General features: G+C 35.2%; 56 protein-coding genes and 5 pseudogenes (2 of these 61 running past the window's edge). 40 read left to right on the top strand and 21 right to left on the bottom strand.

Annotated elements, in window-relative coordinates; all coding sequences use genetic code 11:
* From BSU00_RS07785 to BSU00_RS07810, 6 genes are all read left to right on the top strand, one after another.
* Positions 1-605 carry the end of a carboxypeptidase-like regulatory domain-containing protein gene (locus BSU00_RS07785; protein ID WP_105003844.1) on the top strand. Its footprint begins 1,960 nt before the window's first position, so 605 of the gene's 2,565 nt are visible here — the last part of the coding sequence; the start codon falls outside the window, past its left edge; the stop codon is at positions 603-605.
* Positions 606-627: 22 nt separating this feature from the next.
* Positions 628-2,214: a hypothetical protein gene (locus tag BSU00_RS07790; protein ID WP_146104825.1), complete on the top strand. Its 1,587-nt coding sequence runs from the start codon at positions 628-630 to the stop codon at positions 2,212-2,214.
* Between the two features lie 99 nt (positions 2,215-2,313).
* A complete protein-coding gene (locus tag BSU00_RS07795; protein ID WP_105003846.1) occupies positions 2,314-2,781 on the top strand; it encodes a hypothetical protein in 468 nt (155 codons plus the stop codon).
* Between the two features lie 94 nt (positions 2,782-2,875).
* Complete coding sequence (locus BSU00_RS07800) at positions 2,876-3,298, top strand: hypothetical protein (protein WP_105003847.1); 423 nt, start codon at positions 2,876-2,878, stop codon at positions 3,296-3,298.
* 139 nt (positions 3,299-3,437) lie between these two features.
* Positions 3,438-4,166 (top strand): 1-acyl-sn-glycerol-3-phosphate acyltransferase, encoded by a 729-nt coding sequence (locus BSU00_RS07805; protein WP_105003848.1) that lies wholly within the window; start codon positions 3,438-3,440, stop codon positions 4,164-4,166.
* A gap of 41 nt (positions 4,167-4,207) precedes the next feature.
* The gene (locus tag BSU00_RS07810) at positions 4,208-5,188 is read left to right on the top strand and encodes an acyl-ACP desaturase (protein ID WP_105003849.1); all 981 of its coding nucleotides are present in this window, start codon (positions 4,208-4,210) and stop codon (positions 5,186-5,188) included.
* 56 nt (positions 5,189-5,244) lie between these two features.
* Here the strand turns inward: BSU00_RS07810 and BSU00_RS07815 are convergent, their stop codons facing one another.
* Entirely contained in the window at positions 5,245-6,033 is a 789-nt protein-coding gene (locus tag BSU00_RS07815) for an amidohydrolase (protein WP_105003850.1), read from the bottom strand.
* Positions 6,034-6,253: 220 nt separating this feature from the next.
* On the opposite strand from BSU00_RS07815, the gene BSU00_RS13350 reads away from it, so the two are divergent.
* Together BSU00_RS13350 and BSU00_RS13355 are read left to right on the top strand one after the other, a co-directional pair.
* Entirely contained in the window at positions 6,254-7,264 is a 1,011-nt protein-coding gene (locus BSU00_RS13350) for a hypothetical protein (protein WP_233188653.1), read from the top strand.
* 56 nt (positions 7,265-7,320) lie between these two features.
* A complete protein-coding gene (locus BSU00_RS13355; protein ID WP_233188654.1) occupies positions 7,321-9,006 on the top strand; it encodes a PD-(D/E)XK nuclease family protein in 1,686 nt (561 codons plus the stop codon).
* 140 nt (positions 9,007-9,146) lie between these two features.
* Here BSU00_RS13355 and BSU00_RS07825 read toward each other — a convergent pair whose 3' ends face one another.
* Positions 9,147-9,569, bottom strand: a complete 423-nt coding sequence (locus BSU00_RS07825) for a molybdenum cofactor biosynthesis protein MoaE (protein ID WP_105003851.1) — start codon at positions 9,567-9,569, stop codon at positions 9,147-9,149.
* A 122-nt stretch (positions 9,570-9,691) separates the two neighbouring features.
* On the opposite strand from BSU00_RS07825, the gene pgk reads away from it, so the two are divergent.
* Together pgk and BSU00_RS07835 are read left to right on the top strand one after the other, a co-directional pair.
* Positions 9,692-10,882, top strand: coding sequence for a phosphoglycerate kinase (gene pgk, locus BSU00_RS07830; RefSeq protein ID WP_105003946.1), 1,191 nt, complete (start codon positions 9,692-9,694; stop codon positions 10,880-10,882).
* Positions 10,883-10,934: 52 nt separating this feature from the next.
* Complete coding sequence (locus BSU00_RS07835) at positions 10,935-11,975, top strand: NADP(H)-dependent aldo-keto reductase (RefSeq protein ID WP_105003852.1); 1,041 nt, start codon at positions 10,935-10,937, stop codon at positions 11,973-11,975.
* Between the two features lie 42 nt (positions 11,976-12,017).
* On the opposite strand, the gene BSU00_RS07840 is transcribed toward BSU00_RS07835, so the two are convergent.
* On the bottom strand, positions 12,018-12,323 hold the full coding sequence (locus BSU00_RS07840; RefSeq protein WP_105003853.1) for a DUF6370 family protein: 306 nt from the start codon (positions 12,321-12,323) through the stop codon (positions 12,018-12,020).
* Between the two features lies 1 nt (position 12,324).
* On the bottom strand, positions 12,325-13,293 hold the full coding sequence (trpS, locus tag BSU00_RS07845) for a tryptophan--tRNA ligase (RefSeq protein WP_105003854.1): 969 nt from the start codon (positions 13,291-13,293) through the stop codon (positions 12,325-12,327).
* Between the two features lie 256 nt (positions 13,294-13,549).
* Here trpS and BSU00_RS07850 point away from each other — a divergent pair.
* A pseudogene (locus tag BSU00_RS07850) lies at positions 13,550-14,200 on the top strand (lysophospholipid acyltransferase family protein).
* 9 nt (positions 14,201-14,209) lie between these two features.
* Here BSU00_RS07850 and BSU00_RS07855 read toward each other — a convergent pair.
* Positions 14,210-14,680, bottom strand: a complete 471-nt coding sequence (locus BSU00_RS07855; protein WP_105003855.1) for a CYTH domain-containing protein — start codon at positions 14,678-14,680, stop codon at positions 14,210-14,212.
* Positions 14,681-14,743: 63 nt separating this feature from the next.
* Here BSU00_RS07855 and BSU00_RS13360 point away from each other — a divergent pair, with 63 nt between their 5' ends.
* From BSU00_RS13360 to BSU00_RS07875, 6 genes are read left to right on the top strand one after another with little or no spacing between them, the layout of a single operon-like run.
* Positions 14,744-15,754, top strand: coding sequence for a hypothetical protein (locus tag BSU00_RS13360; protein WP_233188655.1), 1,011 nt, complete (start codon positions 14,744-14,746; stop codon positions 15,752-15,754).
* The gene (locus BSU00_RS13365; RefSeq protein WP_233188656.1) at positions 15,735-17,075 is read left to right on the top strand and encodes a two-component regulator propeller domain-containing protein; all 1,341 of its coding nucleotides are present in this window, start codon (positions 15,735-15,737) and stop codon (positions 17,073-17,075) included. The genes BSU00_RS13360 and BSU00_RS13365 overlap by 20 nt, the downstream gene beginning before the upstream one ends.
* A complete protein-coding gene (locus BSU00_RS14000; protein WP_369820293.1) occupies positions 17,075-17,218 on the top strand; it encodes a recombination protein O N-terminal domain-containing protein in 144 nt (47 codons plus the stop codon). The genes BSU00_RS13365 and BSU00_RS14000 overlap by 1 nt, the downstream gene beginning before the upstream one ends.
* A gap of 29 nt (positions 17,219-17,247) precedes the next feature.
* Complete coding sequence (locus tag BSU00_RS07865) at positions 17,248-17,796, top strand: DNA repair protein RecO (RefSeq protein WP_369820294.1); 549 nt, start codon at positions 17,248-17,250, stop codon at positions 17,794-17,796.
* Between the two features lie 2 nt (positions 17,797-17,798).
* The gene (locus tag BSU00_RS07870) at positions 17,799-20,282 is read left to right on the top strand and encodes a TonB-dependent receptor domain-containing protein (RefSeq protein ID WP_105003856.1); all 2,484 of its coding nucleotides are present in this window, start codon (positions 17,799-17,801) and stop codon (positions 20,280-20,282) included.
* A 13-nt stretch (positions 20,283-20,295) separates the two neighbouring features.
* The gene (locus BSU00_RS07875; RefSeq protein ID WP_105003857.1) at positions 20,296-20,568 is read left to right on the top strand and encodes a DUF3817 domain-containing protein; all 273 of its coding nucleotides are present in this window, start codon (positions 20,296-20,298) and stop codon (positions 20,566-20,568) included.
* An 11-nt stretch (positions 20,569-20,579) separates the two neighbouring features.
* Here BSU00_RS07875 and BSU00_RS07880 read toward each other — a convergent pair whose 3' ends face one another.
* The 6 genes from BSU00_RS07880 to BSU00_RS07895 form a co-directional block, all read right to left on the bottom strand.
* Positions 20,580-20,822 (bottom strand): MoaD/ThiS family protein, encoded by a 243-nt coding sequence (locus BSU00_RS07880; protein WP_105003858.1) that lies wholly within the window; start codon positions 20,820-20,822, stop codon positions 20,580-20,582.
* Between the two features lie 30 nt (positions 20,823-20,852).
* The gene (locus tag BSU00_RS13705; protein WP_255402315.1) at positions 20,853-21,008 is read right to left on the bottom strand and encodes a hypothetical protein; all 156 of its coding nucleotides are present in this window, start codon (positions 21,006-21,008) and stop codon (positions 20,853-20,855) included.
* A gap of 29 nt (positions 21,009-21,037) precedes the next feature.
* On the bottom strand, positions 21,038-21,421 hold the full coding sequence (locus BSU00_RS14005) for a glycerophosphodiester phosphodiesterase family protein (protein ID WP_369820295.1): 384 nt from the start codon (positions 21,419-21,421) through the stop codon (positions 21,038-21,040).
* Positions 21,379-21,765: a glycerophosphodiester phosphodiesterase family protein gene (locus BSU00_RS14010; RefSeq protein WP_369820296.1), complete on the bottom strand. Its 387-nt coding sequence runs from the start codon at positions 21,763-21,765 to the stop codon at positions 21,379-21,381. The genes BSU00_RS14005 and BSU00_RS14010 overlap by 43 nt, the downstream gene beginning before the upstream one ends.
* A 235-nt stretch (positions 21,766-22,000) precedes the next feature.
* Complete coding sequence (locus BSU00_RS07890; RefSeq protein ID WP_105003859.1) at positions 22,001-23,899, bottom strand: amidophosphoribosyltransferase; 1,899 nt, start codon at positions 23,897-23,899, stop codon at positions 22,001-22,003.
* A gap of 72 nt (positions 23,900-23,971) precedes the next feature.
* A complete protein-coding gene (locus BSU00_RS07895; RefSeq protein WP_105003860.1) occupies positions 23,972-24,904 on the bottom strand; it encodes a PfkB family carbohydrate kinase in 933 nt (310 codons plus the stop codon).
* Positions 24,905-25,093: 189 nt separating this feature from the next.
* Between BSU00_RS07895 and BSU00_RS07900 the strand changes: the two genes are divergently transcribed.
* From BSU00_RS07900 to BSU00_RS07940, 9 genes and pseudogenes are all read left to right on the top strand, one after another.
* Positions 25,094-25,519, top strand: coding sequence for a SufE family protein (locus BSU00_RS07900; protein WP_105003861.1), 426 nt, complete (start codon positions 25,094-25,096; stop codon positions 25,517-25,519).
* 9 nt (positions 25,520-25,528) lie between these two features.
* Positions 25,529-25,849, top strand: a complete 321-nt coding sequence (locus tag BSU00_RS07905) for a DUF59 domain-containing protein (protein WP_105003862.1) — start codon at positions 25,529-25,531, stop codon at positions 25,847-25,849.
* 8 nt (positions 25,850-25,857) lie between these two features.
* On the top strand, positions 25,858-26,370 hold the full coding sequence (locus BSU00_RS07910; protein WP_105003863.1) for a DUF2480 family protein: 513 nt from the start codon (positions 25,858-25,860) through the stop codon (positions 26,368-26,370).
* A 25-nt stretch (positions 26,371-26,395) separates the two neighbouring features.
* Positions 26,396-27,244 carry a DUF3078 domain-containing protein gene (locus BSU00_RS07915; RefSeq protein WP_105003864.1) on the top strand — a complete coding sequence of 283 codons (849 nt, stop codon included), beginning with the start codon at positions 26,396-26,398 and terminating at the stop codon, positions 27,242-27,244.
* Between the two features lie 80 nt (positions 27,245-27,324).
* Positions 27,325-28,152 (top strand): annotated as a pseudogene (locus BSU00_RS07920) (DUF3078 domain-containing protein).
* A 170-nt stretch (positions 28,153-28,322) separates the two neighbouring features.
* On the top strand, positions 28,323-29,240 hold the full coding sequence (locus BSU00_RS07925) for a hypothetical protein (protein WP_105003865.1): 918 nt from the start codon (positions 28,323-28,325) through the stop codon (positions 29,238-29,240).
* A gap of 131 nt (positions 29,241-29,371) precedes the next feature.
* Positions 29,372-30,126: pseudogene (locus BSU00_RS07930) on the top strand (SDR family NAD(P)-dependent oxidoreductase).
* On the top strand, positions 30,119-30,985 hold the full coding sequence (locus BSU00_RS07935) for an aldo/keto reductase family oxidoreductase (protein ID WP_105003866.1): 867 nt from the start codon (positions 30,119-30,121) through the stop codon (positions 30,983-30,985). The pseudogene BSU00_RS07930 and the gene BSU00_RS07935 overlap by 8 nt, the downstream one beginning before the upstream one ends.
* Before the next feature lie 3 nt (positions 30,986-30,988).
* A complete protein-coding gene (locus BSU00_RS07940; RefSeq protein ID WP_105003867.1) occupies positions 30,989-32,131 on the top strand; it encodes an ATP-binding protein in 1,143 nt (380 codons plus the stop codon).
* A 60-nt stretch (positions 32,132-32,191) separates the two neighbouring features.
* On the opposite strand, the gene BSU00_RS07945 is transcribed toward BSU00_RS07940, so the two are convergent.
* From BSU00_RS07945 to BSU00_RS07960, 4 genes are all read right to left on the bottom strand, one after another.
* Entirely contained in the window at positions 32,192-33,385 is a 1,194-nt protein-coding gene (locus BSU00_RS07945) for a DUF1501 domain-containing protein (protein ID WP_105003947.1), read from the bottom strand.
* Positions 33,386-33,396: 11 nt separating this feature from the next.
* Positions 33,397-34,770, bottom strand: coding sequence for a DUF1800 family protein (locus tag BSU00_RS07950; protein ID WP_105003868.1), 1,374 nt, complete (start codon positions 34,768-34,770; stop codon positions 33,397-33,399).
* Positions 34,771-34,920: 150 nt separating this feature from the next.
* A complete protein-coding gene (locus BSU00_RS07955) occupies positions 34,921-35,436 on the bottom strand; it encodes a hypothetical protein (protein WP_105003869.1) in 516 nt (171 codons plus the stop codon).
* Between the two features lie 16 nt (positions 35,437-35,452).
* On the bottom strand, positions 35,453-36,286 hold the full coding sequence (locus tag BSU00_RS07960; RefSeq protein WP_158254407.1) for an OmpA family protein: 834 nt from the start codon (positions 36,284-36,286) through the stop codon (positions 35,453-35,455).
* Positions 36,287-36,620: 334 nt separating this feature from the next.
* Between BSU00_RS07960 and BSU00_RS07965 the strand changes: the two genes are divergently transcribed.
* Both BSU00_RS07965 and BSU00_RS07970 read left to right on the top strand, forming a co-directional pair.
* Positions 36,621-36,950: an ankyrin repeat domain-containing protein gene (locus BSU00_RS07965; RefSeq protein ID WP_105003871.1), complete on the top strand. Its 330-nt coding sequence runs from the start codon at positions 36,621-36,623 to the stop codon at positions 36,948-36,950.
* Positions 36,951-37,036: 86 nt separating this feature from the next.
* Positions 37,037-38,125 (top strand): CNNM domain-containing protein, encoded by a 1,089-nt coding sequence (locus BSU00_RS07970; protein WP_105003872.1) that lies wholly within the window; start codon positions 37,037-37,039, stop codon positions 38,123-38,125.
* 94 nt (positions 38,126-38,219) lie between these two features.
* On the opposite strand, the gene BSU00_RS07975 is transcribed toward BSU00_RS07970, so the two are convergent.
* Together BSU00_RS07975 and BSU00_RS13370 are read right to left on the bottom strand one after the other, a co-directional pair.
* Entirely contained in the window at positions 38,220-40,169 is a 1,950-nt protein-coding gene (locus BSU00_RS07975) for a DUF5686 family protein (RefSeq protein ID WP_369820305.1), read from the bottom strand.
* Positions 40,100-40,687, bottom strand: coding sequence for a DUF5686 family protein (locus BSU00_RS13370; protein ID WP_233188657.1), 588 nt, complete (start codon positions 40,685-40,687; stop codon positions 40,100-40,102). The genes BSU00_RS07975 and BSU00_RS13370 overlap by 70 nt, the downstream gene beginning before the upstream one ends.
* A gap of 396 nt (positions 40,688-41,083) precedes the next feature.
* On the opposite strand from BSU00_RS13370, the pseudogene queG reads away from it, so the two are divergent.
* From queG to BSU00_RS08020, 12 genes and pseudogenes are all read left to right on the top strand, one after another.
* Positions 41,084-42,065: pseudogene (gene queG, locus BSU00_RS07980) on the top strand (tRNA epoxyqueuosine(34) reductase QueG).
* A gap of 18 nt (positions 42,066-42,083) precedes the next feature.
* On the top strand, positions 42,084-44,381 hold the full coding sequence (locus tag BSU00_RS07985; protein WP_105003873.1) for an NADP-dependent malic enzyme: 2,298 nt from the start codon (positions 42,084-42,086) through the stop codon (positions 44,379-44,381).
* Between the two features lie 52 nt (positions 44,382-44,433).
* Positions 44,434-45,015 carry a Holliday junction branch migration protein RuvA gene (ruvA, locus tag BSU00_RS07990; protein ID WP_105003874.1) on the top strand — a complete coding sequence of 194 codons (582 nt, stop codon included), beginning with the start codon at positions 44,434-44,436 and terminating at the stop codon, positions 45,013-45,015.
* Positions 45,016-45,020: 5 nt separating this feature from the next.
* A complete protein-coding gene (gene sprA, locus BSU00_RS13710; RefSeq protein ID WP_255402316.1) occupies positions 45,021-48,290 on the top strand; it encodes a cell surface protein SprA in 3,270 nt (1,089 codons plus the stop codon).
* Entirely contained in the window at positions 48,221-50,482 is a 2,262-nt protein-coding gene (sprA, locus tag BSU00_RS13715; RefSeq protein WP_255402319.1) for a cell surface protein SprA, read from the top strand. The genes sprA (BSU00_RS13710) and sprA (BSU00_RS13715) overlap by 70 nt, the downstream gene beginning before the upstream one ends.
* A gap of 49 nt (positions 50,483-50,531) precedes the next feature.
* Positions 50,532-50,747: a hypothetical protein gene (locus tag BSU00_RS13375; protein WP_233188658.1), complete on the top strand. Its 216-nt coding sequence runs from the start codon at positions 50,532-50,534 to the stop codon at positions 50,745-50,747.
* Entirely contained in the window at positions 50,738-52,234 is a 1,497-nt protein-coding gene (sprA, locus tag BSU00_RS13380) for a cell surface protein SprA (protein ID WP_304466015.1), read from the top strand. Before BSU00_RS13375 ends, sprA (BSU00_RS13380) begins: the two co-directional genes overlap by 10 nt.
* A 31-nt stretch (positions 52,235-52,265) precedes the next feature.
* Positions 52,266-52,646, top strand: a complete 381-nt coding sequence (gene gcvH / locus BSU00_RS08000; protein ID WP_105003875.1) for a glycine cleavage system protein GcvH — start codon at positions 52,266-52,268, stop codon at positions 52,644-52,646.
* Positions 52,647-52,778: 132 nt separating this feature from the next.
* Positions 52,779-53,045: pseudogene (locus BSU00_RS14015) on the top strand (VanZ family protein); the annotation flags it as partial.
* 11 nt (positions 53,046-53,056) lie between these two features.
* Positions 53,057-53,779 (top strand): energy transducer TonB, encoded by a 723-nt coding sequence (locus tag BSU00_RS08010; RefSeq protein WP_105003877.1) that lies wholly within the window; start codon positions 53,057-53,059, stop codon positions 53,777-53,779.
* Positions 53,780-53,883: 104 nt separating this feature from the next.
* Positions 53,884-54,630 (top strand): energy transducer TonB, encoded by a 747-nt coding sequence (locus BSU00_RS08015; protein WP_105003878.1) that lies wholly within the window; start codon positions 53,884-53,886, stop codon positions 54,628-54,630.
* Between the two features lie 48 nt (positions 54,631-54,678).
* Positions 54,679-55,263: an acyltransferase gene (locus tag BSU00_RS08020; protein ID WP_105003879.1), complete on the top strand. Its 585-nt coding sequence runs from the start codon at positions 54,679-54,681 to the stop codon at positions 55,261-55,263.
* Between the two features lie 147 nt (positions 55,264-55,410).
* Here the strand turns inward: BSU00_RS08020 and BSU00_RS08025 are convergent, their stop codons facing one another.
* The 4 genes in view from BSU00_RS08025 to BSU00_RS14025 are tightly spaced (at most 57 nt apart) and all read right to left on the bottom strand, a layout consistent with a single transcriptional unit that may run on beyond the window.
* Entirely contained in the window at positions 55,411-56,199 is a 789-nt protein-coding gene (locus BSU00_RS08025) for a LacI family DNA-binding transcriptional regulator (protein WP_369820306.1), read from the bottom strand.
* On the bottom strand, positions 56,163-56,444 hold the full coding sequence (locus BSU00_RS14020; protein ID WP_369820297.1) for a LacI family DNA-binding transcriptional regulator: 282 nt from the start codon (positions 56,442-56,444) through the stop codon (positions 56,163-56,165). The genes BSU00_RS08025 and BSU00_RS14020 overlap by 37 nt, the downstream gene beginning before the upstream one ends.
* 57 nt (positions 56,445-56,501) lie before the next feature.
* Positions 56,502-57,494, bottom strand: a complete 993-nt coding sequence (locus BSU00_RS08030) for a mannosyltransferase (protein ID WP_369820298.1) — start codon at positions 57,492-57,494, stop codon at positions 56,502-56,504.
* Positions 57,475-57,671 carry the 3' portion of a hypothetical protein gene (locus tag BSU00_RS14025; protein ID WP_369820299.1) on the bottom strand. 190 nt of this gene lie beyond the right edge of the window, so the window shows 197 of its 387 coding nt (coding positions 191-387); its start codon lies off the right edge, out of view — the gene reads right to left on this strand; it ends in the stop codon at positions 57,475-57,477. Before BSU00_RS14025 ends, BSU00_RS08030 begins: the two co-directional genes overlap by 20 nt.

Here is a 57,671-nt window from a genome sequence, read left to right on the forward strand (position 1 = left end):
GAGAAGATGATTTTACTGCAAATATTTTAGGGGTAAATGCATTACATCAAGGTATAGAATTTGATTTTACTTATAAACCAACGGATAAATTAAATTTTACAGGGATGTTATCTTTAGGAGATTGGAAATATGCAGATGATTTGATAGATGTCAAAATTTTCGATCAAGACCAAAATTTGGTTGAGACTGTAGATTTACCTATCAAAGGTTTGAGAGTATCTGATGCAGCGCAAACAACTGCTGCCCTAGGCATGCTTTATAAATTTTGGGATAAAACATCAATCACTGTAGATTATAACTATTTCGCAGATATTTATGCGCAATTTGATGTATTGGATAGAGCTATATTTAAAGGAGATAATCCAGATCCAAATGCTCCAGCTCCTGAACGTAAAGGAAATACATGGAAAGCACCAAATTACAGTACTTTTGATGCAAGCTTACGTCATGGATTTAAAATAGGTAATTTTGATACGACTGTTACTGTAAGGGTTAATAACCTTTTTAATACAGAATACATTGCAGACGCATTAGATGCTGATGATCCTTTGGTTTGGTTCGGTTTTGGAAGAACCTATAATTTGGGAATGAAAATTTTATTTTAATAAACAATATAAAAATAAGACGATGAAAAAAATTATTTATTATTTCGTAATCTTCACTATGGTGTTTACTTCCTGTAATCCAATGGAAGACATATACGATGAAATCGATGCACAGACTAACGCTAACGGTATTGTAGGAGATATTACGCGTACACTTTCAGACGAGGATTATTCTGAATTAGAATTACCTTTTGGTAACTTTAGTTCAGAAGAGGATGCAAAAGTAATGTTACCTCCATTTTTATCAGAGAAGTACCCAGCTCTTGGGGTAACATATAATGCAGACGGTTCTATCAAAGAAGCTTCTTCTGCAGCTGTTACCTATAAGCTATATAGTCCAATTTCTTACACAGACTATACAGTTACTGACGAAGACTATGCAGAATTTGGTTCGGATAATTTAACTACTCCTGCTCAGTTTAATGCTTTTTTAAGTTCAAAATTTACAAGTCCTAATGGAAGTATTGTTAACCTAACATACAATACACTTGTTCCTCAAATCGAATATACTTTAACGGATGATGATTATGACTCTGTTGGTAATGGTAGATTTAATAATTTTGATATTCGTCCAGGTGGAGATGAAGAAACTCTAGAAGCAAGGAGAGTTAAGATTGAAACTATTTTACTAGCGAATTTTCCGGAAACTGCTGTTGGGCAACAATATCTTGTTAATTACGATATATTTGATGGTGCTCCAGGTACAAGACAAATGCTTTTGCAATTAGTCGATAATAATAGCTATAAACTAATTAATGGATATACCTTAACGGATGATGATTATGAATTAGTCGGTAATGGAAGGTTTGATAATTTCGATATTCGTCCAGGTAGAGCTGAAGAAACTATAGAAGCCAGAAGGGTAAAAATCGAAACTATTTTATTGGCTAACTTCCCTTCAGCTGTTATTGGCGATCAGTATTTTGTAACTTATGCAATCTATGATGGTTCACCAGGAACTAGAAATATGCTTTTAGAGTTCAATGGGACAGGATATGATTTAATTGGAGCTACACTAATCTCTAAGACTAGTAAATTTGTTTATACAGGGGAATGGGCTCCACCAGTAACTTTTACTCCAGAGGAGTATACTACAATGGGACAACGTTTTCCAAATTTCAGTGATGAAGCAGAGGCGGAATACAAAATTGGAATTTATTTAAGAACTTTATATCCTTTTGCCTCACCTGAAGATTTTGTGGCTGTAGAGTACGATTTATTTAGTGGAGGATCGGTTAGCCAGAGAAATGTAAATTATGTTTTTGATGGTACTGTTTGGAATGCAATTCCTACAGTAATTGATGCTACTTTGAAGTTTGGTCATAATGGGATAGATTGGGTTCCAGATAATACTATAAAATATACCTTAACTAATGCTGATTACGAATTAGTAGGTAATGGAAGGTTTAATAACTTTGATGTTAGACCAGGAAGAGACGAAGAAACAATAGAAGCTCGTTTAGCTAAAATTAACACTATTCTACTAAATAACTTTCCTGAATATGGTGAGGGTCAAAAGTTCTCTGTTTCTTATAATGTTTGGAAACCTGGAAATGATGTATTTATTATGAATGTAATTAATAATGGTACTGAATACGTCTTACAATAGGATAAAACTGAATCTATAATTCTTAATAAAACCACCTCAAAAGAGGTGGTTTTTTTGTTTAAAAAGTTTTATTTTTGCGGTCGTAAAACCCCTTATTACATGCATATTTATTTCAGTAAAAACAAACCCCAAATTTTAGTTGTCTTTTTATTCTTTGGATTATCATCGGTTTTATTCGCGAACTCTTCACATGGGTTGTATTCCAGTAACCACTTTTTTAGTAGTATACCTGCTGTAACAAAAAGTTTAGGGAGTAAAATAATTAGAACGGAATACCTTAGAGACAACCTGAAACAAGAACTTTCAAGCTATACTTTAACCGATAAAGATTACGCGATGGTCGGTAATAACGGATTTAGTAATTTTGATATACGAGAAGGCTATGAAGATGCAGCTTTATCGGTTCGATTGGACAAAATTAATACCATTCTTCTCCACCATTTTCCAAACCAAAAAAAAGGACAAAAAATAGCCGTTTCTTATAATGTTTGGCAGCCAGGCGATGCTGTTTTTGTAATGCATGTTATTTATAATGGAAATGCATATGAGCTACAGAAAGAAATTTAATTGCAACATTAAACTTTAAACATCTAATTTTATTGCCTAGTAGCTTTCCATAAAATTCAGTAAGTTTGTACTAACAAAAACACACAAAATCATGATGAAAACAATCCACTCTTATTGGGCTTACATAGTTTTAGTAGTATTAGTTATTGCTGTTGTTAAATCTGTTATGGGTTTGGTACAAAAAAAGGAATTTACCCATAAAGAATTCCGCTTGGGTCTTTTTACTTTAATAACTAGTCATATACAATTACTAATTGGTTTAGCTTGGTATTTTATGTCTCCTTGGTATAAAGCACTACAAGCTGATCCTAGTGCGGTCATGAAAGACTCTGCTACGAGATTACTTGCAGTAGAACACCCTATTACCATGGTTACCGCTATTGTATTGATAACCATAGGATGGTCGAGACATAAAAAACAGGTTAAAAGTGAAGCTAAATTTAAAACCTTTTCGATATTTTACGGCTTGGCATTAGTACTTGTTTTAACAAGAATTCCGTGGAGTAATTGGTTTTAAACAAAATAAATACATCCTGCTTCGGCAGGTTTTTTTATTTTTGCATTTGTTTTAGAAGTCAATACAAGAAGACAATACTAATGGTATCTCAATAAAGTGCTGTTCTTTTAAACTATAATTTTAAAGTAAACGAAACCCCATGAAAATAGTAAGCTATTTTTTATCAACGATTTTTGCTGTAGTGTTTTTTTTCTTTTTACTCTTGTTCCACCCATTACAATGGCTTGGGTTGCATCTATTTGGAGCAGAAGGACACCAAAAAGTAGTAAACCTACTAAATTTTTTTTTGGTAAAATCGCTATTGATTCTCGGGGTAAAGGTGCAAGTGACCAATGCACAGAAACTTCCTGAAAATACGACTTTGATTTTTGTTTCTAACCACCAAAGTACCTTTGATATTCCACCAATCATCTATTACTTTAGAAAATACTATCCAAAGTTTGTGTCTAAAAAAGAATTGGGAAAAGGTATACCAAGTGTTTCTTTTAACCTAAGGCACGGAGGTGCAGCATTAATAGACAGAAAAGACGGGAAGCAAGCCTTGAAGGAATTAGCTGAATTTTCAAAGCGAATACAGAAAAATACTTGGTCTGCTGTTATTTTTCCAGAAGGAACTAGAAGCAGGAATGGAAAGCCCAAATCGTTTGCACCTAATGGATTAAAAATGATTACAAAATATAATCCGGATGCGTACGTTGTTCCATTAACGATAAATAATTCATGGAAAACATTTCGTTACGGAAGGTTTCCCCTAGGTATTGGAAGTCCTATAACAATTCAAACACATGCTCCTATAAAAGTAGACAGTATGTCATTTAATACCTTGCTTGATCAGGTGGAAAACACCATAACCTCAGCGATTACGTAAAAATCAAATATTACTAATAAAACTTAACCCTCTACCAAAATATGTCGATACAAAATATAAGAAAAGAAGTAATGCAAACGCTAGAAAAAAATATTGATAGCTTTGTAGATAAGTTCTTAATTCCCGTAGAAAAGATATGGCAGCCAACCGATTTTTTGCCAAATTCCCAACAAGATACTTTTATTGAAGAAGTAAAAGAAATTCAAGAGATATCGAAAGAGTTAGACGATGATTTTTGGGTCGTTTTAGTTGGCGATACCATTACAGAAGAAGCACTCCCTACCTATGAATCTTGGTTGCTTGATTTAGACGGTGTAACACAACAACCAGACAACGGTTGGGCGAAATGGGTTCGTGCTTGGACCGCAGAGGAAAATCGTCATGGAGATGTCTTAAATAAGTATTTGTATTTATCAGGACGAGTAAACATGCGTGAGGTTGAAATTACAACACAACACTTAATTTCTGATGGTTTTGACATCGGTACCGCTACAGATCCTTACAAAAACTTTGTGTATACTAGTTTTCAGGAGTTAGCTACTTATATTTCCCACCTTAACGTCGCGAAAATTGCGAAGAAAAAAGGGCATAAAGCACTAGCAAAAATGTCTCGTATTATAGCTGGTGACGAAATGCGTCATCACCAAGCATATACAGAGTTTGTAAAACAAATTTTTACAATAGATCCCAGTGAGATGATGTTAGCTTTTCAACACATGATGAAGCACAAAATAGTTATGCCAGCAATGCATCTGAGAGAATCTTTTGGAGCCAAAGGAAGTTTATTTGATGATTTTTCTACAGTAGCACAACGGATTGGGGTTTATACAGGTTTTGATTATGTAGATATTCTAAAAAAATTAAACGAAACTTGGGAGATAGATAAAATTACAAATCTAACTCCAGAGGCTGAAAAGGCTCGTGATTACCTTATGAAGTTACCCGATAGAATGTACAGAATTACGGAAAGAATAGTAGTTCCGGATACAAAGTTCAGTTTTAAATGGATGATTCCAGCATAATCTGTGTTGCTTTTTATTTCTATAAATGCCTTTTGTTTTGTATGAGCGAAAGGCATTTACAGTATAGAAAAAGTATCCATATCGCTTAAGAAATGAAATTTATTCCGCGCTAAATTTTGCTTTTCTTTATCGAGTGTAACATACATAATTACTGCCTCTCCTTTGTTATTTTTAACCAAGCATTTACCCATGGTATCATAGCAGGCTGAATTTCCGCTATACTCGTAACCGTTATCGTCAAAACCTACCCTATTAACACCAATGGTATACGACATATTTTCAATTGCTCGTGCACGAAGTAAGGTGTCCCAGGCCGAAATTCTCGGTGTAGGCCAGTTGGCAACATACAGGAGTAAATCGTAATTTTCGGTATTTCTTGCCCAAACGGGAAAACGCAAGTCGTAACAAATTAGAGGACAAATTTTCCATCCTTTGTAGGAAACAATTAGTTTCGTATGCCCACGTTCGTAGACTTGATTTTCCTTTGCCAAAGTAAACGTATGCCTTTTATCATAGAACTGAATCTTTCCATCGGGTGTTATAAAAAGGAGCCTGTTTTTAAAAGTAGTTCTCTTATTTTCTTGAACTTTAATTATCAAGCTACCTAAAATTGCAAAACGATGTATTTCAGCCATTTTTTTTATCCAAGATACCGTTTCCCCTTCCATTCCCTCCGCTATTTCGTTTGCATTCATGGTAAATCCTGAGGTAAACATTTCCGGGAAGACAACTAGCTCTGTATCTGGTAAAATCGTAGCAAGTTTCTTCGCGTAAGCCTCTCTGTTTTCTTTCGGATTTTCCCAAATAATATCCGACTGCAAGATTGCTACTTTAAGTTGTGACATATTTTCTTAGTTTGTTTTGCAGACATTAAAAATACGATTTTAATATTCAATTGATGTTTGTAATAGTGATGGTTCCGCGTACGCAAGATTTTATGCTGCAATATGTCTGTATTTATAGACTTTTTGGATTCATTTTCTCCAGGAAAGGTGCTATTCTAATAGAGAAAGCTACGTGCAAAATCAATTTTATATTGTATTTTAGAGTTATTTATTTTTCGATATGAAATCCTTTATAACAGAAACATTAAACCTCGTATTACACAATACGAAAAGCTTTGAAAATGTTACTTTTATACTTCCTTCTCAGCGAGCTGGAGTGTTTGTTAAACAAGAACTAAAAAATAAAATTTCTACAGGTTTTTTACCAAGAGTTATCAATATTGGTGATTTTGTTGAAGAGGTTTCAGAAATAGATAGCCTAGATTCCCTGCAATTATTGTTTCATTTTTACGGAGTTTATAAAAAGGTAGTTAAGCATCCTGATCCATTTGATACTTTTTCCTCTTGGGCAATAACAGTGCTTCAAGATTTTAACGAAATTGATCAACACCTTATTCCTGCCAAAGAAATTTTTACCTATTTAAGGGATATAAATAGGTTGCAAAAATGGTCTGGTTCGGAAACTGTTTCGGAAACTACTTTGATGAAGAGCCACTTCGCATTCATGGAACAACTATACGAGCTCTATGAGCATTTTTATTCTTTTCTTGTTCAAGAAAAGCAAGGTTATCAAGGGGTACTTTATAGGGAGTCTGTTCAAAAGCTAGACGCGTATATTTCAAAGCACAGTTCTGAAAAATTCTTTTTTATTGGCTTTAATGCCCTTAATACTGCCGAAGAAATCCTCTTCCAAAAAATGTTGGCAGCAGGGAACACGCAAGTATTCTGGGACATCGATAAATTTTTTCTCGAAAGTAAACATCAGGCAGGAAGTTTCATTCGAAAGTATAAAGCAAATTGGAAGTATTACCAAAAAAATCCTTTGGAAACCATTGCAAATAATTTTCAGCGGCCAAAAAATATTGAAATCATTGGTGCTGCAAAAAACATAACACAGATAAAGTATGCGGGAGAGGTTTTATCCAAACTTCCAAAGCACCACAAAACTGCCCTTGTTTTGGGAGACGAATCGTTATTACCAATAACGCTAAATTCCTTTCCAGAAAATGTAGAAGCAGTAAATATTACCATGGGATATCCATTGAAAGATGTTCCCTTAACTGGCTTATAATTGCAATTTTTAAGCTTCACTTAAATCAAAAAAAGCTTCAAAAAAATCAAGAACATTTGTTCTATCACAAAGATGTAATTACCCTATTAAAACAAGCTCCTATCTACCAATTGTTATACCATGGAGACGTTAATATCATCGATCGTCTTGCCACGGATATTGCAAAAAATAATGTAACTTTTTTAGGGTTAGACTTTCTAAAAAACTATTTTGACACTATTCCTATTTCCGTAAAAGCTCCTATTTTAGATTGTTTTGAACCATTCCAAACCATCACAGATTTTCTGGCACGTGTACTAGCATTGTTACTTTTATTAAAAGAAACCGCAAATGAGATGGAAAAAGAATATTTGTTTCGGTTCTACACGGTTTTTGTGCAGTTGCAAAACTTACATGCTACCTATGGCTACATTAAGGATATAAAAACATTACATCAATTATTCAAACAGTTAATGCAATCCGAGAGTATATCTTTTCAAGGTGAGCCATTACAAGGTTTACAATTAATGGGGGTTTTAGAAACACGAGTTTTAGATTTTGATACTGTTATTATTACCTCGGTAAACGAAGGAGTTCTACCAAAAAGTCATCAGCAAAACTCCTTCGTGCCTTTGGATGTAAAAATAGAGTTTGGTCTTCCAACGTATCGCGAAAAAGACGCTTTGTTTTCATATCACTTTTTCAGATTATTACAACGAGCGAGTAATATATTTATACTGTACAATACAGAGCATGATTCGTATGGTAGTGGCGAGAAAAGTAGGTTTTTAACACAGTTAGAGCTACTTCGAAAAGATATAAAACAAGAAATTGTAATTCCTAATATCAGTACTACTAAAACAATTCCCAAAGAAATACTTAAAAATGAAAGTGTTTTCATCCGGTTGAAGGAATTAGCAACAAAAGGTATTTCTCCATCGGCTTTAACCAACTATTTATACAATCCAATGGCTTTTTACAAACAGAAAGTTCTGAGGATAAAAGAGTTGGAGGATGTTGAGGAAACCATAGCAGTAAATACTATGGGAACGGTGGTTCATGATACTTTAGAACACTTATACGAGCCATACATAGGAAAGTATGTAACTGCAGAAGTAATTACTACCATGGAAACTATGGTTGAAGATGTCGTGGTACATTATTTTAAAAAACACTTTAAAAATGGCAATATTATTGTTGGAAAAAATCGTTTGATTTTTGAGGTTGCGAAACGGTTTGTCTCTAACTTTTTACAACAGGAAAAAAGACAACTACAAGATCCAAAAAATAAATTAAAGATTATTGCTACAGAGCAAACGCTATCTACTGAAATTCGTGTTGAGGGGTTTGATTTTCCAATTAAAATTCACGGACAAGTAGACAGAATTGACCAGTGGAATGGAGTGGTTAGAATTATTGACTACAAAACAGGAAGGGTAGACGACACGAATTTAAAAATATCCGATTTTACTAAAATAGAAGAACTTAAATACCACAAAGCCATTCAGGTTATGTTGTATGCGTTCTTATACACAAAACACAGTAATTTTTCCTTTAACCAGCCTTTAGAGGCAGGGATCTATTCATTTAAGAACTTGGGGAAAGGGTTTTTAAAGATGAATTTTTCTTCGGGAAGAAAATCCCCCGATACCCTTATTACACCCGAGAGATTGGAGGCTTTTATGGAAGAAATCAAGGAGGTTCTTAAAGAAATTTATGATCCTAGCGTTAGTTTTACAGAACCGCTAGACCTAAAATATTAACTATTCTCTTACTAATTTTCCCGTTTAAAGTGAAGATTTCGACAAAAAGCGTTTCAAAAATATTGTTAGGGTAAGGTTTTAAAAGATGCTGTAAAAAAAATAAATCTTGGATTTGTTGCCGCAATTTCTAATTTTATGTGTTAAGGGTGTGCATTAACCCAAACCTCACCATCCGAAAAATATTCTTTTTTCCAAATAGGTACCGTTTCTTTAAGGGTATTTATAGCGTATTCGCAGGCAGCAAATGCCGCCTGTCTATGTGGTGAAGAGACAGCTATAATTACGGGAATATCTCCAATATTAAGCATGCCTTCTGCATGATGAATTGCAATTTTTTTGATGGCATATTTTTCTAATGCATGTATTGCAATTTTTTCCATCTCTTTTACAGCCATAGGCCTATAGGTAGAAAATTCTAGTTGCGTAACTTTTTTACTATTGGTAGCGTTACGAACAGTTCCTATAAATGCAGAAATACCGCCACAACTTGGATCTTCCACGAAGTTATAGCATTCTTTTATGCTTAATGTTACCGATGATATTTTAATTGAAGTTGTCTTCATATAACTTTAACAAATATATATGTTTGTTATCACACTGATAAATATTTTTATGTTGTTTTAAATAGTTATTTTTGTTTAAAATATCCTTAAAAGAGGAATCGAAAAAACACATACTACAATTTATGAAAACAGTAAACGACTATAATTTTGAGAATAAAAAAGCTTTAATTCGTGTAGATTTTAACGTGCCGTTAAACGATGCATTTGAAGTAACAGACACTACTAGAATTCAGGCAGCAAAACCTACCATTATAAAAATTTTAGAGGATGGAGGTAGTTGTGTTCTTATGTCGCATCTGGGACGACCTAAAGGCGTTGATGCAAAGTTTTCATTAGGTCATATTAAAGATACTGTTTCTTCCGTTTTAGGTGTCAAAGTGATTTTTGTGGAAGATTGTATCGGAGAAAAAGTAGAGGAAGCTGTTGCAAACTTAAAGCCAGGAGAAATATTGATGTTAGAAAATCTCCGCTTTCATAAAGAGGAGAAGGCAGGAGATCATGCATTTGCGGAGCAGCTTTCCAAATGCGGAGATATCTATGTAAATGATGCTTTTGGTACTGCACACCGCGCACATGCATCTACGGCTGTTATTGCTGAGTTTTTTCCGCAGAACAAATGTTTTGGCTTATTGCTTGCACAAGAAATAGAAAGTATTGATAAAGTTTTACATAACTCTGAAAAACCAGTAACTGCAATTTTAGGAGGGGCTAAAGTTTCTTCTAAGATAGGGATTGTTGAAAATATTATTGAAAAAGTAGATCACATTATCATCGGTGGAGGCATGACTTTTACTTTTATTAAGGCTTTAGGAGGTGATATAGGAAACTCTTTGGTAGAAGAAGATAAACTAGCACTTGCCTTAGAAATTTTAGAGAAAGCAAAACAACACAATACTCAAATTCACTTGCCAGTGGATGCAGTTATTGCCGATGATTTCTCCAACGACGCCAATACAAAGTCTGTAAACACCAATGAAATTCCCGATGGTTGGATGGGATTAGATGTAGGACTAAATACCTCTGAAAATTTTGCAAAAGTCATAGCAGATTCCAAGACCATATTATGGAATGGTCCGTTGGGAGTTTTCGAAATGGAAAATTTTGCTAAGGGTACGATAGCTCTAGGAGACGCTATTGCTGAAGCTACCGAAAACGGTGCGTTTTCATTAGTAGGAGGAGGGGATTCTGTCGCTGCGGTAAAACAATTTGGGTTTGCAGAAAAAGTAAGTTATGTTTCTACCGGAGGTGGCGCTATGTTAGAAAGCTTGGAAGGGAAAACATTACCAGGAATTGAAGCAATTCTTTCCGAATAAAACAGCAAACTTACTTTTTAAAATTTAAACTAAAGTAAATCTTTCGTAAGATATGAAATACACAACATTACCTAACACGGATGTTAAGGTTTCCAAAATATGTCTGGGAACCATGACTTGGGGGAATCAAAACACCGAAGCGCAAGGACATGAACAAATGGATTACGCTCTAGAACAGGGCGTAAACTTCTTCGATACAGCCGAATTATATTCCGTTCCTGCAACTCCTGAGACCTACGGGGCTACCGAAAAAATTATTGGTTCTTGGTTTAAAAAAACAGGTAATAGAGAGCAGGTAGTATTGGCCTCTAAAATTGCAGGACCAGGGGATTATACAGCGCACATAAGAAAAGACGGTTTTAGTAAAAGAGCATTAACCGAAGCTATTGAGGGGAGTTTGCAGCGTCTGCAAACCGATTACATTGATTTGTACCAATTGCATTGGCCTGGGCGAGGAGTAAATTGTTTTGGTGTTCGAGACTATCCTTACAAGACAAGTAAACAAGAAGCAGAAAATCATTTCGAAATTTTGGAAACTTTACATGATTTTGTACAGCAAGGAAAAATAAGACATATAGGATTGTCGAATGAGACTCCTTGGGGAACTATGAAGTATTTACAAACAGCATCTGCACATAATTTTCCAAGACCCATAACCATTCAAAATTCGTATTCTCTAATACACAGAGCCTATGAATATGGGATGTCAGAGGTTTCATTACGAGAAAATATAGGATTATTAGCCTATTCTCCTTTAGCACAGGGTGTATTGTCTGGAAAGTATTTAGACGGAAAAACACCAGAAGGAGCAAGAGGAACTCTATTTCCAAGATTTATAGCTCGATACATGACTAATGGTGCACAAGGAGCGGTATCTGAATATGCTAAAGTTGCTGAAAAGCACGGTTTAACTCTCTCACAACTTGCGCTCGCATACATAAACCAATTGCCTTTTGTAACTAGTAATATCATCGGGGCTACCAAAATGCAACAATTGAAGGAGAATATTAATTCTATTTACATTGAATTATCAGAGGATGTTTTAAAAGACATTGAAAAGGTACATAGCTTGCTACCAAACCCCGCTCCTTAATGAGCAATCGCTAAATTTCGAGAAGTAATTACCTCTCGAAATTTAGTGGTTTATTATTTGAAAAGAAAACGCTTTAAATCGTGCTTCTTGAAACTTTCCAGAAACCTTGGCTTTTCGAACAGCGTTACAAAATCCTATAGTTTCGTCGTGTGCATCTCCATAATCGTCAATGTGTGCACCATCCACGAAATAAGATGTATTCTTATATCGAATGGCTAAATCACATCCTTTTTGCGTTTTTAGCCCAAACTGACATTGTCCGCAGGAAGCTTCCACAATCTGATTATCAAGTTCTTTTTTACTACAACTAAGAAGTAAAGTAAGACATATACATAGTAAAATTCTCATGTTAATACCCTATTTTTTCTCGCACTCTTTGCAAAACTTCTCTAGCAACAGAAGAAGCCTTTTCTGCTCCAATGGCTAAAGCTGTGTCTATTTCATGTTTATTATGCATATAATGCTCATATTTGTCACGAACATCGGCAAATTTATCTATTATAAGTTCATATAAAGCCTGTTTGGCATGACCATAGCCGTAGTTACCACCTTCGTAGTTTGCTCTCATTTCGACAAGCTGCTCTTCGGATGCAAGTAATTTATAGATAGCAAATACATTATCGGTATCCGGGTTTTTAGGCGCTTCCAATGGGGTACTGTCTGTTTGAATACCCATAATTTGTTTTCTAAGTTTTTTATCGGGAAGAAATATGTTAATGATGTTGTTTCTAGATTTACTCATCTTTTCACCATCGGTACCCGGTACTAATTTCGTGTCTTCGTTAATTTTGGCCTGTGGAGGAATTAAGATATCTCCAACAATATTATTAATTCTATTTGCAACATCTCTAGTCATTTCTAAGTGCTGTAATTGATCTTTTCCGACCGGAACTATTTCCGCATCGTATAATAAAATATCTGCAGCCATTAACATTGGATAGGTAAACAACCCACTATTCACATCGGAAAGCCTATCTGCTTTATCTTTAAAACTATGTGCTAGAGTTAATCGTTGGTATGGAAAATAACAGCTCAAATACCAAGATAACTCTGTAACTTCAGGAATATCACTTTGGCGATAGAACACTGTTTTGGAGATGTCAATACCACAGGCTAGCCAAGTTGCGGCAGTACTGTAGGTGTTTTCACGTAACTGTTTTCCGTCTTTAATTTGCGTTAAAGAATGCATGTCTGCAATAAATAAAAACGATTCGTTTGCAGGGTCATTTGCCATCGCAATTGCTGGTAAAATAGCACCCAATAAATTACCCAAGTGTGGAGTTCCTGTGCTTTGAACTCCTGTTAAAATTCTTGACATCTATTATTTTTTAAATAGGATATTTACGTTAAATAGCGTTCCAATTAATTAGTAGAACCCAAGCAAAAGTAAGGTTAAAATTTATCAAACGAAAGAAATTACTACATTCGCACATATGAAGTATTTTAAAATCCCTTTTTTAGTTCTTTGGAGATGTTGGTTTTACCTTTTAATGTTCGGAACCATACTTCTTATGTTACCATTTTTATTCCTTTTTACAGCTAGTGAACGCTATTATTCTTCATTTTGGAAAATGATGAGAGCCTGGTCTTTTGTTTTAATTTACGGGATGGGTTTTCGACTTAAGATCGAAAGACAGCAAACTATTGACGCAAATAAGAGTTATATGTTTATCGCGAATCATGCTTCCCTTATTGATCCTTGGGTAATGATTGCGATGAGTAAAAATCCTATTGTTTTTGTTGGGAAGAAAGAGCTCGTAAAATTACCCGTCTTTGGATTTTTATAAAAAGTTGTCATAATGGTAGATCGCGACTCTAGTAAAAGTAGAAAACGAGTATATGAAATGGCTAAAAAAAGACTTCGAAATGGAGTTAGTGTGGGAATATTTCCCGAAGGTTTGGTGCCTACTGAAAATGTAATCCTATCGAACTTTAAAAACGGAGCATTTAGTCTGGCTATTGAACATCAAATTCCGATAGTGCCGCAAATCTATTTCGACTGTAAGCGCTTTTTTTCTTGGGATATTTTTAAAGGAGGTCCGGGTGTTTTAAGAGTGAAACAATGTAGTTTTTTACCAACAGAAACGTATGTTTTACACCAAAAAAAGGAGCTAAAAGAAAAGGCATTTCGCATTGTTTTAAACGAATTGTGCAACGATGCGAAATACATGAAAGACACCAACAGAAAAAATAACGCAAAGGAGTTTACCTCTTTTCTCAGTTAGTTTTGTTTTTTACCACTGCTTAAACGGTCTTTTACTTAAATTAGAATTGTAATATTTAGAAATGCCGGTAACCTCGACACCTAACCAAGACGGTCTTAGGAATTTCTCATTTTCCTCGGAAAGTTCTACTTCCGCAACAATGAGGTCTTCATTGTCCCCCAAAAAAACATCAATTTCATAGGTGTGTTCACCAATACAAACGAGATACCTTTCTTTTTCAATAACGCCTTCCTCACATAAATCTAGTAAGCGTAATGCTTCTTTTACAGGAATCTTTTGCTCCCATTCATATCGAGATGTTCCACTCGTGTTTGAAGGCCCTTTAATTGTTAAATATCCATCGTTACCATAAACTCTAACGCGAACAATTCTGTTTTTATCCGAGTTTAAAAAGCCTTGTTTTATGTGTTTTTTTTGATACGCATCTGCTTTAAAGCTAGTAGATGTAACTAAAAATTTTCGTTCTATTTCTATTCCCATACCGATATCAATTATGTACGAATGTACTATTTATAACGTTAATAATAATATCTTTGTTACTATATGAAAAAAGTTGTTGTTATTTTTCTTTTATGCTTCTGTTGTAAGCTCGCTGCCCAAACAGATTACAGTGATCGTTGGGAAGATTTATTTGCCTACACGAATGTGAAGGATTTTTTTGTAGCAGGAGATCTTCTGTATGCGGTCACAGACAATGCAGTTTTTTTATACAACAAAGACACAGAGGTAACTACAAAACTATCCTCAGTACAAGGTTTGTCTGGAGGAGAAACCTCTGCAATTTATTACAGCAGTGCCTTTAACACATTGGTTATTGGGTATGAAAATGGTCTTTTAGAGATTGTTTCCGCGAACGGAGAAATAACCACCTCCCCAGAAATCACGAATTTTAACCAACCAGGAGAAAAGAGAATCAATCACATTTACGAATACAATGATAAACTATTTATTGCTACCTCCTTCGCAATTGTTGTTTACGACTTGAAAGCGTTAGAGTTTGGAGATACCTATTTTATAGGACCAGGATCTAGTGATGAAAATATACACATGATTACGGTGTTCAATTCAACTATTTATGCTGCATCTGATACCGGTATTTACACTGCTAATGCAAACAACCCTAATTTAATTGACTTTAATAGCTGGACCAACATCTCCCCTGAAAACTATACGGCTATTACGGTATTTAACGATGGCGTCTATGCAGCAAGAGCAAATACATTAGTCACAGTAAGGGGTAACTCGGTAGTCACCGAAAGGAATTTTAGTTCGGGTATTACAGGACTTAAAAGTTCAACAAGTAGCCTGGCGGTTGCATTTTCCAATGCTGCAGTGTTTCTTGGGAACAACTTACAAGAAATTGCGCAAGTGAATCCGAATGTGAAATTTGATTTTAATGTAAATCAGGCATATGAAGAAAATTCTTTAATTTTTATAGCTACCAAACGCTACGGAGTTTTAAAAACGCAAACCACTGCGACCACGGTATTTACAGAAATACACCCGCAAGCCTTTGCGCAACGATATTTTTGCAATGGATGTACACAACGATAATTTGTGGGTAGTATATGGTGGCTATGATGCTACTTATACACCTTTACAAAAAAGAGAGGGGTATTCTTATTACAATGGTAAAGACTGGAATAATTCCCCATTCAATGCGCAGCAGCCATTTGGAGATTTAACCTATGTTACTATCGATAAAACCAAAGAGAATAGCGTTTATATTAGTTCTTTTGGAGACATTTCCGGACCAGAAATAAATACGCCTCTAACAGGTGGTTTACTGTATCTTGAGAACAATGAACCCCAACGATTTTACAACCAAAGCAATAGTCCATTACAAGATATTGTTAGCGACATACCAAATAGAGTAACGATTAGAGTTAGTGGAACTGCATTGGATGCTAGCGGAAATTTATGGGTAACCAATATTGGTGTTTCAAGCCGACTTAAGAAATTATCCCAAACTGGTACTTGGACAAACTTTGATATCCAATCTATTGTTAATGTTAGTGATAGATTTGGTATGAATGAAGTGGCTATCGATAGAGCAAATACCGTATGGATAGGAACAAGAAGAAACGGGGTGTATGCCTATAATGAGAATGGAGATCGAAAGAAGGCTTTTACTACAGAACCTACCAAAGGGAGTTTGCCAAATTTAAACGTTAGAACCGTTGCTGTAGATAGAACTAATCGTTTGTGGATGGGAACTTTAACGGGTTTAGTGGTCTATTCGAATCCTTTAGGGATATTTGATACTGATATTTTTGATGCAGCTCCCGTAATTATTTTAGACGACGGTGTTCCAAAAAAATTATTAGGAGATCAAACTATTAACACTATAGAAATTGATGGCGCAGATAACAAATGGTTTGGTTCGGAAACAGGAGGCGTTTTATATACCAATCCCTCAGGAAGTACTACTTTAGCAAATTTTAACAAGGATAATTCTCCTTTACCTTCCAATAAGATTATTAAAATAAAAGCCGATGAAGTTACCGGAAAAGTATACTTTGCAACAAACAGAGGGATGGTGGTATACGATAGTAAAGTAGCACCATTTGGCGATGAATTAGGAGAGGTCTATGCCTATCCAAATCCGGTTTTAAAAACGCACCAAGAGGTTGTTATTCGGGGAAGGAATGGAAAGAATATTCCCAAAGGAACCAATGTAAAAATACTAGACACCTCTGGGAATCTCGTGTACGAAACTAATGTGGTAGAAGGCCAACAATTAGGAGGTGGAAAAGTAACCTGGAACAAACATAATTTAGCGGGTGTGAAAGTTGCCTCTGGCATCTATATCGTTTTGCTATCTTCTGAAGATAATGCACAAACTTCTTCTACCAAAATAGCAATTGTAAACTAATGGCAATAGTAACTACAAAAGCCCTTGTTTTTAATGCTATAAAATACAGTGACTCTAGTTTAATTGTAAAATGTTTCACCTTCGAAGATGGATTGCGGTCGTATTTAATTCGCGGAATTTTAAAATCTAAAAAGGGAAATTAAAAACAGCCTATTTTCAGCCTTTAAATCAATTGGAGCTTGTAGTAAATCACAGAAATACTACTACTCTAAATTCTATTCGAGAAGCACGCATTAGCCATCCCTATAATACGATTCACACTTCCATTACCAAACAATCCATACTTTTATTTTTGTCTGAAGTATTATCGAGTATTATTCAAGAGGAAGAACAAAATCAATCGTTGTACACCTATCTTGAAACCGCTTTAATATGGTTAGATACGCATGATGAAAATGCGAACTTCCATTTGGTTTTTTTACTTAATTTGACGCGCTTTTTGGGATTTTATCCCGATACATCCAATAGTGACTATGCAGCGTTCAATTTAATGGAAGGAAGCTTTACCAATAGTACCTATGACAAACTAATTTTAAAAAATGAAAAATTAATTTTGTTTAAACGTGTGTTAGGCATAAATTTTGATGCATTAAATCAAGTTTTTTTTAGTAAAAAAGAAAGACAAATAGTTCTCCGAATAATAATTGATTATTTTGAATTACATTTGGAAGGCTTTAGAAAACCAAAATCTTTAGATATTTTAGAAACTGTGTTCCGTTAATTATGAAACGAGTATTTGTAATAGTATTTTTTACCATAATATCTCCTGTGTTTTCGCAAGCAATTAAAGTTATGGATGCGGAGACAGGAAAACCTGTAGAAGCTGTTGCGGTGTTTAATAAGGAGAAGTCAATTTCCGCCATTAGTAATGAGAATGGAATAGTGGATATCAGTACATTTCAAACTGATGAGCTGCTAATTTTTTCTCACGTTGCCTATGCAGAGTTCCAAACTAAAAAGAAGACCATACAAGTAAATAACGGTAAAGTATTCCTCTCAAAACAATCGGAGCAATTAGATGAGGTTGTTTTATCGATGTTTAAAAATAAAGAAAAAACCAATAGAATTGCCGAGCAAATTGCAGTAGTAAATAGTAAAGAGATCGTTAGAATATCGCCACAAACTTCTGCCGATTTATTAGCAAATATTCCTGGGATTAAGGTTCAAAAATCTCAATTTGGAGGAGGTAGCCCTGTTTTAAGGGGTATGGAAAGTAACCGTGTTTTACTAGTGGTGGATGGTGTTAGAATGAACAATGCCATATATAGAAAAGGACATTTACAAAATTCAATTACAGTATCTCCTAATATTTTAGATAGAACTGAAGTTGTTTTTGGTCCGTCTTCTGTCGTATACGGGTCAGATGCATTAGGAGGGGTAATTCATTACTATACTAAAACGCCAAAAATATCCGAAAATAACCAAGTAAAAACTTCTTTATTTTCAAGGTACAGTACTGTAAATGGTGAAATGACTAACGTGATTTCTGCCGAATTACAATTTAAAAAATGGGCTTCATTTACTAGTGTCTCCTATAGTGATTACGGTGATTTAAAAATGGGAAAAAACCGAGTTCACAATTTTTCAGATTGGGGAAAAGTTCCCTTTTACAGTGATAACATGTATGGTAATTATGAAGAATTTCCCACGCCAAATTCCAATCCAAATATCCAACGAAATACTGGTTTTACGCAAACAGATATCTTACAAAAATTTTATATTCCTTTAGCAAAACAGACCGATTTAAAGTTAAATATACAATATTCAACCTCCTCTGATGTTCCTCGTTTCGATAGACTTACGGAGTTAAAAGACGGCACATTAAAGTTTGCAGAATGGTATTATGGGCCACAAGAACGTTTCTTACTATCGCCACAATTAGAAATTAAACCAAAGAAAAAATGGATTTCTAGCGGAGTTCTTACATTTGCTTATCAAAAGATTAAGGAAAGTAGAATCCAAAGAAAATTTGGAAGTTTAGATAGATCGTACCGAAATGAATCTGTAGATGTGTATAATTTTAACGGAGATTTCACTGTTTCTTTGGCCAAAAGACGCGATTTAAATTACGGTTTTGAAGTAGCCTATAATAAGGTTGGTTCTGATGCGATTGGTAAAACACTTCGCATTACAGACAATGAAATAGACGGATTTAGTGGAGATTTTCCGGTACAAACAAGATATGCCGATGGAGGTAGTACGTATTTAAGTTCTGCGTTATACGTTGATTATCGTCAGGATATTAGTACAAAATCTACCTTAAAAACAGGAGTTCGATTAACCAATACTCATTTAACTGCAAAATGGATAGACGAGCAATTTATAGTACTACCCGATAATGATATTAGTCTTAACAATACCGCACTAACAGCTACTGTTGGCTACGTATACAAACCTGGTAATAGTTGGCAATTAAATAGCGTTTTATCCTCAGGATTTCGATCTCCAAATATTGATGATGTTGGAAAGATTAGAGAAAAAAATGGAGATGTTACCGTTCCAAATGTTGCGTTAAAACCAGAGCATGCCTACAATGCTGAAATTGGAATTCAAAAATACATTAACGACAGAAAATTTCGAATCGGTGCCAATGTTTATTATACGCTTTTAGATAGTTACATTTACAGAACACCTTTTGATATAGCAACTAATACAGAGGCCTCTGGTAAAGGAAGTGAAATACTTTACGATAATGAAATTGGAAACACCGTTGCTAATGTTAATAAAGGACTAGCATACATTACAGGATTTACCTTAAGCTATCAAGGGAAGCTCCATCGAAAATGGAATACAATAGGTTCTATTACGTACACAAAAGGGAAAAGTTTTGATTTAAACGAACCGATGTCTTCTATTCCTCCGCTATTTGGAAATTTTGAAATTAATTATTCCGATGGAAAGTTTGAAGGGGGGATAAATTTAGTTTTTAATGCTAAGAAAGACATTGCCAACTACAACCTAACAGAAGGCATTGACAACCAACAACAAACGCCTGTAATAGATGAAAATGCTACCGAGGATATTAATAAGTATTACGGTTCTCCGAGTTGGACGACGATTGGTTTATTTGGAGAATATCAGCTCACTAGTCATATAGAATTACAAGGGAGAATTCAAAATATTTTAGACCAGCACTATAAAGAGTTTGCTTCCGGTATATCTGCTCCAGGAAGAAATTTTTCGCTAGCTTTGTATGTAAATCTTTAACAAATATCGCATTATGGTTACTTTCTTTAAAATTATTGCATGGCTAGAAGGGATTTCTTATATTTTATTACTGTTTGTAGCTGTACCCATTAAATACCTACAGGGAAATCCAGAGTATGTGAAGCTTTTAGGAATGCCACACGGTTTGCTATTTGTAGCATATATCATTGTTGCGATAATGCTCAAATACGATCAGGATTGGAACGGCAAAACCTTAACGATAGTCTGTCTGCTTTCTTTACTTCCATTTGGTACTTTTTTTATTGGAAAATTTCTTAAAAAGTAGCAAGGAAATATTTAACCACCACTTACAGGGGGTATCAATGCAACTACGTCATCATTTTCTAAAATAGTAGCACTATTTGCATATACTTCATTTACAGCAACAGCTATAGCGTTAATACGTTTAAATTTCGGATGCCTTTCGTATAACAAATCCTGCAGGTCTTTTACCGTACTTTTATCTTTTAATTCTAGAACTACACTAGAAGTCTCTAAAATATCTTTTGTTATGCCAAATGCTAAAAGTTGAATTTTCATTCTATAAATAATGTTTGGAGCGCTACTAAGTTACAATATTCTATTGGCAGCTAAAAAGGCTACCATTTTATCTGGAAAATCGGTAAAAGCCCCGTCTGCTTTTGCTTCCATTAACAGAACTTGAAGCATTTCTTCAAAAGAAGAAAATTCTTCTAATTGATCAGCTCTAAAAGTATAGGGATGCACTACAAGATTTAATTGATGTGCATCTTCTACTAAGGACGTAAACTCCCATTGTTTGTTTTTTTATGGGCTAGTATTTGTTTGTACCAAGGTCCAATGCCATCTGCGTACTTTGCATAGTGTTCTAAATGTTCTGTTTCGTCATTAGATTCTATAAGTTGCACTAAGAAAAGATTCGAATGCAACACCTTGCGTATTCGTTCTAGTTCTTTAGCGTCAAAACACTGAAGAATACACGGATCACTTTTTGCCGTGTACCCGTAATTGGAAAGAATTTCTAGGGTAATTTTAGCAATATCTTTACCGTGTTTTTGGTGAAAAGCTGGGTTTTTGATTTCCGGATAAATGCCTATTTGTTTTCCAGTACTTCTATTTAATCCCTGAATAAGTTCAATTTCTTGTTGAAAAGAGTGCAAGGTAAAATAAGCTTTCTCTTTCGGAAATCGCTTTGGATAGAATTGCTTTCCATTTCGAGGATCAAACGTTCCGTTACCTGTAGTTTTTGTAATTCTTGAAAGGTAAAATCAATCACATAATACCTGCCATTCTCACGTTTTCTTTTCGGAAAAACACGAGCTACATCGGTAACATCATCAAGATATATATCGTGTATTACTATGGGTATGTCATCCTTACTTAAAACAAGGTCTTGTTCAATAAAGTTTGGATGCATGGCGTAGGCCATTGCTTTGGCCTCCATAGTGTGCTCCGGCAAATACCCAGAAGCACCTCTATGTGCAACTACTACTTTTGTATGCATTCGCTTTTTAGATTTTGTACTACAACTATTTGCTATAAGGCAGAGTAAAACTACTAAAATTATAGATGTATTCAAATTGTAATTACCAACGCTTTTTAACAATAGAGACATTTTTTATCGTAGGTTTTAAAATTAAACTGAGGTTACTATTTGTTTAAAGTTACCAAAACAAAAGAAAAACCAATCAAATTATTTGATTGGTTTTTCAAACGAAATGTATAAACGATTATTTAATTTAATAGGCTCTTTTATTATTTCCTTCATAGAAATTAATAAAGGCTTGGTTAACCACTCTATGCCCACCATCTGTAGGGTAATCTCCAGTAAAGTACCAATCGCCTAGGTTATCAGGACAAGCCTTATGCAGTTCGCTTACTGGCTGGTAAATAACCTCCACCTCTGCTTTAATTTCAGAAGTTTTCAGCATTTCTGCAATTTTTGCAGAGATTTGTTGGTCTGTAAATGGCGCATAGATTTCTTTAATATAATTTACGATATCCGTATCTATATTGTTTTGTTGTGCTTTACATTTTTGATATACGTCGTAAACAATGTGGTACTGGTTGGTTTCTTTTAGAAGCTCTAGGGCAGCTTTGAAAGCGATAAAATCTCCAATTCTTGCCATATCAATACCATAGCAGTCAGGATATCTAATTTGAGGAGCAGAAGAAACAATTACAATTTTTTTAGGGTGTAATCGATCTAATATTTTGATAATACTTTTTTTAAGCGTTGTACCTCTTACGATACTATCGTCAATAATCACCAAATTATCGGTTGGTTTCACCACGCCATAAGTAACATCATAAACATGTGCTACCAAGTCGTCTCTACTACTGTCGTCAGAGATAAATGTTCGTAATTTAGCATCTTTTATTGCGATTTTTTCAAAACGAGGTCGTTTCGATAAAATTTCAATTACACGTTCTTTAGAAAGTTTACCATCCCCTGCTAAAATAGCATCTGTTTTTTGCTGGTTTAAAACATCCTCTGCTGCTTCCATCATTCCAAAAAATGAGGTTTCCGCAGTATTTGGAATATAGGTAAAAACACTATTTTCAAGATCACTGTTGATAGATTTCAACACCTCTGGAAACACGAATTTACCAAGATTCTTACGTTCTGTATAAATAGACGCGTCACTACCCCTTGAAAAATAGATACGTTCAAAAGAGCATGCTTTTTTGGGACGTTGTTCCATAACTGGTTTCATAGAAGTTTCTCCACTCTTTTTGATAATTAGAGCATGACCGCGTTCAATTTCTTTAATGTTGTCAATCGGAACATTAAACACAGTTTGAATCACTGGACGTTCTGAAGCAACAACGACTACTTCCTCGTCTTTATAATAAAATGCTGGTCGAATTGCAGAGGGATCTCTAAGAACAAAAGCATCTCCATGACCAAGCAAACCAGCCATAGCATAACCACCATCCCAGTTCCTTGAGGAACGCTGTAATATTCTTTGAATATCGAGATTCTCCTCAATAAACGGTGAAGAATCTTTTTTATTTAATCCTTTATTTTTGGCCTCTAAATAGGTGTCCGCAACTTCGTCCTCTAAAAAATGACCAATTTTTTCCATTACCGTAACGGTATCGGTAGATTCTTTTGGATGTTGTCCTAAATCAATTAATTCTTTCATCAATTGACTAGAATTTGTCATGTTGAAATTTCCAGCGACGATTAAACTTTGATGACGCCAATTGCTTTGTCTTAAAAAGGGATGTACATTTTCAATACTATTTCCACCATAAGTTCCATATCTAACATGACCTAAAAATAGGTTTCCAATGTAAGGCATGTTTTCTTCTTGCCATTGCACATCATCTTTTTTGTCGGGGTTTTCGGCAAAAATAGTGTTTACACGTTGGTTAATTTGTCCAAAAACGTCTTGTATAGGTTGTGCTTTGTTAGAGCGAATTCTACTAATATATCTAGTTCCAGGCTCTACATTAAATTTTATACTTGCCATTCCAGCACCATCCTGACCTCGGTTGTGCTGTTTTTCCATTAGCAAATACATTTTATTAACACCATAAAACGCAGTGCCATATTTTTCTTTGTAATATTCAAGAGGTTTTAACAACCTTACCATGGCAATTCCACATTCATGTTTTAAAGTATCACTCATTTGTAAAAATCTTTTGTTGTGTTACGTTGTTGTTTTGTTGAAACAAAAAGCCGCAGTAGTACTGCGGCTTTTTTATGAATTAGATAGTTCTATATCAAATTGTGTTAATTCTTTAAATGCTTGTAAACGAGTATTAATCTCTTGTTTTGAAAGTTCTTCCATTCGCTGGGTACCAAATTTTTCAACGCAGAAAGAAGCTAAATTTGAACCGTAAATGATAGCGTTTTTCATATTTTCAAAAGAAATATCTCCTGTTTGGCTAAGATACCCACAGAATCCTCCCGCAAAAGTATCTCCAGCGCCAGTAGGATCAAAAACTTCTGCCAACGGCAATGCCGGGGCGAAGAACATTTTCCCTTTGTTAAATAACAATGCACCGTGTTCTCCTTTTTTAATAACTACGAAATCGGGTCCCATTTCATGAATTTTTTTAGCGGCATTTACCAAAGAGTACTCACCACTTAATTGTCTTGCTTCTTCATCATTTATCGTAATTACGTCAACGCGTTTTAGTACTTGATGCAAGTCTGCTAATGCAATATCCATCCAAAAATTCATCGTGTCTAAAACCACTAATTTTGGGCGTTTGTCCATTTGATCCAATACAGAGGCTTGGGTTAAGGGGTGTAAATTTCCAAGCATCACTATATCTGCATCTTTAAATGTATTTGGTACCACCGGACTAAAGTGTTCCAAAACATTTAATTCCGTAACTAAGGTGTCACGAGAGTTCATATCGTTGTGGTACTTTCCACTCCAAAAAAATGTTTTACCTTCTTTGATAATTTCAATTCCCTCTGTATTGATGCCTTTATCTTCCATCATATCTAAATAAGATTTTGGAAAATCACCACCCACTACGGAAACCACGCCGATTTGTACCCCAAATTGCGCTGCAGCTAAACCAACAAACGTACCTGAACCGCCTAAAATTTTATCCGTTTTCCCAAAAGGAGTTTCGATAGCATCAAAGGCCACTGTTCCTACCGCTAATAATTTACTCATATCCTTTACTTAAATTCATACTACTTTTAAAGACTGATGTTGCCATTTGTTGGATATCTTTAGAGAATCTAACAAATCGTTTATTTTATGCTTACTAGGGCAACAATTTGATAAAAAATCCCTTTTTTATCGTAATTTTGCAGCATATAAATAAATTAGTCTTAGACTTTGCAAAAATAGTTTTAAAAAATGACTATCAAAGAAATACAAGAAGAAATTATCGAGGAGTTTTCTATGTTTGACGACTGGATGGAGCGTTACGAGTACATTATAGAACTCGGTAAATCTTTGCCTATAATTAAAGAGGAATTTAAACTCGAGGAAAATTTAATAAAAGGTTGCCAGTCTAAGGTATGGCTGCATTCTGAACTTGATCATCAAAACGTTAAGTTTACTGCCGATAGTGATGCCATTTTAACGAAAGGAATTGTTGCGCTTCTGTTACGTGTGTTTTCAGAGCAGCATCCCAGAGATATTATAGAGGCAGATACTAGTTTTATCGATGACATCGGTTTGAAAGAACATTTGAGTCCCACAAGAGCTAATGGTTTAGTTTCGATGGTGAAGCAAATTAAAATGTATGCAATTGCGCAACAATCAAAATTAACACAATAACTAAAAAAGATGACGGAAGAAAATTTAGAAGAATTAGGCGATAAAATAGTTCGAGTATTAAAAACAATATTCGACCCTGAAATTCCTGTAGACATCTATGAACTAGGTTTAATTTATGACGTTTTTGTGTCTGAGGAGAATGACGCTAAAATACTGATGACTTTAACCTCTCCAAATTGTCCTGTTGCAGAGTCGCTTCCTGTAGAGATAGAAGAAAAGGTAAAAACCCTCAAAGAAATTAATAATTGTGAGGTGGAGATCACTTTTGATCCTACTTGGACGCAAGATATGATGAGCGAGGAGGCTAAATTAGAGTTAGGACTATTGTAATAACCATTATGGCAGGAGAAATTGTAAATAGAGTGGCTAACTCTAAACTCGTAACTATTGATTTAGAAGATTTTTATCCAAAAGGTAAAAGGGTAGTTCTAGATATCAAGCCCTGGTTATTTCAGGAACTGGTTTTAAAAGAAAAAGAGTTTAGGCAGCGGGTTAGTGAGCATGATTGGGAACAATACCGAGGCGCCTATGTTGCGCTTACATGTAGTGCAGATGCAATTATTCCATCATGGGCCTATTTATTGTTATGCACCCATGTAAATGGATATGCAAAAAAAGTAGTCATTGGTTCTCTGGTACTCCTCGAGACACTACTCTACAAAGAAATCATTGATAAGGAAATTTTAATTGCAGATTTCGTAGATAAACCAGTAATAATTAAAGGATGTGCAAACAAACCAATACCAGATTCGGCCTACACGATGTTAATAGATAAAATTCAACCTGTAGCAAAACGAATTATGTACGGGGAAGCTTGTTCTATGGTCCCTTTGTATAAAAAATCCAACTAAAATCATTGTTCAACAAAAAAATGGCATGAAAAATTTCATTTGTGCACTTTTTATCCTTTATTCGTTTGTAACTTTTTCACAAGAAGAGAAGGATACTATTCCTCAGACGTGGAAAGTATCAGGAAAGTTAACTTTTTTGTTAAATCAATCTGCTTTCTCGAATTGGATTTCTGGGGGAAGTAATACTATTGCAGGTAATATTGGTTTGGATTATAACTTCAATTACAACAAAAAAAGGTGGCGATGGGATAATAAATTAATTACTTCCTACGGTCTAAGTCATATAGAAGACCAAGGGAACCGAAAAACGGACGATCGTTTAGAGTTCAATTCTATTTTAGGGCTTCGAGTAGGGAATCATTGGTTTTCATCTTTTTTCACCAATTTTATAACCCAATACAGCACAGGGTACGACTACAAGCAAGAACCAAAAGTTGCAATTTCTGATTTTATGTCTCCCGGATATTGGAGTTTTGGCCCAGGAATGCTATGGAAAAAATCGGACAATGAACGGTTAAATATTGCTCCGGCAACTGCTCGATTTACCTTTGTTTCGCGAGAATTTTCGGGAGAATATGGTGTAGAGGAGGGAGAATTATACGCATTTAGTTTAGGGTTTAACTTGTCGGCATACTATAAATTTAAATTGATGGAAAATATTCAAATGGAGCAAATTCTTGCTATTTATTCCGATTATCTGAACAATCCCCAAAATATAGATATTGATTATCAGTTAAATTTTTTCGTAAAGGTAAACAAGTACATTTCTACTAATCTTGGGCTCCACATGATTATAGATAATGACGCTTCAAGCAGAATACAGTTTCGACAAATTTTCGGTTTAGGCTTTAATTATATTTTTCCTAAAAAGTGACTTTCTCCGCTTAAATTGTCTCTATTCGGATTGTATGATGTAATTTTGCGCAAGGAAAAAAATAAATTTAAATAGAAACAATGAAAAAAGTTTTAGCTATTGCATTTTTATTCGGAGCGATGGTAATGAATGCACAAGAGGAAACCGAAGAGCCTGTTGAAGGCTGGACGAAGATAGGGAACATCTCTTTCTTATTTAATCAATCTGCTTTTGATAATTGGTTAGCGGGTGGAACAAATAGTATTTCAGGTACTTTAGGAGTAAATTATGATTTCAATTATTTAAGAGGAGATTGGTCTTGGGACAATAAATTAATTGCTTCTTATGGTTTAACCAAACTAAAAGGGGAGGAAATGCAAAAGACGGATGATCGTTTTGAATTCAACTCTGTTTTAGGTAAAAAGGCCTCAGGATATTGGTACTACTCATTATTTTTTAATTTTAAAACCCAATTGTCTTCGACATTTGTAGAGGGGGTGCAGGAATCGCACTTTTTTTTCTCCCGCATATTTTCAGTTTGGTCCTGGTATGTTGTGGAAAAATCGGATAACTTAAAGGTAAATATTGCACCATTTACGTCTAAACTAATTGTTGTAAGTTCTGATTTAACACCTGCTTTTGGTGTAGATTTAGGAAAGACTACTCGTTATGAGTTAGGAGCTTCTGTAAGTGGCTATTACAAGTTTGATCTTATGGAAAATGTTTCTGTGGAGAATATTTTAAACCTGTATGCCAATTATTTAGAAGATTTTCAAAATGTAGATATAGACTACACCGTTAATGTAATTATGAAAATTAATAAGTATTTGTCTGCCAATCTAGCACTGCAAACTATCTATGACGATAATGCGTTTAGAGGGTTTCAAACGAGAGAGGTGTTTGGTTTAGGAGTTAATTATGGCTTCTAATTTTTAAAACGAAATACAAACTAAAAGTCATCTTTTAAAAGATGACTTTTTTAGTTTGTAGGAATACTGCAATTAAGAATTTATCTTTGGATTATATCGAATTTATTTATAAATTAAAGATTTTGGCATACAATTTGAAATACATTTTTTGAAAATTAAACCTAACGCCCATGAAACGTTTAAAAATACTTTTTTTATTTTTTGCAACAAGCGCTATGTTCATCTCCTGTGATGATCCTATAGATGATGGTATATCGCTGAACCAATTATTGTCAAGCTACGATTTGTGGTATGTAGATTATAATAGAACGGAAGGAACAGGGGATGTTCCCTTTGTATCAAGAGCGTTTACCATGTCATTCTTTAATGGAAGAATGTTTGCGAATAATAATATTGCGGATATTGGTATTACAGGGAATGGTTTGGGGATAGAAGTAGGGAGTTATGGTACTTTCAGTACCGTATTAGAAACTAATCATATTATCGACGGAAGATACGATTTTGATGTTGTGCAGTTGTCTAGAAATCAAATTCGAATTGATTGTTTAGATACGAATGTTAGTTATTACTTAATTGGTTACCAAAGAAGTAATTTCGATTACGACATGTTATTTTATGACAATATCGAGTATTTTTTACAAGAATACGTAGCTTGGGAAAGAACTGGAATATCGGGAGGAATCGACAACGTATTTGACGAAGAACATTACTTAGAGTTTACTCCAGAAAATATTACAACATTTCGTTCTTCACAAGATCCTTTTGGCACAGATATTGATAATATCCTTTGGGATTTTGTGGGATCCTACGAGGTAACTGATGTTAGAGGCTATGAGTACCTTAAATATTTAACCCTGTATTACGATGGTGGCGATAGAGAAGAGTTTGAGCTTAACGTTTTAGACGACCAAACCATAGAATTGTATCATTTCGATTCTGATCGAGTGTATAGATTTAGCGGTAGAGGGTTTATTCAAATTCTTAAAGGAGACAAAACTAGTGCTAAAACGAAGGCTAAAAATAGAAATAGCAATCGAAAGAGAACACGAGTTAAAAGAAAAACAGTAGACAAAAGAGTTTTAAAATAAAGTTTGGTTAGTTGATTTTCGGTTGGTTGTAATGACCAACTGAAATAAACCGCTCCGCAAGGGGCGGTTTTATTTTTTATAAATACGGTATTTACATAAAAAAAGTACCTTTATATGAAATAAACAAAACCATGGTAAAGACCGCTTTTATAACTGGAGCAACCTCAGGAATAGGAAAGGCAACAGCTCAAATTTTGCAAAAGAAAAGTACAATTTAATTCTTTGCGGACGTCGTAAAGAAAAGTTAGAATCGCTTCAAAATGAACTTTCGAAGGAAGTAAATGTTCATATTCTTCAATTCGATGTTCGTTTTCAAAATCAGGTGCAGGAAGCGATTACAAGTTTACCGGATGCTTTCAAGCAGATTGATATCCTTGTTAATAATGCAGGAAATGCACACGGATTACATGCTATTCAAGAAGGAAGTATAGAAGATTGGGACGCCATGATTGACGGAAACGTGAAAGGCTTATTGTACGTCTCTAAAGCTATAATTCCTCAAATGGTAGAGAGAAATAGTGGCTTTATTGTAAATATTGGATCTATTGCAGCGAAAGAGGTTTATGCAAATGGAAACGTATACTGTGCCTCTAAATTTGCTGTAGATGCTCTTAATAAAGGAATGCGAATCGATTTAAATAAGCATAATATTCGCGTATGTGCCATTCATCCTGGATTAGTAGAAACAGAGTTTTCGAATGTCCGTTTTAAAGGAGATACAGCCCGGGCGAAAACGGTATATCAAGGCTATAAAGCTCTACAACCAGAGGATATTGCAGACGTTATTCAGTTTGTGGTTTCGAGGCCTTATCACGTGAATATTGAAGATTTAATCATATATCCAACTGCGCAAGCTAGTGCCACTATTTTGCATAAAAATGTCTAGTTTTTCCGACATTATAGCTGGCTGTATGGGTTGGGGTGTTTGGGGTGAAAATTTGTCCTCTAAGGAAATGACTATGCTTATGCACACGTGTTTAGAAAACGACATAACTACCTTCGATCATGCCGATATTTATGGTGATTACTCCACAGAAAGTTCTTTTGGAAAGGCCTTTGTTAATACATCTATTCCAAGAGAAAATATCCAGCTAATATCAAAATGTGGCATTCAATATTTGGGTAAAGCAAGAGCCAATAGAGTAAAACACTACAACTATTCTAAGGAGTATATAATTTGGAGTGCTGAGCGATCTTTGTCGAATTTAAAGACAGAATATTTAGATCTATTTTTATTGCATCGACCCAGTCCTTTAATGCATCCTCATGAAATTGCCGAGGCAATTTCTCAGTTACAAGACCAAGGAAAAATAAAGCAATTTGGAGTATCTAATTTTACAGCTAGTCAACTTCGTTTTGTTTCAGAATATATTCCTGTCTCGGTGAATCAAATAGAGATTTCTATCACGCATTTTTCTAGCATGTTAGACGGTACTTTAACACAGATGCAATTGTTAGAATGTATCCCAATGGCCTGGAAGCCTTTAGGTTCATATTTTAAAGAAAGTAACGCGAAAAACCTTAGAATAGAAAAAGAATTAAAATTTTTATCTGAAAAATACCAAGCTAGTACCAATCAACTTTTATTAGCATGGTTACTGCAACACCCCAGTGGAATTATTCCCGTTGTGGGGAGTACCAAAAGGGCGCGTTTGGAGGAAATGGCAAAGGTCAAACACTTCGCTTTAGAAATCGAAGATTGGTTTGCTCTGCTAGTAGCTAGTCAAGGACATAAAGTACCATAAACAATGATTAATAAAAGGCTTTTAATTAAAAACCTTCTTTCTAAGAGTGATGAGAATAGCTTTTACGATAAAAAGCAAAAGTTGTCTCTGCACACGCGTGAGGGTAAAGCTAAATTTATTAAGCATATTTGCGCTTTTTCAAATACCAATCCAGATAATAACTCGTATATGGTTATTGGAGTAGAAGATGAAAACAGTAAAATTATAGGTGTAGACTTTTTTGACGACAGTAAAATTCAGAATTTAGTAAATGCTTATTTACACAACCCACCCAAAATTGAATACGAAAATGTTCCTTTCCCAAGATTGGCCAGGCACAAGGTAATTGGGTTAGTTACCATATATCCTAATAAAGGAATTACCTCGCTTTCCAAAACCATTTGGAAGTACCCAAAAGGAACTGTATTTTACCGAAGGGGAAGTAATTCCTTGCCTAGTGAAAAACTAGTACAAATAGAGAATACCAATAAGAGTATTGTAGAAGCCATTGAGAGAAACGCAAGGAATAATATTGAACTTACTCTCAACGGAGTTTTTGATTTTTTTAAGCGGCATAAAAAAGAGTACGATCCAAAATATATCGTTTTTAAAGAACAATTTGTAGTATGCTGGGCTGGTAAAAAAACAACAATAGCATCGGAAATTTTTTACTCTAGGGTAGACATTGAATTGGTAAACGAACAAGTTCGATTGTTTTATTCTAACTTAGATGATGTTAAAATTTCATACAATCAGAATTCATTTATTATTACGGAATACATTCTTTTAGGTATCGATAGTTCCGATACGCATTATCCACTTGAAAAAACAGTGATTCATTTTAAAGACAATGGAATTCACGACATTGCCTCTGAGTTTTTATTTGACCCGCCACAATTCGATACAAAAATCTTGCACCATATTTACATTCAAAATAACGCCATAATCTCGAAAATTGAAGCGGGAATTGCACTCAGTAAATCAGAAGATGAAGCGGTATTAAAATTACCAAAATCCTATTTGATTTGTTATCTAAATGGTTTTATGGATGCCTCCGAACAATTGCGAAAAGTAAAGCCTTACATTCGCAATTTAAAAGACAAAACCACCTACATAAAATACAAAGAGGCACTGCGAATAATTCGTAAGGTAAAATACAGCCGGTAATTATTTATAGTGCCCTACCCAGTCTATTTTTTTCGGTAAAATTTTCCACTATTATAGTATTTAAAGGAAGTGTAATTTGGAAAATTCCTTGTTTAAAATTTGTGCATCATCCACTCCAAGCCAGCGGTCTAATACCGTAGCATATACCTCTCTAAAATCAATCTCATATTGCAAATCGCCATTAAAATCCAAGTTGCCTAAATCTGGTTGCCCCATGTATTTGTTTTGATTTTTTAGATTTTTACCAATGACAAAAACATTGTTCGCTGTTCCGTGATCTGTACCTTTTGCTGCATTTTGTTGTACTCTCCTTCCAAATTCAGAAAATGTTAAAATTAGCACATCATCAAATTTATTGTTAGTCTCTAAATCACTAACAAAATGGGCCATACTCTCCGCATATATTTTTAATAACCTCGCTTGTTTCATATTTTGATTAGCGTGGGTATCAAACCCACTAAGTGCGGCATAATATACCTGTGTTTCTAAACCAGAATTTATGAATTGTGCAATAGTTTTCAACTGTTTTCCGAAGACATTGTTTGGATAGGAATTCGCTGCGGTATTTGTATTGCTTTTTTCATAGATGTATGCTGCTGACGATTTGGCATCAATCATGGTATTGTATAGGTATCCTAAATTGTGTTCGCTAAGATGTTCGTCTTTGTAAAAGGATAGCACATCGTTAAAAAATGGTTGTTTTAAGGATTGATACAGCAATTTTGGATTTGTTACGGCTAAGCCATTTTGTTGTTTTCCTTTTAGCATTAAGGAAAGACTTTCATCTACCTCAATAGCATTGTAAGGTTGTGATTTTGTGCTATCCAAAAACCTACCAATCCAACCAGTTTGCAGGTATTCATTACTATTACTTGCGGTTTGCCAAATATCCGTAGAGCGAAAATGAGACCGGTTCGGATTGGGATATCCGACATTGTTTAAAATACTCAAATACCCGTTGTCATATAATTTTTTCAATGCACCAAGATTTTTATGCATACCAATATCATCGGTAAGCTTAAGAATACCATTGCTTTGAATACCTATATCTTTTCTTTTTTGATAGTAGATATCGTTTCTAAAAGGAATTATTGTATTTAAACCATCATTCCCTCCCTTTAATTGCACTATTACTACTTTTTTTGGGTTGAATATTTTAGCGGTATTTTGTTCAAAAGCCTTTACAAACTGTGGTACAAAAAACAAGCCTCCAGTGGCCAAAGATGATCTCTTTATAAAATTTCTTCTGTTCATTTCTTTTGTTTTTAGCATAATTGGTATTCTGGCAAGGATAGTAATTGTATACAAAAATCTTTTTTGGATACAGAATTGCTTTCCTTTAGTAATTCATAAACACCTGTATTTACCTCGGTAGCAAGAAGGCTTGTAATTAAGTCTTCGGGAAATAGGTTCTCATAATTTTCTTCAAAAACATTCCACTTTGCAATAGTTTTTATAAAGGTTTTCTTTCGCAACCTTTGGTTTTTTAAGTCGTTCACATCGTCTTCCAACCCACCTTTATCCGAGTAGGTTATTTGTGCATTGTTTAAAAGCACTGAAGGCAATCGCAGTCGGGTAACTATGGTATTGCTATCGATCCAAGATCTTCCACCTTTCCAACCCGCAACATTTGGCGGAAACAATAATACTTGGCCTAGTAATTTTTGCAAGAGCATCCCTTGTTTTTTGTTGGTAAGATCAAAGGGAACCGTAGTATGAATACCAGCAATTAGCTCTATTGGCGATTTAATTTTTGATCCAATATTATTCTCGCTGTAAAACCATTCGGAAGATAGAACAAAACGCATCAAGCTTTCTATGTTGTAAGACGGGTAGAAAACAGCAATCATCTCATCGATGTGATGCTCACATATTTTTTCATTTACAAAATACTGGTATATTTTGTTACATATAAAACGGGCACATTGTTTCTGGGATACGATAATATCGATTATAGCATCTCCGTCATAGTACCCCGTTTGCCCCATAAATGTCTTCAAACCTTGGTCTTGGTGTTTTTTATGAAGTATAAAATCACCATGAATAGTGTGATTGTATCCCGTAAAAGCTCTTGCGCATTCTTTAATATCTCGCTCTGTGTAATTGCCTTGGCCTAGGGTAAAAAGTTCTAGTAATTCTCGTGCAAAATTTTCATTAGGGCTTCGTTTTTTATTTTGCTTATTGTTTAAATATTTTAACATGGCAGGCTCTTTCGAAATTACCTTTACAAAGCTTTTAAAATCTCCCAGTGCATTTTCACGTAGTGTGTTGTTGTAGCGTTGCGCAAAAAGAACATACTTGTCTTCACAAACGAAATGATTGGCCCAAAACAAGGTCATTTTTTCCCGCAATAATTCTGTAGGGTTTAATATTCTATCCAACCATGCCTGATTTAAAGCTACAATTTTCTTTCTGCTAATTTTCATGATTTCCTTACGTTTTTTTTTGTCTTTGAAATCTTGAATCGCATAATTATCTAGGAAAGAAGTATCTATTTGTATTGGGTTATATGCTTGAGACGTTTTGAAAAGTAAATCTACTATTTCTGCCTTTTGCAAACCGTGCATTTCCGCTATTGATTTTGGGGTAATTCCGAACCCAACTCGGTGGTACAAATGTTGAATATGTCTTGTTTCCATACTTCTTAGACTATATTTTGTTAGGAAAGTTTAATGCATAGCTAGTCTTTATACATCCTAGTGCGTATTAGAATTTTATTTTTAGGCGAAAACAAGAAAAGCTTGGATATTTCACCAAGGCTTTTTGTATCTATTCGAATAGAACTTGTATTAAATTTTTCCTCCTTTAAGTTCGTCTTGCCATTGTACAAGTTTTTTCCACTGTCCTTCGTAGGCAAGTTTTGCTTGTGTTGGCCAAGTTCCCGGATTATGAACTCTATATCTTTCACCACCACTATTTAGTACTTCCTGACATTTTTCAACAGAGGTTTCTGATAATGCTCTCCATGTGGTGATGCCAAAATTAGTGAATAGCCCTTCGATTTTTGGCCCAATACCCTCGATTATTTTTAAATCATCATGGTTTATTTTTTTACCGTATGCTGCTTTTGCGGCCGCAGCGTCAAAAGGTAAATCTTGTGCTTTTGCGGCAGCGTTTAATTTCCCTTGCAACTCAGTTTTAGATTTTTCACAAGCGTCTAAATCACTTTCTAATTTGGCGATTATCGCAGCCGAGTCCTCTTTTTCATTGTTTGTACTTTTTCCTAATAAATATCCTAAGTAAGCACATATAGCACCTACAAGTAATGGTATTAACCAACATGGAATTATGTCAAATATATTCATCGTATTCTTAAATTTTTTATTTTATAATTATTTCAATTCTTCTATTTTTAGCGCGTCCTTTTGCGTTTTCATTACTTGCTACAGGACTATTTTCTCCATTAGAACTAGTGGAAATTTTATCGGCTGACACTCCTTGTTTTATAAGATAGTTCTTGCCAAAATTTGCACGAGCCTGTCCGAGATTATTGTTTAAATCGTCACTGCCCGTATTGTCTGTATTACCAATAATACGAACTGTTGCATTTGGAGTTTGTAGACAGGAAGCGATAGCCTTTAACTTTTCTTTTTGACTCGTATTAATGCCAGTGGTAGATTGCCCGATATTAAAATATATAAGCAAAGGCTTTTTTCTGAATTCCTCACAAATCGCCATTTTAGTGGTATCCGCGCTACTTTCGGTATTTAAGGTTTCCATGTCGAATTTTACAGGGCCATAAAGTATACCATTCTGATCTGGAATCATTGCATCGTTAAGTTTTCCAAATGTTTCCATAATTTCCGCAGGTACTCCTTTTTCTACCATATATTTTTTAACTGCTTCAGCTCTTGCTATTCCAAGGTTCTCATAAGAGGAAGTGTTTTTTTCATCACTTTTATAATATCCTGTGATTGCTATTTTTTTATTCGGATTGGTTTTAATATAATCCGCAACAGAAGCAACTCCATCTTGCACCAATACGGGTATTGGGTCTGCGATAGATGCACTAGAAGTATTAAAATTGAAATTATCATCTACAGTATAAGATAATTTTCCTAACGCATCCATTATTCTAAACGGAATCGAGGTAGGGTCTTTTACTGTAGGCTTTAAGCTTTCCTCAGTATTGGTGGTTTCCTCAGTAGTATTCATGCTTTCGGTACAACACACGTTGCAGCAGAGAAACCAGTAGAGAATAGTTCCAATAATGATAGTCAGCAAAATTAAAAGTAGGTAAGTTGATTTTTTGCTCATTAGTTAATCATTTATAATTTTGATTTCCAATTTATTAAAAATTAGTTAGACTAAGAAATTTAGTGTTTAAGAAAAATTTATGTTAAACTACTAAATATGTGTTAAGGTGTACTTTTTACTGAAACAAATTGTGATTCTTCTAGTCTTATCTGTAACATTTAATAATTAAACATTTGAATCGCATGAAAAATTTTTATTAGCAAGTTTAGTAGTTGTTTTAGGGGCAACAACAATGCAAGCAGCTACTACCGCAAACAACGAGATGAACCATTCAGTAACAGCTTATGCTGAATTAAGCACCATTTGTAAAATGATCCAAGCTGGAGAATACGATGCCGTTAAGGCCTTTATTGATAACGGAACTGATATTAATAGAAAATCTATGGGAATGACGCCTGCTATGTATGCAGCACGTTACAACAGGGTTGAAATTTTGAAACTATTAATTCAAAACGGAGCCAAATTAAAGTTAAAATCCTCTAATGGTTTTACTGCTTTAGACTATGCGAAAATGTCGAAAGCAAAGGAGGCATATGCTGTAATTGAGAAGGCGTTGCAATAGTTATAGTACATTTTATAAAGTTAATTGGATAAAAGACTGTCATAAAAGACAGTCTTTTTTAGTTATTTTAGCAAAAAATTTACACCATGACCTTATTACTTATTTACGCTACCTTATCTATTTTTTTTTCGTTTCTGTGCTCTATTTTAGAAGCGGTTTTGTTGAGTGTAACACCCACTTTTATCAATGTTAAAAAGAACGAGGGTAAAGGATATGCAAACCAACTTGAGGTCTTAAAGAAAGACGTAGACAAACCGTTAATTGCAATTCTAACCGTAAATACTATTGCGCATACTGTAGGTGCTATTTTAGTTGGGGTGCAGGCCGAACAATTACCTTATAAATTTGAAATTTTGGGGGTTAATGTTGTGGGTATCGTTTCTGCAATTATGACCATTTTGATTTTAGTTGTTTCAGAAATCATCCCGAAAACCATAGGAGCTACCTATTGGAAGTCTTTAGCAAACTTTGCAACCAAAGCGCTACGTGTATTAATCTTTCCATTGCGTTGGACCGGTCTTTTGTGGTTGCTACAGCTTACCACAAAGTTAATAGGAGGAAAAAGTGCTCATGGAGAAAGCGTTTTAAGTAGAGAAGATTTCACTGCAATGACCGATATTGCTGAGCAAGAAGGAGTTTTTCAGGAAAATGAAAGTAAAGTAATTCGCAACATGCTCGGGTTTAAAAATGTGCAAGCGAAACATATCATGACGCCGAGAACAGTAATGGTTATAGCGGATGAAAATCAAACGATTCAATCTTTTTTTAATGAAAATCAAGACTTGCGTTTCTCTAGAATCCCAGTTTTTTCAGAAAACTCGGACAATATTACAGGATACTTTTTAAAAGACCAATTACTACTCTCTCTGGTAAATAACGAGGGTGAAAAACCCTTAACAAGTATCAAAAGAGAGATCATAGTAGCCAATAGAGAGTTGTCTATACCCAACCTATTTGAAACCCTCATAGAACAGCGAGAGCATTTGGCTTTAGTAGTAGATGAGTTTGGAGCTGTAAGTGGTTTGGTTACCCAAGAAGACGTTATCGAAACACTATTGGGTTTTGAAATTATGGATGAAAGCGATAACGTTGCCGATTTACAGAGTTTTGCCCGAAAAAATTGGGAGCAAAGAGCAAAAAGATTAGGCATCATTGATGAAGAGGAAACAGAATAATATATCTCGTATCTTATTCTGTTCCATAGTAACTCGTTTATATTTTAGAGTATAAACAAATGGTATGTTTGTGAAAATCTCACGGTTTGTGTTCTTATAGTTTTAAGCCAAATACAATGCGATTCTCTTTTTTGCCATTAAGGCTAGATTGTACAAAATCAATCCGCAGTACTCTCCATTTTCCAAATCCTACATTGTCTAAACCAACAGAAAATTCCGAATAGGGTTTATTCCCTCCGGTAAATAGTCCTTTTGCTCCTGTTACTAGGTGAAAGTTTAATTTATTCAACAAAGGAATTTTACTCCATAAAGCCCCTTTAAAATTTTGTTCAGCATGTATTTCTCCATATTTGTCATTGGTTGATAGTGCATAATATGGAAGTGCTAAGAATCCTCGTGTATAATTGTTATCGGTTGCGATAAGTAGTCTATTTCCATTAAAATGGGCATAGTCTATAAATGGAATGTCTTTTTCCTCTAAGAAAATTCCTCCTCCTAGGTTGTATTTAAAATTACCTGCAGAGCCTAAAGCGATGTTTTGATAGGCACGAGCATACACAAAATCCGAATCCCAAGCGTGCTCTCCAGAGCCAAAATTCTTCCTATATCCAATTTGCATTGTTGGGTATTTTTTATTTCCAACAGTAATTTTTTGGTTTGGATAGGATAAATATTTTTGTCCGAATCGGATATAAGCTCCTATGTTCAATGAAAATATTTGGTGGGGCGTAAAAGCACTTGTAAAATTACCTGGCTCCTGAGGATTGTTAGAGGTGTATTGCACATCTTCTTGCGGAAACATCACGTAATCGGTAGTGTTAAAAAGAGGTTTGCGATCTGCAAATTCAAACGAAGAAAACAAGCGAATACCATTGGTTACCTCTTGCGAATAACTTGCCTTTGCATACGCTTTTTCGTAAATTTTCATATAATTTCTCTCAAAAAGAACAGAGCTAATTGTATTCCAAAAAGGAGAAATTGGATTGTTAGCATTGAATTGCGAAGTCGCCACTCCTCCTGAAATACGTAAATAAGGATAGCTTATATTATTCCATTTATAATTCAGGTATGCTTCTGGTCTTGCTCTTTTATCCGATATTCCATAATTTACATTAATTCCAGTAGAGAATCGTTTGCCTGTTTCGTTTAATCTTTTGGTAAAGTTAACTCCCATGGTAGAGTTCCAACCCTGTACGGTATTAAAATTGATTTTTAAAACTGGTGAACGGACACCAAAAGACCACTTTTCATAAGAATTATCATAATCATATCCTGAAATTAAGTCTATAATTCTAAATTTATTTCTCTTTTGGTCTATAGAGTCTAAATATTTTTTAGACTTTCTAACGGTTTGAATACTATCTTTTAAACGATAGTCTGAAACCTCCTCTGTAGTTAGGGAAACGGGACGAATAGCGTTCCAATAGGTCGTATCTTTTTTAGTAGCGTTTTTTGCAAAAGATAGCAGCTCATTATCAAAAGAATTTTCAGTAAAGTTGGGCTGAAAATTATAGTTAGAATAGGCTGCTGAAAAACGGCCATTGAAATTAAATCCTAACATTCCAGCTTCAAAGTCAATGGTTTGCGTTACTATAGCCCAAGCTTCAGAACTTACTACGTAATTGTAATTTTGTTTTATGTGAAGTTTTTTTACTGCCGGGATACCAACTTGCGCACCCCCAACTTCTAGATCGGTTCCGTATATTGCCCAAGCATCTTCCACCACATAGATGTAGCCAGTAAAGACCCGATCATTTTTTCGCTTTGGAAGAAGTTTTATCTTGTTCACCAATATTCCACTTTCGAGGTAAAATGTTCCTTCCAAGGCATATTTATAATACCCAAAAGCACCATCAGCAATAGGAGAAATCATCGAAGTATTTGCAATGGCGAATGTATTCTCATACAAATTGAAATTAACTTCATCTGCCTGGTTAAAACTTATCCCGTTGTCGCGTCCGGAAACTTTAGAGGCTAGAATGTGTTCTTTAAAACGCTTTGGTTTTTTTGATATTGAATTGTAGAGATGGTTTCTGAAAGATATACAATGCCACTTCTAGTGGAATCTAAGCCGCCGCCAAAATCTCCTAGTTCTTGTCCGAGAAACTTTTTGGGAGCATTTTTGATTTTAAATAGTCCTCTAGAGTAAAAGTTGGCTTTATATGCCGCTAATTTATCGGTATTCTTGTCTTTATTTGCAATTGCATTCCGTATAATTTGATTGGCAGGGTTTTCTTTGGAAGAAATAGAAACTTCCTCTAATGAAATTTGTTCTTCCTCCAAGGAAACATCTAGTAGCAGTGGTTCCCCTGCATAAGAAACAGATTTTTGAATGGTTTTATACCCTAAAAATTGGAATACCACGTTGTAATTACCTCTTTTCGTTACTTTTAAAATATAATTTCCGTTGGTGTTGGTAGTGGTGCCCGTGACACTGTTTTCTAACAGCACACTTACAAAGTGGAGCGGTGTGCCATTTTTGTCGGTTACTTTTCCTTTTATTTGACCAAAGGCGTTACAATAACCTAGGCATAAAATTACAAGTATTAATTTTTTCATCATCGTAGTTTGGATTAGTTACCTACAAACATAAAAGCTATTTGTATTACTATTGGAACACAAAAATGTTAAGCTTCTCCAAAAGAAAACTTAAAAATGAAGGGCTACACTTTTTAGCCTTGTTTTTAAAGCAATCAAATTTCACTCGAATTCAATTGTGTATTGTATCGGTGTTTTTAATTTTGTGGTAATTTAACAAGTTAAAAATACTAGTATTTTTAAAACTTTAGGTAGCTTATAAAATCTCTTTGGGTCGTCGCAGTATTTTTTTAGGCCACAATCCAGTCTTTTTTGGAGAACTTTTACTGGGATATTTTTGAATTTGTTGGGAATGTAAAGACAAAGGATGCTGTAAAAATAAAAGTTTTGGTAATTTTGTATTTTGAAGAAAAACGTCGGATGAAAACAAAACAGCAATATTCTCAATTTATTAAAAACCAAGCGAAAAGACTCGGGTTTTTAGGTTGTGGTATTGCCAAAGCAGAATTTTTAGAGGAGGAAGCACCTAGCTAGAACAATGGCTACAGAATGGTTTTCAAGGAGAAATGCAGTATATGGAAAATCACTTTGACAAAAGACTAGATCCTACATTACTCGTAGATGGTGCTAAATCAGTTATATCGCTTTCGTATAATTATTTTCCGAAGGAACACCAAGTTGCAGATAGCTATAAAATTTCCAAATATGCCTATGGTCAAGATTACCATCATGTTATCAAGGATAAACTTCGAGAATTATTACAATCCATAAACGATGAAATTGGAGAGGTTTCAGGAAGGTGTTTTGTAGATTCTGCACCCGTTTTGGAACGAGCTTGGGCAACCAGAGCAGGTTTAGGTTGGAACGGGAAACATTCGCTATTAATCCAGAAACAGCAAGGGTCGTTCTTTTTTTTGGCAGAACTAATACTCGATTTAGAATTAGACTACGACCATCCTTTTACCACAGACCATTGTGGTAGTTGCACCAAGTGCATTGATGCTTGTCCTACGGATGCTATTCTTCCTAACAATACCGTAGACGGCAGTAAATGTATTTCTTATTTAACCATAGAACTGCGAGATGCAATACCAACGAGTTTTACCGATAAAACTGCCGATTGGATGTTCGGTTGTGATATTTGTCAGGACGTTTGTCCTTGGAATCGATTTTCGAAGCCGCATGCAGAACCATTGTTTAGTCCTAATCATGAATTGTTACAGATGCTAAGCCAGACTGGGAGGAATTAACCCAAGAGACCTTTCGTAAAGTTTTTAAAAAGTCTGCTGTAAAAAGAACCAAATTTACCGGATTACAAAGAAACATCACTTTTTGCAAAAAAAGAAATGTAAAAGCATCATTTTTACTTTACGTCATTACAAAATGTATATTTGTAAGCTAAAACAAACAACAATTTCAAATGAGTGAATCAAGAAAGCGACGAGAGGCTTTGCTATATCATGCCAAGCCCAAACCTGGTAAGATATCTGTTGTACCCACTAAAAAATATGCTACGCAGCACGATTTGTCGTTGGCATATTCTCCTGGTGTGGCAGAGCCTTGTTTGGAAATAGCAAAAGACAGAGACAACGTATATAAATATACCTCTAAAGGGAATTTGGTAGCTGTTATTTCCAATGGAACTGCAGTACTAGGATTAGGAGATATTGGTCCGGAGGCATCCAAACCAGTGATGGAAGGAAAAGGCTTATTATTTAAGATTTTTGCAGATATCGATGTTTTTGATATCGAGGTAGACACCACTGATGTAGATAAATTTATCGATACAGTGAAGGCGATTGCTCCAACTTTTGGAGGAATTAACTTAGAGGATATCAAAGCACCAGAGGCTTTTGAGATAGAGAGGAGATTAAAGGAAGAATTAGATATTCCGGTAATGCATGATGACCAGCACGGAACCGCTATTATTTCCGCAGCTGCTTTAATTAATGCCCTGGAAATTAATGGAAAAGATATCGAAAAGGTTCAGATCGTAGTTAATGGAGCGGGTGCAGCTGCAATTTCATGTACACGCTTGTATCTTGCACTTGGAGTGAGGAGAGAGAACGTAATTATGTGCGATAGCAAAGGAGTAATTAGAAAAGATAGAGAAAATTTAACGCCACAAAAAGCCGAATTTGCAACCGATAAAGATTTACATAGCCTAGACGAAGCTATGCTAAATAGCGATGTTTTTATAGGACTTTCGAAAGGAAATGTAGTAAGTCCGGAGATGCTATTATCTATGGCAAAAAATCCTATTGTTTTTGCAATGGCAAATCCTGAGCCAGAAATTACGTATGATTTAGCGGTGGCTACTCGCGATGATATTATCATGGCTACAGGAAGATCTGACAATCCAAACCAAGTAAACAACGTTTTAGGGTTTCCATTTATCTTTAGAGGTGCATTAGATGTTAGGGCAACGAAGATAAATGAGGAAATGAAAATGGCAGCAGTATACGCTTTGGCAGATTTAGCCAAGAAGTCAGTTCCAGAGCAAGTAAATATAGTTTATGATGAGGTAAGTTTATCGTTTGGAAAAGACTATATTATACCAAAACCTTTCGACCCAAGGCTTATTTATGAAATTCCTCCGGCAATCGCTAAAGCGGCAATGGACTCGGGCGTTGCAAAAGAACCAATTAACGATTGGGATAAATACCGCGATGAATTAATGGATCGCTCTGGTTCTGGAAGTAAGGAAATACGATTATTACACAACAGAGCAAAGAAAGACCCTAAAAATATAGTTTTTGCAGAGGCAGATCATCTGGATGTTCTCAAGGCGGCGCAGCGTATTTATGAAGAAAAGATGGGAGTACCAATTTTGCTCGGAAGAAAGGAGGTCATCTTAGAATTGAAGAAAGAGCTTGGTTTTGTGGGAGAAGTTCCAATTATTGATCCAAAACAAGATGAGGAGAAAGAGACTAGAACCCGATATGCTGAAATTTTTTGGAGGTCACGCCAACGGAAAGGAATTACCTTATTTGAGGCGAAAAAATTAATGCGAGAACGAAATTATTTTGCAGCTATGATGGTGAATACCGGAGAAGCAGATGCACTTATTACTGGTTATGCAAGGCCTTACGCATCGGTGGTAAAACCAATGCTCGAACTCATCGAAAAAGATAAAGGAGTTTCTCGCGTTGCGGCAACAAACTTAATGCTTACCAAACAAGGTCCTATATTCTTAGCAGATACCACTATTAACATCAATCCGACAGCAAAAGACCTGGCTAAAATTACACAATTAACCTCTGGTCTTGCTAAAATGTTTGGTGTGAAACCTAATATCGCGATGTTAGGATTTTCAAATTTTGGCTCTGCCAATTCGGAGAGTTCCGTTAAAATTCGCGAAGCAGTTTCTTATATACACAGAAATTTCCCAAAAGTAGTAGTGGATGGAGAGTTACAAGCTGATTTTGCTTTTAATCCTGCACTTTTAGCAAAAGAGTTTCCATTTTCAAAATTAAATGGGAAGAAAGTAAATGTGTTAATTTTTCCGAATTTAGAGGCAGCCAATATCACCTATAAACTCATGAAGCAACTCGATGGTGTTGAATCTGTAGGTCCTATTTTAATGGGGATGAGTAAACCAGTACATATTATTCAATTAGGGGCAAGTGTAGATGAGATGGTTAATATGGCCGCTGTTGCTGTTGTGGATGCACAAAACAGGGCTAGAATTAAAAAGCAATCGGAGGTAGAGATTTAAATTTGTTTAAAAGTTTTTTTATACTTTAGACAGCGCAGAAAACCAAACTTTAATGATTACACAAATAAGAGGCAGACTTGTAGAAAAAAATCCAACGTATGCCGTTGTAGATTGTAATGGAGTAGGATATTTATTGCACATTTCTTTGCATACCTTTTCCGCTTTACCAGAGGAGGAGAGCGTGACCTTGTATACCCATCTTTCTATTCGTGAAGACGCACATACACTATTTGGTTTTTCCAGTAAAATGGAAAGGGAGGTTTTTTTATTATTGGTTTCTGTCTCCGGGGTAGGACCAAGTACTGCACGAACCATGCTGTCTTCGATGACGGCCCAGGAAATTCAGCATGCAATTGCATCCGAAGATGTGAAACTCATTCAATCTGTAAAAGGTATTGGAGCTAAAACAGCACAACGCATCATCGTGGATCTAAAAGATAAAATAGTTAAGATTTTTGGTGTAGATGAAGTTTCTGTTGTTCAAAACAATACAAACAAGGAAGAAGCGTTATCTGCTTTAGAGGTATTGGGCTTTTCACGAAAACAGGCAGAAAAAGTAGTGCTTAATATCCTAAAAGAAACACCAGACGTAAGTATAGAGAAACTGATAAAACTGGCATTAAAAAACTTATAATAACGTTGAAAAATACATTTGTTAATAAATTAGTTACAACACTTACTTTACTGGTAAGTGTTGTTTCGTTTTCACAAAACGTTGCCAGTGCTAGTCAAATAGTAAAGAAGGATACCGTAATTCCTTTAAAATATAATTTTAAGTACAACCAACAAGGATCTTTATTTCTTAACAATCCTTCCGAATACACAGTTTACTATGATGAGGTTTTAAAGAAGTTTGTACTATTAGAAAAAATAGGAGACTACACCATAGGAAACCCGATATTCATGACCATGGAGGAATATGAAAAATTCCGACTTAATCAGGATATTAAATCCTATTTTAAAGAAAAGCTAGATGCTACGGATACAAGAAAGAAAGGAAGTAAAGAAGCAAGAAAGAATTTATTGCCAAAATACTATGTGAATTCTAAGTTTTTTGAGTCTGTTTTTGGAGGGAATAGTGTAGAAGTAATTCCAAGAGGACAAGTCAATATTAAATTAGGAGGGATATATCAGAACAACGAAAATCCGCAAATTTCAATTGACAATCAGAGTAGTTTTACCTTCGATTTTGACCAACAAATAAGCGCAAGTTTACAGGCAAAAGTTGGAACTCGATTACAAGTAACTGCAAATTATGATACCCAATCTACCTTCGATTTTCAAAATCTGATCAAGTTAGAGTATACGCCTACTGAGGATGACATAATTCAAGGAATTGATGCCGGTAATATTAGTATGCCCATAAAAAACTCTCTGATTAATGGTGCACAAGCACTTTTTGGAATAAAGACAGACTTACAATTCGGAAAAACCAAAATAACAGCTGCTTTTTCACAGCAAAACTCACAGTCTAAAACAGTAGTTTCTGAAGGAGGTGCTACAATTGAAGAGTTTGAGTTTAGAGCCTCTGATTATGATAACGACCGACACTTTTTCCTATCGCAATATTTCCGGGAGAATTATAAAAAAGCATTAAATCAATATCCATTAATTAACAGTCCTATCAACATAACTAGGGTGGAGGTTTGGATCACCAACCAAACCCAAAATGTGAATGATTTTAGAAGTATCGTAGCCGTGGCAGATATCGGAGAATCGAACTCCTCGGCAACTTCCGATAACTTAGTAAACAATACTGTGGTAGATCCTTCGATAAGCCCGGTTCGCGTTGGTGCATCCAATTTACCATACAATGAGGTTAATAAAGTAAAAGATCTTTTGGTAGAAAATGGTCCTATTCGAGATGTTGCAACACTTACCAATGCTTTTGCCGATGCAGGAATTACTGGAACAGTACAAGGTTCGGATTATTCTTATTTACAGAATGCCAGGAAATTACAACCCAATGAATACACTTTAAATTCCCAATTGGGATATATTTCCTTAAATAGACGTTTAAACGATGGGGAGGTATTAGCCGTTGCCTATGAATATACAGTGGTAGGGGCAACCGAAAATGGCGCACCAAGTAGCACCTCTGTTTTTAAAGTAGGAGAGTTTTCAAACGATGGTATTATCGCACCAGATAATTTAGTAGTAAAACTTTTACGAAGTGAAATCCTCTCTACAACAAGATCCAATGACAATTCCAAGCCTTTTCCAACCTGGCAATTAATGATGAAAAACGTATATGCCATCAGCGCGTATACGCTGCAGCAGGAGGGTTTTCGTTTCGAATTATTGTATCGTGATGATGAAACAGGAACGCTACAAAACACCCTACAAAACGCTGTAAGTTCTGATATCGGAAATACGCCATTAATGCAGGTATTTCATATAGATCGTTTAGACCAAAGCCAATATCAGGTGCCTGGGGGAGATGGTTTTTTCGACTTTATTGAGGGGGCTACTGTTAATGCCCAAAAAGGATATGTTATTTTCCCAGATCCTGAGCCCTTCGGAACAAATTCTTATCTAGACAATAAGCTAGTTGGCAACGATAAAGATAAATATTTGTTTGAAGAGTTGTATTTAACCACTAAAATCCAAGCTAAAAACGAATACCAGAACAAAGATAAATTCTTTCTAAAAGGGTATTACAAATCGGAATCTAGCAGAGGAATATCACTAGGAGCATTTAATATTCCGAGAGGTTCTGTAAATGTTACCGCAGGAGGAAGACAGCTCGTAGAGGGAATAGATTACGTGGTAGATTATCAATTGGGAAGAGTACAAATTCTCGACCCTGGCTTAGAGGCTTCTGGAGTTCCAATTAATGCTACGGTAGAAAACAATACTTTTTTTAACCAACAACGTAAAACTTTTATAGGAGTAGACGTAGAACATCGCTTTTCGGAAGATTTTACGCTAGGAGGAACTTTTTTAAACGTTAGTGAAAAACCAATTACGCCAAAAGTAAATTTTGGAGGAGAACCGATTAATAATGTGATGCTAGGTTTGAATTTAGACTACTCTTCTGAGGTGCCCTATCTAACGAAATTAGCAAATAAACTCCCCTTTGTAGAGACCGATGTGGTTTCTAATGTTTCGGTAAGAGCGGATATGGCATATCTTCTACCAGGATCACCAAGTGGTATTGATGTTAACGGAACGGCAACTTCTTATGTAGATGATTTTGAAGCTTCACAAATACCAATAAATCTTAATGCGCCTCAACAATGGTTTTTGGCCAGTACCCCAGAATCGCAAGGTTTTGAAACCGACGGTAAGCAAGTAAACCAATTAGATTACAATAACCGTCGTGCCAAATTAGCATGGTACAATATTGACCAACTTTTTTATGGTACTACGAACCGACCATCCAATATCAATGAAAATGAATTATCGAGAGATCAGGTACGACAAATTAGATATGAAGAGTTATTTGATATCGATTTAGATATTACCCAGCAAAATTTGGTGCGAACCCTAGATTTGGCTTTTTATCCGGCAGAGCGAGGCCCTTACAATTACAATACCAATCCCGATGAGGCAGACATTGATGCAAGTAATGACAAAGTATCTTTGTTAAAGCCAGAGGAGAACTGGGGAGGAATCATGCGTTCGTTAACTACAAATAATTTCGAGCAGGCCAACGTAGAGTACATTCAATTTTGGCTAATGGATCCCTACGAGAATTATTCGATTACAGAAGAAGAAGGATTTCCTTCCAATTTAAATCCTAACGACCCTACTAATTACACTGGTAAACTTTTTATAAATCTTGAAATATTTCCGAAGATATTTTACGTGATGGAAGCAAGCAATATGAAAATGGACTGCCGGAAGATGGAGAAAAGATCGAAGGTAATAATGTACGAGAATCAGTTTGGGGATATACGCCTATAAATCCTTCAATTTTATATGCTTTTGCTGCAGAGGATCTCGCGCGAACTAACCAAGATGTTGGTTTGGATGGTCTATCCGATTCCGATGAGAAAAAACCGAGTACTTCCGAAGATCCAATAAACGGAAGGCTAAATCCTTTTCCATTAGAATACCGACAGTTATCCGATCCTTCTGGGGATAATTTTCAATTTTTTAGAGGTAGTGAATTAGATGCTAATAATGCTTCTATTTTGTCGCGATACAAAGACTATAACAATACCCAAGGAAATTCACCTACCGCAAATCAGTCTACAGAATCGTACCCTACTTCCGCAACCACTTACCCAGATACAGAGGATATCAATAAAGACCAAACCATGAATCCGGTGAGTAGTTATTTTGAATACGAAATATCTATGGATAGAAGCGATTTACGTTTAGGACAAAACTATATCGTAGATGAAAAGGAGAGTACGATTGTTTTAGCAAACGGCCAAAATCAAACTACCAAGTGGTACCAATTTCGTATCCCAATACGAAATGTTGAAGACGACCAAAGAATTAACGGTATTACCGATTTTAACAGCATACGCTTTATCAGAATGTTTGTGACGCAGTTTAAAATTCCGGTAGTTTTACGATTTGGTGAGTTAGAACTTGTACGAAGTGATTGGAGAAGGTATACCCAGGGTTTAGACAGCCAACAATTAAATAATTTTGAAATCGGTGTGGTGAACATCGAACAGAATAATGATAAATATGCTTTACCTCCAGGTATTCAGCGAGAGCAGCTACAGGGAACGAATAGAATTCAACGACAAAACGAGCAGTCTGTTACCCTAAAAGTAACCGACCTTCCTGCAGACTCTACAAGAACTATTTACAAAAATATCAGTATTGATATGCGAAGGTATAAAAACCTACGTATGTATTTGCACGCAGAGGATCCTGATGGGTTAGCAAAGCAAGGCGAGAATTCAGAGACCGCTGCTATAATTCGTTTAGGTACCGATTTGAATGACAATTACTACGAAATTGAAAAGCCACTTATTTATTCCGCAACCAACGGAACTCCAGTGCCCGATAAAGTTTGGCCTGTGGAGAACAATTTAGAAATTCTCTTAGAAGAATTGGCAGGTTTAAAGTTGGAAAGAACCGGAAGTGCCTCGGATGTGTATACAGGAGTTAGTTCTAATGGTTTAAAAATATCGGTTAAAGGGAATCCGACGCTGGCACAAATACGAACCGTGATGTTAGGAGTTAAGAACGAGTCGGCTTCTGCAAAATCAATTGAGGTATGGTTTAACGAATTACGCGTAGTTGGATTCGATAACAAAGGAGGATGGGCAGCAGTGGTAAATGCAGATGCAAACCTTGCTGATGTCGCAAATATTTCTTTAGGTGGTCGTATGTCTACCATTGGTTTTGGTAATGTAGAGGATCGAGTGCAACAGCGAAGTTTAGAGGAGATTAAGCAGTACAATATCGCAACCAATATAGAGCTTAATAAAGTGCTAATGCCAGCGAAGTGGAACATGCAAATTCCGATGAGTTATAGCTATGGGGAGGAATTTAGAGATCCCAAATACGACCCGCAATTCCAAGATATTGAAATTGAAGACGCAAAAGAAAATGGTTCTGAGTTGGCAAAGAAAAATATTGCCAATGCTCAAGATTATACAAGGCGAAAAAGTATTAGTTTTATCAATGTAAAAAAGAACAGAAACCCCGAGAGTAAGAAAAAACAGAAATTCTACGACGTAGAGAATTTCTCTGTTTCCTATTCTTATAACGAAGAGTTTCACAAAGATTACAATATTGAAAAGTTTATCAATCAGAACTTGATGGCAGGCGCAAATTATAATTTTAATTTTACTCCTTTTGTTGTCGAGCCCTTTAAAAAATCAAATACTTTTAACAGCAAGTATTTGCGCTTTATCAAAGATTTTAATTTAAATCCAGTACCCAAAACTATCGCTGTTAACTCGAGAATCAACCGAAATTATAGTTCTCAAAAATCTAGAAACCTGATTGAAGGGTTAACACCGCAGCCAGAACTTAAACAGCGAAATTTTGCCTTTAATTGGGATTATACCATTGGTTTTGATTTAACCAAGTCGTTACAACTTAATTTCAACGCCACCAATAGTCACATATACGATAGCTTTGGTAGGGAAGAAGACCTAGATATTTACGACAAGTTTTTGATGTAGGACGTCCTAATAGTTACCATCAAAATTAAATGCTACCTATAAAGTTCCCTTGAATAAGTTTCCGTTTTTAGGATTTGTTTCAGCAGATTATGGTTATACTGCAGACTTTGATTGGCAGGGAACTTCACAGAGTCCTATATACAACGACGCTGGTGAGGTAGTGGGCGATATAAAGGATAAAATTGGGAATATGATTCAGAATGCCAATACCCACAACCTTAATACTGCTATTGATTTTCAAAAATTTACAAAGCTATTAAATTAGAAAATCTCTTTGTAAAACAACCTAAAAAAGGGCCGGTGCAAAAAGGGTCGTTAAAAGCAAAAAGTACTGCTGCTTCTAAGGAAGTCAAATTAAAGAATAATGCAAGTTTTGGACAAAAGGCACTCAAAGGGGTGTACGATGTATTGACTTCTGTTAAAAGAGCCAAAATAAACTACAGCCAAAACAATGGTACTTTACTACAAGGATATATTCCTTCGGTTGGGTTCTTAGGAAGAAATAGTTACAATGGAAGTACGGCTCCTTCGCTTGGTTTTGTATTTGGAAGTCAAACCGATATTTTAAACAATGCAATTGCTAACAATTGGTTGGTTACCAGAAATCCAAACGATTCCACCGATACGTATTACAACAAAAACTACGGAAAAACCAAAAACTCCAAATTAGACTATACGGTTTCTGTAAAACCCTTGAAAAGTTTAACCATAGACCTTCGCGGAAACAGAATTAAAACAAGTAATATTTCTCAACAGTTAGACATTATTAACGATGGATTTGGAAGTTTTGCACAAAACGAAAATATTCGAGCTTTTGAAACAGGGAACTATAGCATAAGTCATTTTATGTTAGGAACTATGTTTGCGAATAGTGATAATTTGTATCAAAACTTTAGAGCTTACAGAAGTACGATTGCCAATCGCTTATACGATGAAACAGGTTTGCCTCGTCCATCCAACCCGAATGACCCAGCGTTTCAAGAAAATGGGCAGCAAGTGATGCTTCCGGCATTTATCGCTGCATATTCAGGAAATAGTCCTAACTCGGTAGACACTGGTATTTTTAGAAATGTTCCAATACCAAATTGGACCCTGCGATACAATGGCTTTATGAAGTACAAGTGGTTTAAGAAAAACTTTACTTCCTTTACCCTTTCACACGGCTATAGATCTTCCTATACCATAGGAAATTATACTAATAATTTACAGTATGAGTTTGGAGAAGCAAACACCTCCGGAAACTTTCAACCGGAATTGTTAATTTCGTCTGCAACTTTAATTGACGAATTTTCACCGTTAATTAAAGTAGACTTTAGAATGAAAAATTCACTTTCCTTTAAAGGAGAGGTGCGCAGAGATCGAAGTTTAACGTTAAATTTTAATAACAATACCATTACCGATATAAATGGAACAGAATACGTATTTGGTTTTGGATATAAGCTAAGAGATGTTAAATTTGTAACCAGATTTACAGGAAAGAAAGAAACCATGAAAGGGGATATCAATTTTAGAGCCGATATTTCTTTACGTGATAACATAACATTAATACGCAGTGTCGACGAAGAGAACAACCAAGTAACCGGAGGAGAAACGCTTTTAGGAATAAAGTTTTTAGCAGATTATAATTTGAGCAGTAACTTAACAGCGTCATTTTATTACAACCATCAAACTTTTAACTATGCAATATCTACCACCTTCCCTCGTCAGGCAATTAATGCAGGAATTAACATCGTTTACAATTTAGGAAATTAACATTAATAACAATAAAAACACACACAATACAATGAACATTCCATCAGAATTAAAATATACCAAAGACCATGAATGGGTATCGATTGAAGGAGAGATTGCAACAATAGGAATCACAGATTTTGCACAAGGTGAACTCGGTGACATCGTTTATGTAGACGTAGACACACTAGACGACACTTTAGATATTGAAGAGGTTTTTGGTTCTGTTGAAGCAGTAAAAACGGTTTCTGATTTATTCATGCCTATTGCTGGAGAGGTAATAGAGTTAAATGAAGCCTTAGAAGATGAGCCAGAATTAGTAAATTCGGATCCTTATGGAAAAGGATGGATGATTAAGGTTAAAATCTCAGACACTGCGCAAATGGAAAGTTTATTATCAGCAGATGCTTATAAAGAACTTATTCAAGGATAGAAAAATTTGGGCTGTAATAGCAATACTAATTACTGTTAGTATTGCTGTTTTAAGCCTCGTTCGACTTAAACCACCTTCAGTTTCCTTTACAAATGTAGACAAGATTGGTCATGCAATTGCTTATTTTGTCCTTGCTTTTGCATGGTTTCAGGTTTTTGGGGTCAAAAAAAGCGCCTTTTTTTAGTATTTATTTGTTGCTTTCTCTACGGCATAATTATTGAGGTATTACAAGCAACAACAACGAATTACAGGTCAGGAGAGTTTTATGATATTCTCGCAAATTCTTCAGGAATAGCAGTAGCATTAGCAGTAATGGTAGCTTTTTTTCAAAAAAAAAGACTATTTGAAAAATTACTTTGTAAAAGTCGAAATAAATTATTTAAATTAGCGAACTATTAAAAACGTATAGGATGGAAATTAAGAAAAATCCAAAATCAAATCTAGAAAATTACAGCAAGCTTTTTGTGCAGTTAGGTTTGGTTTTAGCTTTGTTTGTAACATATGTAGCGATTGAGAACAAAACATATGATAAGATAATTGGAGAATTAGGTATGGCAGATATGTCTGCAGATATTGAAGAAGAGACAATTGAAATACAGCCAGAGCCACCAAAACCAAAACCAAAAACTCCACCACCACCAGCTCCTGAAAAGATAGAAGTTATTGAAGATGAAAAAGAAGTTGAAGAAACGATCATTGAATCTACCGAAACGGATGAAACAGAAGCCGTAGAGGTAGAAGAGATTGAAGAGGTAGAAGAAGAGGAAGAAGTAATAGAAGACGTTCCTTTCTCGATTATTGAAGACGTTCCAGTTTTTCCTGGATGTAAAGGATCTAAGGAGGAAAAGAAGGCCTGTTTGAATAAAAAAATGAACCAACACGTGAAGCGTTATTTTGACGCAGAACTTGCAAACGAATTAGGATTGGCTCCTGGTAAGAAAAGAATATATTTAATTTTTAAAATTGGTAAAACCGGAGAAATTGAAGATATAAATGCGAGAGCACCGCACCCAAGATTGAAAAAAGAAGCGATACGAATCGCTAAAAAGTTACCTAAAATGCAACCTGGTAAACAAAGAGGACGTCCTGTACGAGTTGGGTATACGCTACCAATATCGTTCAATGTAGAATAAATAGTTCATTTTATATATAGTTAAAAGCAATCCACTTCGGATTGCTTTTTTTATTGGCATATTTCTTGTACTGTTTATATCGATTAACATAATTTATAAGCACTATGAAAAAAGTAAAAAAATATCCAAAAAATCAGCTTGAAAAGTTTTCTACCCTATTTACACAACTAGGTTTGGTTCTAGTTTTATTGGTAGTTTATCTTGTTTTAGAGTACGAAACAGTACCTAAAAAAGCCATTGCTTACTCCAATACTAGTGTACTCGAGGAAGTTTATTCGATACCCACGCCTGTGGTATTAAAAAAGTTACCTAAAAAGGTAGTACAAGAACAAAAAGTACCAAAAAAAATGCTTCCGAAGGTTGTGCCGTTAGACCAATTCGATAGTACGAAGGAGGAAAATCTTCTGCAAGAACCACTTCCACTTAGCACAGAAGTGGAGGGTCTTTTGGAGCATCCGGAACCAGAAATTATAGACGCGGATGATGATCCTGAACCGGTGTTGCTCATGCATTTACAAAAAGCACCAATATTTCCAGGTTGTGAGGGGTTAACAGAAGCACAAGCCAGAGAGTGTTTAGAACGTAAAATAAAAGCACATGTACGTCATTATTTCGATGCAGCAATTGCACAAGAAGTTGGTATGAGCTCTGGTACCTATAGAATTTTAACCCAGTTTGTCATTGATAATAACGGTGAGATTACAGATCTTCAGATTCGAGCGCCGCATGCAAAACTAAAGAAAGAAGCCACGAAAGTGGTAGATAAGCTACCGAAATTTACACCAGGTATGCAAAACGACAAACCGGTTAAAGTTCGCTATAGTTTACCGATTACCTTTCGGGTAGAATAGCAAGGAAATGCCGTACTATTGCCAATACTTTTTTTACATTTGTGTACTATGAGTGAAACAAATACATATTTTTCGCACGAGACTGCCGTTATTGATCCGGGATGCGAGATTGGACCAGGTACTAAAATTTGGCATTTTACCCATGTGATGCCGAATTGTAGTATAGGACACAATTGTAATATTGGTCAGAATGTGGTGGTATCTCCTCAGGTTACTTTGGGGAATAACGTAAAAGTACAGAACAATGTCTCCATCTATACTGGAGTACACTGTGAAGATGATGTGTTCCTTGGACCATCTATGGTTTTTACCAATGTTATCAATCCTCGCAGCGCTATCCAAAGAAAAGACGCGTTTCAAGAAACCATCGTAAGAAAAGGAGCCAGTATCGGTGCTAATGCTACTATTGTATGCGGAAACACCATTGGTACCTACGCGATGGTTGGGGCAGGTACCGTAGTTACCAAAGACGTATTGCCATATGCGTTGGTAGTTGGTAATCCTGCCAGACAGATAGGATGGGTTAGTGAATACGGACATCGCCTAGATTTTTCCGCGAACAATGAAGCTATTTGTCCGGAGTCTGGTATGAAATATTTACTTAAAAATAATATACTCTTAAAGAATAGTTAAAAAAAATGATTTTTATTTTGCACTTTGAAAAAGATTTGTATATTTGAAACGTGGTTGAAAAACCACTTTCTTTTTCTTTTTCATAGCAATTTTTCCCACTCAAATTTTGAGTGGGTTTTGTTTTTTATACCCTTTAAAATTTCCGGTTTATTTAGTTACTAATGGTCGAGACGATTCCCTAACAACGAGATCTGTTCGGATTACTTTGGTCTCTGTGTTTTTTTGTAGATTCTTTTTCTCTAATCTACTAATAAGCATCTCTGCGGCTGTAGCTCCCATAATTTCACCATGTTGGCTGACGGTAGTCATTTTTGGGTCGGAATGCCGCGCTAGAATACCATTAGAAAAAGAGATAATAGAGCAATCTTCAGGGATTCTATATCCCTTGCGAATGGCTACTTTCATTGCCGCTACCGCAGAAGATTCATCAGTAGCAATAACGCTGTCAATTGCATGTTGTTTAAATATTGGCGTAAGGATCGATTCGTATTTCTTGTAATCTTCCTCTTCAATATTAATAATTAGATTTTTATTTACCGGCATATTAATGTCTTCAAGACCCTTTAAGTAACCTAAATACCTTCGTTCGCCAATTTTTAGTTTGCTCATGGTAGAGACAAATGCAATGTTTTTATGCCCAGTTCTGTGCAGGTGTTTTACTGTATTTACTGTAGCTTCAAAATCATTGGTAATGACTTTATCACAATCGATATGCGGTGCAATGCGATCAAACATTACAATTGGAATACCATTATTTATAGTATTTTCAATATGCGTGTAGTTTTTTTTCAGCAAGGTTTCTTCTGCCAAGGATAAGATAAAGCCATCGATACTTCCATTGGAAAGCATGTTAATAGTTTCTACTTCTTTGTCGAAGGACTCGTTAGAAATACAAGAAATTATTTTATAGCCTTTTTGGCTTGCAACTTTTTCGATTCCTTTGAATACTTGCGCAAAAAATAGTTGAGCATATTTGGAATGATAATTCCAATAGTTTTTGTTTTTTTACTCTTTAAGCTTAAAGCGGTAACGTTAGGATGGTAGTTGTGGGCTTTAGCGTACTTTTTGATTTTTTCTTTGGTGGTTTCACTAATCTCATAACTATCATTCAAGGCCTTTGAAACTGTTGATATAGAAACATTTAAGGCTTTCGCGATATCTTTAATAGTGAGTTTTTTCATAAAACATTAAAAAGTTTATAACAATATTACGAAAATCGTAGCAAATTCTTTCAAAAACTATCCTTTGCTTTTAAGCAACTTATTTTTACGACCTTTAAATTCCCAATACATGTATATAAATAGAATGCAATACTCTGCACCGACAAACCATAAATTTTCTTGCCATGGCGTGTTTGCATAGGTTTGGTAGCTTAGTACGATAACAAAACTCCATACCAAAGGATATTTGTAGCTGGTAAATATCGACAACAGTACAAGAGTAGCAAGATACCACGGATGAACCGTGGTAGAAAAGAAATAGTAAAATGTGAGGGCAAACAGCATGTGTTGTAGCAGTACTCTCATAGAACTACGGTTACTTTTAAAACTTAAATAGCTGAGAAATCCAACGGTAAGAATTGGTAGAATTTTACCTATGGTTGCAATTTCATTATAGCCTCTAAAGGTATATCCAATTGCCCTAAATAGATAATAGAAACTAGCGTTAAATTCAAAATTATTAAACCACAAACCCACCGATGCGCTATAATTTGCAATAAGTGCTTTCGATAAGAACGGAGCAAAGGTTAACAGCACTGTGCCAAAAACGACAAGGTAAAACCAAAGTAATTTTGAAAGCGCTTTAGTCTTATGTACAGCACCCTCCATAAAGTATTTGGCGAATAAGGGTAAAAAAAGCAGAGGAATTAATTTTACACTTACCGAAAATGCTAAAAAAATGGCAGCAGTAATCCACTTGTTTTTTTGTAACAAATACAAACTGTACACTAAAAAAAACAACAGTACAGCTTCAAAGTGTAAATTGCCAGTTAGTTCAATAATGACGAACGGATTTAAAGCATAATAAAATAGGTTTGCTACAGGTAGTTTTAGTTGTAAGAGAAGTTTTCTACCTATCACAAGTATTCCTATTTCCGCTGTAATAATAATAAGTCGTAGCACCACTGTGGCACCCATAATACTGTGTTCCGAAAGTACTGTCGCAATCCAAAAACAAAACTGATTTAACGGAGGGTAATTGGTGTAATGACTACCGTTTAAGGTTCCCATCTTCGTAGAGTGCCTTGGCTTGCGCCACCGGAAATTGCTGGTTTTGAATAAAGGTTTCCGGTAAATACACATAAGGATTTAGTCCTTCGAAAAGCATTCGTCCATCCCAAATAAATCGGTAAAAATCTTGGGATAAATTAGGTATAGCAACTATAAAAAGTATTCGCAATACTATGG

Origin of the sequence: Tenacibaculum sp. SG-28 (genome assembly GCF_002954385.1) — a bacterium.
GTDB lineage: Bacteria > Bacteroidota > Bacteroidia > Flavobacteriales > Flavobacteriaceae > Polaribacter.

What these genes read in the sequence shown, in the direction of transcription:
- BSU00_RS07790 (WP_146104825.1), top strand. Translation starts at nt 628, where the DNA reads ATGAAAAAAATTATTTATTATTTCGTAATCTTCACTATGGTGTTTACT.
- BSU00_RS07795 (WP_105003846.1), top strand. Translation starts at nt 2,314, where the DNA reads ATGCATATTTATTTCAGTAAAAACAAACCCCAAATTTTAGTTGTCTTT.
- BSU00_RS07800 (WP_105003847.1), top strand. Translation starts at nt 2,876, where the DNA reads ATGAAAACAATCCACTCTTATTGGGCTTACATAGTTTTAGTAGTATTA.
- BSU00_RS07805 (WP_105003848.1), top strand. Translation starts at nt 3,438, where the DNA reads ATGAAAATAGTAAGCTATTTTTTATCAACGATTTTTGCTGTAGTGTTT.
- BSU00_RS07810 (WP_105003849.1), top strand. Translation starts at nt 4,208, where the DNA reads ATGTCGATACAAAATATAAGAAAAGAAGTAATGCAAACGCTAGAAAAA.
- BSU00_RS07815 (WP_105003850.1), bottom strand. Translation starts at nt 6,033, where the DNA reads ATGTCACAACTTAAAGTAGCAATCTTGCAGTCGGATATTATTTGGGAA.
- BSU00_RS13350 (WP_233188653.1), top strand. Translation starts at nt 6,254, where the DNA reads ATGAAATCCTTTATAACAGAAACATTAAACCTCGTATTACACAATACG.
- BSU00_RS07825 (WP_105003851.1), bottom strand. Translation starts at nt 9,569, where the DNA reads ATGAAGACAACTTCAATTAAAATATCATCGGTAACATTAAGCATAAAA.
- pgk (WP_105003946.1), top strand. Translation starts at nt 9,692, where the DNA reads ATGAAAACAGTAAACGACTATAATTTTGAGAATAAAAAAGCTTTAATT.
- BSU00_RS07835 (WP_105003852.1), top strand. Translation starts at nt 10,935, where the DNA reads ATGAAATACACAACATTACCTAACACGGATGTTAAGGTTTCCAAAATA.
- BSU00_RS07840 (WP_105003853.1), bottom strand. Translation starts at nt 12,323, where the DNA reads ATGAGAATTTTACTATGTATATGTCTTACTTTACTTCTTAGTTGTAGT.
- trpS (WP_105003854.1), bottom strand. Translation starts at nt 13,293, where the DNA reads ATGTCAAGAATTTTAACAGGAGTTCAAAGCACAGGAACTCCACACTTG.
- BSU00_RS07855 (WP_105003855.1), bottom strand. Translation starts at nt 14,680, where the DNA reads ATGGGAATAGAAATAGAACGAAAATTTTTAGTTACATCTACTAGCTTT.
- BSU00_RS13360 (WP_233188655.1), top strand. Translation starts at nt 14,744, where the DNA reads ATGAAAAAAGTTGTTGTTATTTTTCTTTTATGCTTCTGTTGTAAGCTC.
- BSU00_RS13365 (WP_233188656.1), top strand. Translation starts at nt 15,735, where the DNA reads ATGGATGTACACAACGATAATTTGTGGGTAGTATATGGTGGCTATGAT.
- BSU00_RS14000 (WP_369820293.1), top strand. Translation starts at nt 17,075, where the DNA reads ATGGCAATAGTAACTACAAAAGCCCTTGTTTTTAATGCTATAAAATAC.
- BSU00_RS07870 (WP_105003856.1), top strand. Translation starts at nt 17,799, where the DNA reads ATGAAACGAGTATTTGTAATAGTATTTTTTACCATAATATCTCCTGTG.
- BSU00_RS07875 (WP_105003857.1), top strand. Translation starts at nt 20,296, where the DNA reads ATGGTTACTTTCTTTAAAATTATTGCATGGCTAGAAGGGATTTCTTAT.
- BSU00_RS07880 (WP_105003858.1), bottom strand. Translation starts at nt 20,822, where the DNA reads ATGAAAATTCAACTTTTAGCATTTGGCATAACAAAAGATATTTTAGAG.
- BSU00_RS14010 (WP_369820296.1), bottom strand. Translation starts at nt 21,765, where the DNA reads ATGCATACAAAAGTAGTAGTTGCACATAGAGGTGCTTCTGGGTATTTG.
- BSU00_RS07890 (WP_105003859.1), bottom strand. Translation starts at nt 23,899, where the DNA reads ATGAGTGATACTTTAAAACATGAATGTGGAATTGCCATGGTAAGGTTG.
- BSU00_RS07895 (WP_105003860.1), bottom strand. Translation starts at nt 24,904, where the DNA reads ATGAGTAAATTATTAGCGGTAGGAACAGTGGCCTTTGATGCTATCGAA.
- BSU00_RS07900 (WP_105003861.1), top strand. Translation starts at nt 25,094, where the DNA reads ATGACTATCAAAGAAATACAAGAAGAAATTATCGAGGAGTTTTCTATG.
- BSU00_RS07905 (WP_105003862.1), top strand. Translation starts at nt 25,529, where the DNA reads ATGACGGAAGAAAATTTAGAAGAATTAGGCGATAAAATAGTTCGAGTA.
- BSU00_RS07910 (WP_105003863.1), top strand. Translation starts at nt 25,858, where the DNA reads ATGGCAGGAGAAATTGTAAATAGAGTGGCTAACTCTAAACTCGTAACT.
- BSU00_RS07915 (WP_105003864.1), top strand. Translation starts at nt 26,396, where the DNA reads ATGAAAAATTTCATTTGTGCACTTTTTATCCTTTATTCGTTTGTAACT.
- BSU00_RS07925 (WP_105003865.1), top strand. Translation starts at nt 28,323, where the DNA reads ATGAAACGTTTAAAAATACTTTTTTTATTTTTTGCAACAAGCGCTATG.
- BSU00_RS07935 (WP_105003866.1), top strand. Translation starts at nt 30,119, where the DNA reads ATGTCTAGTTTTTCCGACATTATAGCTGGCTGTATGGGTTGGGGTGTT.
- BSU00_RS07940 (WP_105003867.1), top strand. Translation starts at nt 30,989, where the DNA reads ATGATTAATAAAAGGCTTTTAATTAAAAACCTTCTTTCTAAGAGTGAT.
- BSU00_RS07945 (WP_105003947.1), bottom strand. Translation starts at nt 33,385, where the DNA reads ATGAACAGAAGAAATTTTATAAAGAGATCATCTTTGGCCACTGGAGGC.
- BSU00_RS07950 (WP_105003868.1), bottom strand. Translation starts at nt 34,770, where the DNA reads ATGGAAACAAGACATATTCAACATTTGTACCACCGAGTTGGGTTCGGA.
- BSU00_RS07955 (WP_105003869.1), bottom strand. Translation starts at nt 35,436, where the DNA reads ATGAATATATTTGACATAATTCCATGTTGGTTAATACCATTACTTGTA.
- BSU00_RS07960 (WP_158254407.1), bottom strand. Translation starts at nt 36,286, where the DNA reads ATGAATACTACTGAGGAAACCACCAATACTGAGGAAAGCTTAAAGCCT.
- BSU00_RS07965 (WP_105003871.1), top strand. Translation starts at nt 36,621, where the DNA reads ATGCAAGCAGCTACTACCGCAAACAACGAGATGAACCATTCAGTAACA.
- BSU00_RS07970 (WP_105003872.1), top strand. Translation starts at nt 37,037, where the DNA reads ATGACCTTATTACTTATTTACGCTACCTTATCTATTTTTTTTTCGTTT.
- BSU00_RS13370 (WP_233188657.1), bottom strand. Translation starts at nt 40,687, where the DNA reads ATGATGAAAAAATTAATACTTGTAATTTTATGCCTAGGTTATTGTAAC.
- BSU00_RS07985 (WP_105003873.1), top strand. Translation starts at nt 42,084, where the DNA reads ATGAGTGAATCAAGAAAGCGACGAGAGGCTTTGCTATATCATGCCAAG.
- ruvA (WP_105003874.1), top strand. Translation starts at nt 44,434, where the DNA reads ATGATTACACAAATAAGAGGCAGACTTGTAGAAAAAAATCCAACGTAT.
- gcvH (WP_105003875.1), top strand. Translation starts at nt 52,266, where the DNA reads ATGAACATTCCATCAGAATTAAAATATACCAAAGACCATGAATGGGTA.
- BSU00_RS08010 (WP_105003877.1), top strand. Translation starts at nt 53,057, where the DNA reads ATGGAAATTAAGAAAAATCCAAAATCAAATCTAGAAAATTACAGCAAG.
- BSU00_RS08015 (WP_105003878.1), top strand. Translation starts at nt 53,884, where the DNA reads ATGAAAAAAGTAAAAAAATATCCAAAAAATCAGCTTGAAAAGTTTTCT.
- BSU00_RS08020 (WP_105003879.1), top strand. Translation starts at nt 54,679, where the DNA reads ATGAGTGAAACAAATACATATTTTTCGCACGAGACTGCCGTTATTGAT.
- BSU00_RS14020 (WP_369820297.1), bottom strand. Translation starts at nt 56,444, where the DNA reads ATGAAAAAACTCACTATTAAAGATATCGCGAAAGCCTTAAATGTTTCT.
- BSU00_RS08030 (WP_369820298.1), bottom strand. Translation starts at nt 57,494, where the DNA reads ATGGGAACCTTAAACGGTAGTCATTACACCAATTACCCTCCGTTAAAT.